The following is a 55,554-nucleotide window of genomic DNA, read 5'->3' as shown; positions in this document are numbered from 1 at the left end:
CAAGCAGTGGATCGAGCGCTGTCAGCCGCTCGCCCTGGTCGCCGACACGGCCCTGCTCGCCGTGCCCAACGAATGGGGCAAGCGCGTCCTGGAGGGCCGGCTCGCCCCGCTGATCAGCGAGACCCTGAGCCGCGAGTGCGGCCGGCCGATCCGGATCGCGATCACCGTCGACGACTCCGTCGGGGAGCAGACACCGCCGTCGCCCCCCGCACAGCAGTCGCAGCGGCCCCGCTACGACGAGCGCGACCGCTCCGAGCCGTACGAGAAGTACGAGGGCTACGGACACCGGCCGATGCCCGACGACGGACTGCCGGCCGCACGTCCGGCCTACCCGGACTACTCCTCGCCCCAGCGGCCCGACCCCGGGGCCTGGCCGCGCGCCCAGGAGGACCTCTCCTGGCAGCAGCCGCGGCTCGGCGGCTACCAGGAGCGCGCCCCGTACACCGGCCCCGAGCAGTCCCGGCAGTCCCGTTACGACGAGCCCTCCCGCGGCTACGAGCAGCAGCGGCCCGAGCGCGCCGAGCTGCCCGAACCGCAGGGGCACGGCGCTCGCCCCGGCCCCCGGCCGGGCGGCGGACCGGGCCCCGGTTCCACGGGCGGCGGGCACGGCTCCCCGTCCTCCGGGCAGGGCGCGGGCGCCCCGGGCGAGCAGCACGCGCGCCTGAACCCCAAGTACCTCTTCGACACCTTCGTCATCGGTTCCTCGAACCGGTTCGCGCACGCGGCCGCCGTCGCGGTGGCCGAGGCGCCGGCGAAGGCGTACAACCCCCTCTTCATCTACGGGGAGTCGGGCCTCGGCAAGACCCACCTGCTGCACGCGATCGGGCACTACGCGCGGAGCCTCTACCCGGGCACGCGCGTGCGGTACGTGAGCTCCGAGGAGTTCACCAACGAGTTCATCAACTCGATCCGCGACGGCAAGGGCGACACCTTCCGCAAGCGCTACCGGGACGTGGACATCCTGCTCGTCGACGACATCCAGTTCCTGGCGAGCAAGGAGTCGACGCAGGAGGAGTTCTTCCACACCTTCAACACCCTGCACAACGCGAACAAGCAGATCGTGCTCTCCTCGGACCGGCCGCCCAAGCAGCTGGTGACCCTGGAGGACAGGCTCCGCAACCGCTTCGAGTGGGGCCTCACCACCGACGTGCAGCCGCCCGAGCTGGAGACGCGCATCGCGATCCTCCGCAAGAAGGCGGTGCAGGAGCAGCTCAACGCCCCGCCGGAGGTGCTGGAGTTCATCGCCTCCCGGATCTCGCGGAACATCCGCGAGCTGGAGGGCGCGCTGATCCGGGTGACGGCCTTCGCGAGCCTCAACCGGCAGCCGGTGGACCTGGGGCTCACCGAGATCGTGCTCAAGGACCTGATCCCGGGCGGGGAGGACAGCGCCCCCGAGATCACCGCCCCCGCGATCATGGCCGCCACCGCCGACTACTTCGGCCTGACGGTGGAGGACCTCTGCGGTTCCTCGCGCAGCCGCGTCCTGGTGACGGCCCGGCAGATCGCCATGTACCTGTGCAGGGAGCTGACGGACCTGTCGCTGCCCAAGATCGGCGCGCAGTTCGGCGGGCGCGACCACACGACGGTGATGCACGCGGACCGGAAGATCCGCGCCCTGATGGCGGAGCGGCGCTCCATCTACAACCAGGTCACCGAGCTGACCAACCGCATCAAGAACGGCTGACACGGGCCGCCACGGCCGTGCGGGGCGCCCCGGGAGACCTCCCGGGGCGCCCTTCGGCGTTTCCGGGGGCCGGTGGTTCCGGTTCCGGGTGACCTCCGGAAGCCGGCCGGTGGAGGCCGCCCGGAGCCGGAACCGACGTCTCGGGACTCCGCCGGCCTCACGCGTCCCTCCCGCCGCCGCGCCGCGCCCGACCCTCCCGTCCCGGCGCCTTCCCGGCAGTGGATCCGAGGGGGGCGGGACGGCGGAACAGTGCCTCGACGGGGCCGCGGAGGCCGGTGCGCGGAGTGTGCACAGGGTGGGGACCGGCCAGGGGTGTTCGATTGCGCGGTTCCGCTGGCGGGTTCTCCACAGAGTGCGGGATGATCACCCGTCCACAGGGTGGGGACTGCCAAGTTATCCGGATTTTGTCCACAGGGCCGGTGGCTGGCAGGACGTCGGGCCAGCTCAGACCCCTGGGGAATTGTTGGAAAAGTTTCTCCACAGCCTGTGGATGAAGTTTTCGTCCACAGGGGGCCTTCAGGGTTGTCCACCGGCCGCCCACAGGGAGGGGGCTGTTGCCCACAGCTTCTCCACAGCCCTGTCCACTGTTCGGCAACGAAACACCCCTCCTCACCTCGAAGAGTGAAAGCCGTCACACCAAGGGAGACGATTGGGCTGTGGGCAACCGGGGTAAAGCTGGGGACGGTGCTGGGGAGAAGTCCCCGTGGCCTGTGTATGGGGTGTGCAGAACTTTCGGGTGTCCACAGAAGCCCCGAGTTGTCCACCGGTTCCACCCACAGGCGCGGTGGACAAAAAACTGGGCCTGACCTGCGCAGACGGGGTTATCCACGGTTTCCACAGGCCCTACTACTACTTCCACCTAGAGTTAGCCCGGAATCCGCTTCGAAGTGGGACCTGTGCACAACTCGGCGCCGGAGCCCCGGCCGCCCCTCGACGCGACTTGACCCCGAGCAGCACCGAGTGTCGGCGGCGTACGTCAGACTGGATCCCGCAGTCGACGAAGAGCCAGCAACAGCAGGAGGCGGTTCCGGTGAAGATCCGGGTGGAGCGCGATGTACTCGCGGAGGCGGTGGCCTGGGTGGCCCGCAGCCTCCCGGCCCGTCCGCCGGCGCCCGTACTCGCGGGCCTTCTGCTGAAGGCCGAGGACGGCGCCCTGAGCTTCTCGAGCTTCGACTACGAGGTCTCCGCGCGGGTCTCCGTCGAGGCCGAGGTCGAGGAGGACGGCACCGTCCTCGTCTCCGGTCGCCTGCTCGCCGACATCTGCCGCGCCCTCCCCAACCGTCCCGTGGAGATCTCCACAGACGGTGTACGGGCGACCGTGGTCTGCGGCTCCTCCCGCTTCACCCTCCACACCCTGCCTGTGGAGGAGTACCCGGCACTGCCGGAGATGCCCACCGCGACGGGCACCGTCCCCGGTGAGGTCTTCGCCTCCGCCGCCGCGCAGGTGGCCATCGCCGCCGGCCGTGACGACACGCTGCCCGTCCTCACCGGTGTGCGCATCGAGATCGAGGGCGACACGGTCACCCTGGCCTCCACCGACCGCTACCGCTTCGCGGTCCGCGAGTTCCTGTGGAAGCCGGAGTCCCCGGACGCCTCCGCGGTCGCCCTGGTGCCCGCGAAGACCCTCCTGGACACCGCCAAGGCGCTCACCAGCGGTGACACAGTCACCCTGGCGCTCTCGGGCTCCGGCAAGGGCGAGGGCCTCATCGGCTTCGAGGGCGCGGGCCGCCGCACCACCACCCGGCTGCTCGAGGGCGACCTGCCGAAGTACCGGACGCTCTTCCCCACCGAGTTCAACTCGGTCGCGGTGATCGAGACCGCCCCCTTCGTCGAGGCCGTCAAGCGCGTCGCCCTGGTGGCCGAGCGCAACACCCCGGTCCGGCTGAGCTTCGAGCAGGGCGTGCTCATCCTGGAAGCGGGCTCCAGCGACGACGCACAGGCTGTGGAGAGGGTCGACGCCCAGCTGGAGGGCGACGACATCTCGATCGCCTTCAACCCGACCTTCCTGCTCGACGGCCTGAGCGCGATCGACTCCCCGGTCGCCCAGCTCTCCTTCACCACCTCCACCAAGCCGGCGCTGCTCAGCGGCAGGCCGGCCGTCGACGCCGAGGCGGACGAGGCGTACAAGTACCTGATCATGCCGGTGCGCCTCAGCGGCTGACGCCGTCGGCCCGGGGGCCGGAGCCGTCCCCCGGGAGGGGGCGAAGCCCCGGCGGTCCCGGGCCTCCGGGGCTTCGCCTGAGCGGCCGACCCCACAGGTGTGCACCCGCGTCCGGGCGTAGGCTCGGACGCGGGTACGAACCGCACACGACGCTTAAGGAATCTCTGATGGAGCTCGGTCTCGTCGGTCTCGGCAAGATGGGCGGCAACATGCGCGAGCGCATCCGCCGCGCAGGCCACACCGTCATCGGATACGACCGCAACCCGGACCTCGCCGATGTCCACAGCCTCGAAGAGCTTGTGAACAAGCTCAAGGGCCCCCGTGTCGTGTGGGTCATGGTCCCGGCCGGTGCCGCGACCCAGTCCACCATCGACGAGCTGGCCGAGCTGCTCTCCCCCGGCGACGTCGTCGTCGACGGCGGCAACTCGCGCTGGACGGACGACGAGAAGCACGCCGAGGAGCTGGCCGCCAAGGGCATCGGCTTCGTCGACTGCGGCGTCTCGGGCGGCGTGTGGGGCCTGGAGAACGGCTACGCGCTGATGTACGGCGGCGACGCCGAGAACGTGGCGAAGGTCCAGCCGGTCTTCGACGCGCTCAAGCCCGAGGGCGACTTCGGCTCGGTCCACGCGGGCAAGGTCGGCGCCGGCCACTTCGCGAAGATGGTCCACAACGGCATCGAGTACGCCATGATGCAGGCGTACGCCGAGGGCTGGGAGCTCCTGGAGAAGGTCGACTCCGTCACCGACGTGCGCGAGGTCTTCCGCTCCTGGCAGGAGGGCACGGTCATCCGCTCCTGGCTGCTCGACCTCGCGGTGAACGCGCTGGACGAGGACGAGCACCTGGACGGGCTGCGCGGCTACGCGCAGGACTCCGGCGAGGGACGGTGGACCGTCGAGGCCGCCATCGACAACGCCGTACCGCTGCCGGCGATCACCGCGTCGCTGTTCGCGCGGTTCGCCTCGCGGCAGGACGACTCCCCGCAGATGAAGATGATCGCCGCGCTGCGCAACCAGTTCGGTGGCCACGCGGTCGAGACGAAGAAGTAATCCACAGGCTGTGCACCCGGCGGTGCACGGCAGCCGGGGAAGGTCGGCGCCCAACCATGCACGTCACGCATCTGTCGCTGGCCGACTTCCGTTCCTACGCCCGGGTCGAGGTCCCGCTCGACCCGGGCGTCACCGCTTTCGTGGGCGCCAACGGCCAGGGCAAGACCAACCTGGTCGAGGCCGTCGGCTACCTCGCGACCCTCGGCAGCCACCGCGTCGCCTCCGACGCCCCGCTCGTGCGGATGGGGGCGGAGCGCGCGATCGTCCGGGCCGCCGTCACCCAGGGCGAGCGCTCCCAGCTGATCGAGCTGGAACTCAACCCGGGCCGGGCCAACCGCGCCCGTATCAACAGGTCCTCGCAGGTCAGACCGCGTGACGTCCTGGGGATCGTACGGACCGTGCTGTTCGCGCCCGAGGACCTCGCCCTGGTGAAGGGCGACCCCGGCGAACGCCGGCGCTTCCTCGACGACCTGATCACGGCGCGCGCGCCGCGCATGGCGGGCGTGCGCGCCGACTACGAGCGCGTGCTCAAGCAGCGCAACACCCTCCTGAAGTCGACCGCGATGGCCCGGCGGCACGGCGGCCGGGCCATGGACCTGTCGACCCTGGACGTCTGGGACCAGCACCTGGCCCGGGCGGGCGCCGAACTGCTCGCCCAGCGCCTCGACCTCGTCGGGGCGCTCCAGCCGCTCGCGGACAAGGCGTACGACCGGCTCGCGCCCTCCGGCGGGCCGGTCCTGCTGGAGTACCGGTCCTCCGCCCCCGGCGCCGGAAGCACGCGCGAGGAGCTGTACGAGCAGATGCTCGCCGCCCTCGCCGAGGTCCGCACGCAGGAGATCGAGCGGGGCGTCACGCTCGTCGGACCGCACCGGGACGAGCTGCTGCTCAAGCTCGGTGACCTGCCCGCGAAGGGGTACGCGAGCCACGGCGAGTCCTGGTCGTACGCGCTGGCGCTGCGGCTCGCCTCCTACGACCTGCTGCGGGCCGAGGGCAACGAGCCGGTCCTCGTCCTCGACGACGTCTTCGCCGAACTGGACGCGCGCCGGCGCGAACGGCTGGCGGAGCTGGTGGCGCACGGCGAGCAGGTCCTGGTGACGGCCGCCGTCGACGACGACGTGCCGGGCGTCCTGGCGGGGGCGCGGTACGCGGTGGCCGGAGGGACAGTGGAACGCGTATGACCGTGGAGCGCGGATGAGCGAGAAGAACCGTCCCCAGCCTGTGGACAGCGCCGTGGCCCCCGAACCCTCGGGCGTCGACCTCGCCCGGGTCGCGCTGCGCGCCGCCAAGGAGCAGGCGAAGGCGCGGGGTGCGGCCGCCCAGCAGAAGAAGCAGGCCCGGCGCGGCGGCGGGCTGCGTTCCGGCGCGCGTGCCGACGGGCGCGACCCGATGGCACTCGGTGCCGCGATCAACCGGCTGATCACCGAGCGGGGCTGGGAGACACCGGCTGCGGTCGGCGGGGTCATGGGCCGGTGGCCGCAGATCGTCGGCGAGGACCTGGCGAAGCACTGTGTACCGCTGAAGTTCGACGACGATCCGGACGCCCGGGTCCTCACCGTGCAGTGCGACTCGACCGCGTGGGCCACACAGCTGCGGCTCCTCGCGCCCCGTCTGGTGGCGCGGCTCAACGAGGACCTGGGGCACGGAACGGTACGGGTGATCAAGGTCCTGGGGCCGGGGGCGCCGAGGCGGGGCTACGGGCCGCTGCGGGCGCCGGGATCGGTGGGCCCCGGCGACACGTACGGCTGAGCACCCGGCCCGGCACCACCCCGGCGGCCCCGGTTCCGTCCCCTCGGGCCGCCGCGGCCGCCGTACCCGCCGTAGCCGCCTCGACCGCCTCGACCGCCGCGCCGGGCCGCGGCCGCCGTACCCGCCGCGGCCCGGCGCGGCCCGGCCCCCGGCCCAAGACACCGGGTCCGCCTCCGACCGCCGGCCCCCTCCGGACCACCGGGCCCACCCCGGACCGCCGGACGGCCCTCGGTCCCCGGACCGCACGCCCCCTCCGCCCGGCTCCCACCGGGCCCGCCCGGGGCCTCGCGAGGGGCGCGGACCACGCCCCGCGACAGGACCGGACCGGGTGCCCCCGGCGGGACCGGACCGGCCCCCCGCGACAGGACCGGACCGGATGCCCACAACGCGCTACGAGGCGAAGCGCTGGGTGGCCGTCAGGGGGCTCTGAAGCCCCTCCCCGGATATGGGGAGTCGTCTCGCTCCCGTCGAGGGCGGCACATGCGTACTCAGGTACCGGCAAACCCCCATGAGTGTCAGAGCTACCGGTAGACTGGAAGACAATCCCGCCACCCTGCGGAACATGTCGAACGACGCAGCCGCTCCCGTATGCCCGGAGAACGGCCTGTGCTGTGCCAGAAAGGGCGCTTCGTGGCCGATTCCGGCAATCCCAACGAGAACAACCAGTACACCGCCAGCAACATCCAGGTTCTCGAGGGCCTGGATGCCGTGCGCAAGCGCCCTGGCATGTACATCGGCTCGACCGGTGAGCGCGGTCTGCACCACATGGTGCAGGAGGTCGTCGACAACTCGGTCGACGAGGCCCTGGCCGGGCACGCGGACACCATCGACGTGACGATCCTCGCCGACGGCGGCGTGCGCGTCGTCGACAACGGCCGCGGCATCCCGGTGGGCATCGTCCCGTCCGAGGGCAAGCCGGCCGTCGAGGTCGTCCTGACCGTCCTGCACGCGGGCGGCAAGTTCGGCGGCGGCGGCTACGCGGTCTCCGGCGGCCTGCACGGCGTCGGCGTCTCGGTCGTGAACGCCCTGTCCACCAAGGTCGCCGTCGAGGTGAAGACCGACGGCCACCGCTGGACGCAGGAATACAAGATGGGCGCCCCGGTCGAGCCGCTCGCGCAGCACGAGGCGACCGACGAGCACGGCACCTCGGTGACGTTCTGGGCCGACCCGGACATCTTCGAGACCACCGACTACTCCTTCGAGACGCTCGCGCGCCGCTTCCAGGAGATGGCCTTCCTCAACAAGGGCCTCACCCTGACGCTGACGGACGAGCGCGAGTCCGCGAAGGCCACGGTCGGCGCCGACGACCCGGACGCGGAGGCGACCGCGCCCGAGGCCCGCACGGTGCGGTACCACTACGAGGGCGGCATCGTCGACTTCGTCAAGTACCTCAACTCGCGCAAGGGCGAGCTGATCCACCCCACGGTCATCGACATCGAGGCCGAGGACAAGGACCGGCTGCTCTCGGTCGAGATCGCGATGCAGTGGAACTCGCAGTACACCGAGGGGGTGTACTCCTTCGCGAACACGATCCACACCCACGAGGGCGGTACGCACGAGGAGGGCTTCCGCGCCGCGCTCACCGGTCTGGTGAACCGCTACGCGCGCGACAAGAAGCTGCTGCGCGAGAAGGACGACAACCTCTCGGGCGAGGACATCCGCGAGGGTCTGACCGCGATCATCTCGGTCAAGCTCGGCGAGCCCCAGTTCGAGGGCCAGACGAAGACCAAGCTCGGCAACACCGAGGCGAAGACCTTCGTGCAGAAGGTCGTCCACGAGCACCTGACCGACTGGTTCGACCGCAACCCGGTCGAGGCCGCGGACATCGTCCGCAAGTCGATCCAGGCGGCCACCGCCCGCGTCGCCGCCCGCAAGGCGCGCGACCTGACCCGCCGCAAGGGCCTGCTGGAGTCGGCGTCCCTGCCCGGCAAGCTGAGCGACTGCCAGTCGAACGACCCCACCAAGTGCGAGATCTTCATCGTCGAGGGCGACTCCGCCGGCGGTTCGGCCAAGTCCGGCCGCAACCCGATGTACCAGGCCATCCTGCCGATCCGCGGCAAGATCCTGAACGTCGAGAAGGCCCGGATCGACAAGATCCTCCAGAACACCGAGGTCCAGGCACTGATCTCCGCCTTCGGCACCGGCGTCCACGAGGACTTCGACATCGAGAAGCTCCGCTATCACAAGATCATCCTGATGGCGGACGCCGACGTCGACGGCCAGCACATCAACACCCTGCTGCTGACGTTCCTCTTCCGCTTCATGCGCCCGCTCGTCGAGGCCGGTCACGTCTACCTCTCCCGTCCGCCGCTCTACAAGATCAAGTGGGGCCGGGACGACTTCGAGTACGCCTACTCGGACCGGGAGCGCGACGCCCTGGTCGAACTGGGCAAGCAGAACGGCAAGCGGATCCGCGAGGACTCGATCCAGCGCTTCAAGGGCCTGGGCGAGATGAACGCCGAGGAGCTGCGCGTCACCACCATGGACGTGGACCACCGCGTGCTCGGCAAGGTCACGCTGGACGACGCCGCCCAGGCGGACGACCTCTTCTCGGTGCTGATGGGTGAGGACGTCGAAGCCCGGCGCTCCTTCATCCAGCGCAACGCCAAGGACGTCCGCTTCCTCGACATCTGAGTCGGTCCCCGCTGACCGTACGAAAGGACTGACGACCGGCCATGGCCGACCAGAACACTCCTGCCCCCGACGGCGACGACATCTCCCGTGCCGCCTCCGCCCTCACCGAGGAGGAGCGCGCGCTGAGGATCGAGCCCGTCGGGCTCGAGACCGAGATGCAGCGCTCGTACCTCGACTACGCGATGTCCGTCATCGTGTCCCGCGCGCTGCCCGACGTGCGGGACGGCCTCAAGCCCGTCCACCGGCGCGTGCTGTACGCGATGTACGACGGCGGCTACCGGCCCGAGAAGGGCTTCTACAAGTGCGCCCGCGTCGTCGGCGACGTCATGGGCACGTACCACCCGCACGGCGACTCCTCGATCTACGACGCGCTCGTCCGCCTCGCCCAGCCCTGGTCGATGCGCATGCCGCTGGTCGACTCCAACGGCAACTTCGGCTCCCCGGGCAACGACCCGGCCGCCGCCATGCGCTACACCGAGTGCAAGCTGGCGCCGCTGTCGATGGAGATGCTCCGCGACATCGACGAGGAGACCGTCGACTTCACGGACAACTACGACGGCCGCAACCAGGAGCCGACGGTCCTGCCGGCCCGGTTCCCGAACCTGCTCGTCAACGGCTCCGCCGGCATCGCCGTCGGCATGGCGACCAACATCCCGCCGCACAACCTGCGCGAGGTCGCGGCCGGCGCCCAGTGGGCCCTGGAGCACCCCGACGCGTCCCACGAGGAGCTGCTCGACGCGCTGATCGAGCGGATCAAGGGCCCCGACTTCCCGTCCGGCGCGCTCGTCGTCGGCCGCAAGGGCATCGAGGAGGCGTACCGCACCGGCCGAGGCTCCATCACGATGCGCGCGGTGGTCGAGGTCGAGGAGATCCAGAACCGCCAGTGCCTGGTGGTCACGGAGCTGCCGTACCAGACCAACCCGGACAACCTCGCGCAGAAGATCGCCGACCTGGTGAAGGACGGCAAGATCGGCGGCATCGCCGACGTCCGCGACGAGACCTCGTCCCGGACCGGCCAGCGCCTGGTCATCGTGCTCAAGCGCGACGCCGTCGCCAAGGTCGTCCTCAACAACCTGTACAAGCACACCGACCTCCAGACGAACTTCGGCGCGAACATGCTGGCGCTCGTCGACGGCGTGCCGCGCACCCTCTCGCTCGACGCGTTCATCCGCCACTGGGTGACGCACCAGATCGAGGTCATCGTCCGCCGGACCCGCTTCCGGCTGCGCAAGGCCGAGGAGCGCGCCCACATCCTGCGCGGTCTGCTCAAGGCGCTCGACTCGATCGACGACGTCATCGCGCTGATCCGGCGCAGCGACACGGTCGAGGCCGCCCGCGGCGGCCTGATGGGCCTGCTGAGCATCGACGAGATTCAGGCCAACGCGATCCTGGAGATGCAGCTCCGCCGCCTCGCCGCCCTGGAGCGCCAGAAGATCGTCGCCGAGCACGACGAGCTCCAGGCGAGGATCAACGAGTACAACGCCATCCTGGCCTCCCCGGAGCGCCAGCGGGCGATCGTCAGCGAGGAGCTGGCCGCGCTGGTCGAGCGGTTCGGCGACGACCGCCGCTCCAAGCTGGTGCCCTTCGACGGCGACATGTCCATCGAGGACCTGATCGCCGAGGAGGACATCGTCGTCACCATCACGCGTGGCGGCTACGTGAAGCGGACGAAGACCGAGGACTACCGCTCGCAGAAGCGCGGCGGCAAGGGCGTCCGGGGCACGAAGCTGAAGCAGGACGACATCGTCGACCACTTCTTCGTCTCCACCACCCACCACTGGCTGCTCTTCTTCACCAACAAGGGCCGGGTCTACCGGGCCAAGGCGTACGAGCTGCCGGACGCCGGCCGGGACGCCCGCGGCCAGCACGTGGCCAACCTCCTGGCCTTCCAGCCGGACGAGCAGATCGCCCAGATCCTGGCGATCCGCGACTACGAGGCCGCGCCCTACCTGGTGCTCGCCACCAAGGCCGGCCTGGTGAAGAAGACCGCGCTGAAGGACTACGACTCGCCCCGCTCGGGCGGCGTCATCGCGATCAACCTGCGCGAACTGGACAACGGTGCCGAAGGCCTCGCAGACGAGCTGATCGGCGCCGAGCTGGTCTCCGCCGAGGACGACCTGCTGCTCATCAGCAAGAAGGCGCAGTCGATCCGCTTCACCGCCACGGACGACGCGCTGCGTCCGATGGGACGCGCCACTTCGGGTGTCAAGGGGATGAGTTTCCGCGCGGACGACGAGCTGCTCTCGATGAATGTCGTCCGGCCCGGTACGTTCGTCTTCACCGCGACCGACGGCGGGTACGCCAAGCGCACCCCCGTCGACGAGTACCGCGTCCAGGGCCGTGGCGGCCTCGGCATCAAGGCCGCCAAGATCGTGGAGGACCGCGGATCGCTCGTGGGAGCGCTGGTGGTGGAGGAGACCGACGAGATCCTCGCCATCACGCTGTCCGGCGGTGTGATTCGTACGCGAGTCAATGAAGTCAGGGAGACCGGCCGTGACACCATGGGCGTCCAGCTGATCAACCTGGGCAAGCGCGACGCCGTCGTCGGCATCGCGCGGAACGCCGAGGCCGGCGGCGAGGACGACGAGATCGACGACGCCGACGGGGCCGAGGACATGGTCGAGGTGTCCGAGACCGGAGTGGTCGAGGGCGGGACAGCCGGGGGCACGGAGCCTCCGGCCGGGGAGCACGAGGAGTAAGACGTGAGTGGAGCCACGGGCGCCGGATCGGCGGCCGCCGGAGCTTCTGCAGGTGCTGGAGCGAACGGCGCCCGTGGCTCCGCCACGGACTCCCAGGGGGTTGCGGTGACGGACAACCGGGGGCAGCAGCCCCCGTACGAGACCTACAACGGGCCGCTGCCCGGCGAGCGCGCGGGCGCGCAGCAGTCGTCGGGCGGGCCCTACCATCCGCCGCAGGCGTACGGTGCTCCGGCGCCGGGCGGCAAGGGGGACGGGGCCGTGCGCCGGCCGCGCACCGGGGCGCGCACGACGCCCCGGACGCGCAAGGCGCGGCTGCGGGTGGCGAAGGCCGATCCGTGGTCGGTGATGAAGGTGAGCTTCCTGCTCTCCATCGCGCTGGGCATCTGCACGGTCGTGGCCGCCGCGGTGCTGTGGATGGTCATGGACGCCATGGGCGTCTTCTCGACGATCGGCGGGACGATCAGCGAGGCCACGGGCTCGAACGAGTCCAACGGCTTCGACCTGCAGTCCTTCCTGTCGCTGCCGCGGGTGCTGATGTTCACCTCGGTGATCGCCGTGATCGACGTGGTCCTGATGACCGCTCTGGCGACCCTGGGCGCGTTCATCTACAACCTGTCGGCCGGCTTCGTGGGCGGTGTGGAGCTGACGCTCGCCGAGGACGAGTAGGACGTGCGGGGCCGGCCCGGGGAACCGATTTTGGGACTGGCCCCCACGTGCGCTAATCTTCAGGAGTCAGCGCGCGGGACACACACCGCAGAGCGCGGCGGGGCTATAGCTCAGTTGGTTAGAGCGCATCCCTGATAAGGATGAGGCCACAGGTTCAAATCCTGTTAGCCCCACATTTTCGATCGGCCCGGACGGTTTCCCGTCCGGGCCGATTCCGTTTTCCCGGTTCCCGGGCGGTCGGGCCACGTCGTGGGTTTGAACCTCGTACAGGTCACCGATCGGTATCGGTCGATGTGTAGAGTGGGCGTCAGAAGTCTCCTACGTCAACGAAAGACGAGGTCGCGCGGTGAAGAAGCTTCTCCTGGTCGCACTGGCCGCCATCGGCGGGCTCCTCGTGTACCGCCAGATCCAGGCGGATCGCGCCGAGCAGGATCTGTGGACGGAGGCGACCGACTCCGTGCCCGCAGGTTCGGGTGTCTGAGAAGAGTTTTGTCTGGGGGTGAAGCCCCGGCCGCGCGCGAGCGGGCCGGGGCTTCGCTCTGTCCGGGGGGCGGTCCGGACCGGACCCCGCTCTCCCTGCATTTGCCTGAGCGAATAATTTGATTGCTTCAGCGAAGAGGAGGGGCGCGTGAGGAAGCGGTTCGGCCTCGGCCGGAGGGCGGGGGCCCTGATCGCGGCCGCCGCGGCGGTGGGAGCGGCGGCGCTGCCCGCCCAGGCCCGCACGGGCGGGGGGAGCACCGCCCCGTCGTACGCCTTCGACCCCGCGGCCCAGCGGGTGCGGGGGGCCGTGACCAGCTCGGACGCGGTACCGCTGACGGCGGGGCGGACCTACCGCGACACGCTCGCGAAGGACGGCAAGGTCTACTACCGGCTCGACCTCGACGACCGGCAGAACGCGTACGTCTCCGTGGTCGCCGTGCCCGGTCCCGGCAGCGCGGTGAAGGCCGGCGACGGCTTCAAGGTGGTCGTGCGGGACGGTTCCGGCACGGACTGCGACTCCCAGCGGGTGGGGTTCGGGTCGAGCGACTACGCCCGGCCCCTCGTCGGGTACGCCCACCGCGCCACCGGTCCGGGCGGCGCCTCCGGCTGCCGGCGGGCGGGCACCTTCTACGTGCTGGTCGAGCGCGATTCGCCGGATTCGCGGGACGACTGGGAGCTGGAGCTCCGGTACCTGACCGAGCCCCCGCTGAAGGAGGCCGGGCCGACCCGGCTCCCCGAGACCTGGTCCTCCGGCACGCCCGCGCCCCCGACGGGAGGACCGCGCCCCCGGCAGGGCGGCGCCGGGTTCCACGGGGCCGTCCCGCTGACGCGGGGCGAGTGGCGGTCCGACATCCGGCCCGGGGAGTCCCTCTTCTACCGGGTGCCCCTCGACTGGGGGCAGCAGCTCTTCACCACCGCCGAGCTGGGAAGCAGTACCAAGGACGGCGGATACGTCTCCGGCGCGCTGTCGCTCACCCTGGTGAACCCGGCGTTCGGCCAGGTCGCCGAGGGCGGCGTCGGCTACAGCGGGAAGCCCGCGACGCTGCCGCTCGGCCCGCAGCGGCCGGTGGCGCACGAGAACCGGGTCTCGTTCCACAGCGCCACGAAGGGGATGCGGTTCGCCGGCTGGTACTACCTGGTGGCCACGCTCGATCCGGAGGTGGCCGAGGAGTACGGCGGCGAACCGGTTCCGCTGACGCTGCGGGTGAACGTGCTGAACGCGCCGAAGCCCGGCCCCGGATACGACGGGGACGCGGGACCGTTCGCCGTGACCGCGGAGGACAGGGCGGCGGCCGAGACCGGCGTCGGCGGGTCGCAGGCGGCGGAGGGGACGGCGCGCGCGGACTCCCTGCGCCTGGTCGCCGTGGCGGGGATCGGCACCGGGACGGTCCTGCTGGCCGGCCTGGGGGCGTGGACGGCGGTGGCGCGCAGGCGGGCGGCGTAGCGGCCCGCGGCCCGTGTGCGGTGCCCCGCCCTCAGATCCGGGCGAGGGCCCAGAAGCCGACCGCGAGGCAGACCAGCGCGAGCAGGAGCACCGGGACCGCCACCTTCGGGGGCGGTCCCGGCCGGCGCGCGGGGACGGACACGGGCGGCCCGAAGCCCGGGGAGGGCGCGAAGCCCGGGGGCGGGGCGGGGCTCTGGGCCGGGTACGCGGTGTACGGAGGGCCGCTGTACGGGGGCGCGGGGGGCTGTTCGTACGGCGAGGAGACGAGGGGAGCCGGGCCGAAGGCGGGCGCGGGAGCGGACGCCGGACGCACGGCCGGGGCGGGGGCCGGAGGCGCGGTCGGCGGGGGCAGGAGGAAGCTTCCCGTCCCGGAAGGGCCGGGAGCCGGCGGAGTGGCCGGCTCCGGGGCCGGGACGGGAGCGGCGGGGGTTTCGGGACCGATGGGGTGCCCGGGGCCCGTGGGACTCGTGTGCCCCGGGTGGCTTTCGGGAGCCGAGGGGCCCTCGGCACGGGCGGAGGCGGCGGGAGCCGGGGAGTTCGTGAAACCCGTGGAGTCCCCGGAGCGGACGGGTTTCTCGGGACCTGCGGGCCCGAAGCCCGGCGGGAGGGGGCCGAGTTGGTCGAAGATCTCGACCGGCTCCTCGGCGGGGTCGGGATCGGGGAGCAGTTCGACGGCGGCGCCCAGCGCCTTGCGCGCCCCCGTGGCCGTACGGAAGCGGGACTGGGGGTCGGGCCGGAGCAGCCCCGCGAGCACCTGCCACAGGGGCTCCGGGACGCCCTCGGGAGCGCTCGGGGTGCCGTGGGCGACGAAGTCCTCGACCAGGGCCCGGAAGTCCGGCTTGCGGCCCTGGAGGAGGTAGAGCGCGACCAGGCCGACGGCGAACAGGTCCGAGGGGAAGTCGGGTTCGGCGCCGAGGAGCTGTTCGGGGGCGAAGTAGCCGGGCGTCCCCACGACGTAGTCGGTCTCCGTGAGCCGGGGCTCGCCCTTGCGCATGGCGATGCCGAAGTCCGAGAGGCGCAGATGCGGACGTCCGGTGCCGGTGGCGTCGAGGAGGATGTTGGCCGGCTTGATGTCCCGGTGGACGACCCCCTCGGCGTGGACCGCCGCGAGGGCCGAGAGCAGCTGGTCGAGCAGGACGCAGACGAAGCGGGGCGGCAGCGGGCCGTAGTCCCCGAGGACGTGGGCCAGCGAGCCGCCGGCCACCAGGTCCATGGTGAAGAGGACCTTGTCGTCGTCGGCGGCCCAGCTGGCCGGGGCCAGGACGTGCGGGTGGTCTATCCGCAGCGCCTGCTCGCGGACGAAGCGGAGCAGCGTGTGGGCGTCGCTCTGCAGGAGCACCTTGGCCGCCACGTAACGACGGCGCCGGTGGTCCCAGGCCCGCCACACCGCGCCCGCCCCGCCCCGCCCGATCGGGTCGACCAGCTCGTACCGTCCGGCGAAGACCTCACCCATCGCGCTGTGCCCGCTCCCCGTCGCGTCGTTCCTCCGGATGCCGGCCGGCTGCCGGGACCGGGTCAGTTCTGGTGCGACTCGTAGTGGGCGACCGCGTCCGCGGTGCGCCCCGCGCCGTACACCCGGAGGAACTCTGCCAGTTCGGGATGGGCCGGGGCGAGGGAATCGGCGGCTTCGATGATGTCGCCGGCGGCCGCGACGGAGCGCAGCAGGGACTGGATCTCGCGGACGACCCGGCGCACGGTCGGGGCGCCGGAGCCGGTGGTGGTCTGGCCCGATCCGGTGAGGACGGAGCCGCCCTGCGACTTCTTGATCTGGTCCATCCGGCCGGACGCCTCGGCGGCGCTGACGCTGCCGTCGGCGACCTGCACGGCCAGCTCCTGGAGGGCCTGGACGCGCTGGACGACGGCCGGGTTGCCGATCTTGGCCCGCTGACCGCTCATCAGCTGGGACAGCATGGGAGCGGAGAGGCCGAGGACGGCCGCGAGCCTGGCCTGGTTGAGGCCGAGATCGTCGATCAGGCGGCGGAAGAGGGCCCCCAGCGGCTCCCCGTACCAACTGCGCTGAAGCTCTCTGGCTCTGGCCGTGGCTTCCTGCTGCGCTGCGTCCATCACTTCTCCCCATCCCTGCGGTTCACCACTGCGAACCTGGGCGACATCTTACGGAGAGTGGTCGTGGACCGGGAGTCCCCATCTTTTTGCCGGACATGGGGGGTGACCCGGTACGCTGTTCCCGTTCCGGGGCCTTAGCTCAGTTGGTAGAGCGCTGTCTTTGCATGGCAGATGTCAGGGGTTCGACTCCCCTAGGCTCCACTTCTCGAACAGCCCTTCCCGCCGCGTTTCCACGGTGGGGAGGGCTGTTTCGCGTTCCGCTCCCGGGCGGTGGCCGGGCCGGGCGGGACCGCCGGGACGGGCCCGGTCCGCACCGCCTCCGTACACGCCGTACGGGGAGACCGCCTCTTCTTCTGCTCCGTATGGATGGTGTTCATCGGAAGAACTGCGCGGCGGGGGCGTCGGTCCGCGACAACGCGGGGTGCGGACACATCATGAGGAAGCCGAGTGAAGCGCGCAACTCGGGATGAACCATCCGGGAACGTCACAGAAGCGAGGAATCATGGCCACCGCCAAGGTCAAGCAGTTCTGGACCGCCTTCATCTCGGTCCTCTTCGCCCTTCTCGCCTCCGCCGGCCTGGCGGGCACCGCCGCCGCGGCCCAGCAGCCGGTCGTCCAGCAGCCCGAGGAGCCGACGGCCCCCGCCGCGTCCGTCTCCGCCGCGGAGCGCACCCACGCCTCCGTACCGGCCCAGCGGGTGCGGCACCGGTGGCCGCTCGCGGGTGACCGCTCCCTGCCGCCCACCATCAAGCAGCGCATCGCCGCCGAGGCCCACGGTTCCTCTCCCGCCGCCCGGCAGCGCTCCTCGGCCCCCGCCGCCACCGAGGGCGACCCGGTCGCGCTGACGGAACTGGCGCTCGCGGCGGGAGCGTAGGGCGCGGAGGACCGGGACGCGTTTCCCCCTTCGTGTCCGCACGCGGGACGCGTCACCACCGGCGCACACCCCGGCCGGCATTCCTGGTGGAGAAGACCGTGAAAGGAACCGGAAAGGCCCGACGGACTTCCCGGCGGGACTCCCGGACGAAGAGCGCGGCGAAAATCCCCGGTGTTTGCGGCGGGCCGGCGCTTCCGGCAGTGCTCCCGGCGAAAAGCCGGTGGAGCTTCCGGGAAAGGCTCCGACCGATCACCGGGTCATGACGGGGTGATCACTTTCTGTCACACCCGACCGAACCCTCATTCGCCCTCCGGCCGAACCAGCGGCCGAACCACCGGCCGGCGCCCGACCGTTCCGGACCGGCACCGACGGAGAAACCCGTCGAGCTCCCTCAGTCGGCCCCCTGGCCCCTCCGGCCCCCCGACAGGCGTGTTCCGTCGCGGCCCTCGACGGAAGGCCCGCACCGGACCCCGGAGGAAACCCGTACCGGGCCCCGTGAAGACCCACTGACCCCGCCCCGGAAAAGGCGAAGGAGCCCCGACCGGACTTCCCGGCAGGACTCCCGCGCAACCTCTCGACGGAGACTCCGCCCCGTCAGCGGTCCTTGTCGCGCTCGGCGGCTTCCGCCTCCGCGATCTCGGCCGCCGCGGCCTCCGCGGCCGCGGCATCGGCGGCGGCCTCGGTCTCCTTGGCCTCCACCTCGGGGTCGAGGACGGAGACACTGCCGTCGACGGACGTCAGCACACCGCTCTCCTCCACCTCGGTGGGCGCGGGCGGTTCGATCAGCCAGTCCGGGTTGGACTGCTTGTCCCACCACTTCCAGGCGGCGAACACGCCCCCGGCCAGGACGCCGGCGACGGCGAGCCCCTTGGCGAAACGCCCCGCCCTGGCCCGGCGACGCTGCTTCTTGAGGAGCTTCTGGATCTCCTTCGGCGTCACCTGACCGCGCAGCGCGGCCCAGGCCGCGGTGGAACGCGCCCCGGCCTCCTCGAGCGCGGGGCCGGTCGCGGCGACCGCGCTCTCGATGCGCGGAGCGGTGTACTCGGCCGCCTGCCGGGCGACCTGACGGGTCTTGACCGCCGCCCGCTGCGCGGCCGCGTCGACCCGCGGCGGCACGCGCGGCGCGACGTGGGAGGCGTACTGCGACTTGGCCTGCTTGGCGGCCTTCGTGAGTGTGGGCGCGAGCAGTTCCCGCGCCTCGTGCGCGTAGTGCGTGGCGTGGTCCCTGGCCGTCTCGGCGTAGGGCGCCACCGCGTCGGCGGCGTGCAGGACACTCTCCTTCGCCGAACCTGTGGCGGCGCGCACGCTGTCCATGCGGGTCACGGGATTCCTCCTCCTCGGTGGCGATGTCAGGTTTTCGCCTATCCATCCTCTTCGGAATCATGCCTCCGGGACCGGGCTCCGGCATGTGGGGCGGGCATCCGGGGCATGCGAGGATCGGACGCGCCAGAGACAGTCATGACATGACGCGACCCGATGTGGACGGAAGACGACCGTGGCCGAGCAGCTGTACGCGATCCTCAAGACGAACCTGGGCGACATCGAGGTGCGGCTGATGCCGTTCCACGCGCCGAAGACGGTCCGGAACTTCGTCGAGCTCGCGACGGGCGAGCGCGAGTGGACGCACCCCGCCACCGGCGCGGTCTCCAAGGACCGGCTCTACGACGGGACCGTTTTCCACCGGGTCATCAAGGACTTCATGATCCAGGGCGGCGACCCGCTGGGGGACGGCACCGGCGACCCCGGGTACGCGTTCGCCGACGAGCTCCACCCCGAACTCTTCTTCGACCGCCCCTACCTGCTGGCCATGGCCAACGCCGGCCCGGGGACCAACGGATCGCAGTTCTTCGTCACCGTCGCCCCCGCGACCTGGCTCAACCGCAAGCACACCATCTTCGGAGAGGTCGTGGACAAGGAGAGCCGGAAGGTCGTGGACGCGATCGCCGCGACCGCGACCGACCCGCACACCGACCGGCCGCTCCAGGACGTGGTCGTCGAGTCCGTGGTGATCGAGAAGCGCTGAGGCGGAAGGGACGGGAACCTCCCATGGAACCGCAGTCGGGCCTGCCGCACTGCCCCCGTCACCCGGAGACCGAGACCGGCATTCGCTGCGCCCGCTGCGACACGCCGGTCTGTCCCCGGTGCATGACCTCCGCCTCGGTCGGCTTCCAGTGCCCCGACTGCGTGCGCGGCGGTTCGGGGACGGGGCACGCTCCGGACGCCCAGCACCCCCGGACGCTCGCGGGCGGCCGGATGGCCGTGGACGGACGCCTCGTCACCAAGATCGTCATCGCGGTCAACCTGGCGCTCTTCCTCGCCGTCCAGGCGGTGGGCGACCGGCTCGTGGACGACCTCGCCCTCATCGGGTACGCGTACCTCCCGACCGGTGAACTCGCGGGGGTCGCGGACGGCGAGTGGTACCGGCTGCTGACCTCCGCCTTCCTCCATCAGGAGATCCCGCACTTCCTCTTCAACATGCTGGGCCTGTGGGTGATCGGCGGGATCGTCGAACCCGAGCTGGGCCGGGTCAGGTACGCGGCCCTGGTCCTGCTCTCCGGACTCTCCGGCTCGGTGCTCGCCTATCTGCTCTCGCCGCAGAACCAGTTCTCGCTCGGAGCCTCCGGGATCGTGTTCGGGCTGATCGGCGCCTGGGTCGTCCTCGCCCGTCGCCGGCGGCACGACATGCGCCCGGTCGTCCTCTTCGTGGCGCTGTCCCTGCTGCTGACCTTCACCCGGCCGGGGATCTCCTGGGAGGCCCACATCGGCGGCCTGGTCGGCGGTGCCCTGGTGACGTACGCGCTGGTGCACGCGCCCCGGTCCCGCCGAACCCTCGTGCAGGGCACAGCCTGTGGACTGCTGCTCCTGATCGACCTGGGGATCGTGCTGGCCCGTTCGGCTGCGCTCACCTGAGCGCATCAGGCTGTGGACGAGCTGGAGGGCAAGCTTTCCCCAGAGTTATCCACAGTGTGTGGCGGACTGTTCCCGTTCCGTGGAGAACGCGCGCACCCCTCGCCTCTGACCTGGTGTTTCTCCAGGGAGGCGAGGGGTGCGTCGGGTTCTGTGGAGAGGATGCGCGGTCATACCGGCGTCAACCTCGCGCAAGTTATCCACAGATCTTCTTAAGTTATCCAGTGCTGTGCACAACGCTGTGGATAAACTGGGGGGAGAGCTTGACGGGTGACCGGTGGAGGTGCTGGACCGCCGCTACTTCCACTGCGTGGAGACGCCGAAACCGGCGGCGATGAACCCGAAGCCCACCACGATGTTCCAGTTCCTGATCGACTCGATCGGCATGGAACCGTCGGTGACGTAGAAGATGACGATCCACACCAGACCGATGGCGAACAGGGCCAGCATCACCGGCGCCACCCAGCTGCGGTTGGTCAGCTTGATGCTGGTGGCCTGCTTGGCGGGCGGAGGCGTGAAGTCGGCCTTCTTGCGGATACGTGACTTCGGCACGAGGGACTCTCCTGTCGATGCGCTGCGTGACCGCGCAGGGAACTGTGGCTGGCGCCGGGATGGGGCGAAGGAGGACGACTGCGTCCCCCGGGCGTCCGTTAGCGTAGTGGTTCCGCGGCACCGAAGGGGATCAGGGTACGTTGAGCAATTCCGCCGACTCTCCCGAAGGGCCGGGCCGCACCGCGAGGTGGCGCCCCGTCCGGCTGCTCACCCTTGCCGTTTTCGCCCTCGCCGGGCTGATCTTCGTCACCAGCTTCAACACCGCCCGGGGCACCAACCTCCGCACGGACACCTCCCTCCTCAAGCTCTCCGACCTCATCGAGGAGCGCAGCCACAGGAACGCGGGCCTGGACGAGACCACCGCCGCCCTCCGCTCCCGGGTCGACTCCCTCGCCGCCCGCGACGACGGCTCCACGCGTGCGGAGGACGAGAAGCTCGAAGCGCTCGAAACGGCCGCGGGCACCAACGAGGTCTCCGGCTCCGGCCTCACCGTCACCCTGGACGACGCCCCGCCGAACGCCCACGCGGCCCCCGGTTACCCGGAACCGCAGGCCAACGACCTCGTCATCCACCAGCAGGACCTCCAGGCCGTCGTGAACGCCCTCTGGCAGGGCGGCGCCGAGGGCATCCGGGTCATGGACCAGCGGCTCATCTCCACCAGCGCCGTGCGCTGCGTCGGCAACACGCTGATCCTCCAGGGCCGCGTCTACTCGCCGCCGTACCGGATCACCGCCGTGGGCGACCGGAAGAGGCTGGGCCGGGCGCTGGCCGACTCCCCGGCGGTCCAGAACTACCGGCTGTACGTCAAGGCGTACGGGCTCGGCTGGAAGGTGGACGAGCACGGGGCGGTGACCCTCCCCGGGTACGCGGGAACCGTGGACCTCCACCACGCGAAGCCGGTGGGCTGACCGGCGGTCCGGCCGGTGGCCGTCCACAGGCTTCGGACAGCGATCCCCCCGTGCCTCCCCCGCCCCGTACTCTGGTCCCCGTAACGAACGGAAGGGACGGTCGACGTCATGTACGGCTGGATCTGGCGACATCTGCCGGGCAACGCGTGGGTGCGGGCGCTGATTTCGATCACACTGGTCCTCGCGATCGTCTACGTCCTCTTCCAGTACGTGTTCCCCTGGGCGGAGCCGCTGCTTCCGTTCAACGATGTGACGGTGGACGGCCAGTGAGCGCGCGCATTCTCGTCGTCGACAACTACGACAGCTTCGTCTTCAACCTCGTCCAGTACCTCTACCAACTCGGCGCCGAGTGCGAAGTGCTCCGCAACGACGAGGTCGAGCCGGGCCACGCCCAGGACGGCTTCGACGGCGTCCTCCTCTCGCCCGGACCCGGCGCGCCCGAGCAGGCCGGTGTCTGCGTCGACATGGTCCGGCACTGCGCCGGCACCGGCGTGCCCGTCTTCGGCGTCTGCCTCGGCATGCAGTCGATGGCCGTGGCGTACGGCGGCGTCGTCGGCCGCGCGTCCGAGCTGCTGCACGGCAAGACCTCGCCCGTCACGCACGAGGGGCGGGGCGTCTTCGCGGGGCTGCCCTCGCCGTTCACCGCGACCCGTTACCACTCGCTGGCCGCCGAGCCCACCGCCCTCCCCGCCGAGCTGGAGGTCACCGCCCGGACCGGGGACGGCATCATCATGGGTCTCCGCCACCGCGAACTCCCCGTCGAAGGAGTCCAGTTCCACCCCGAGTCCGTCCTCACGGAGCACGGCCACCGCATGCTCGCCAACTGGCTCGAGGAGTGCGGGGACACGGAGGCGGTCGGCCGGTCGGCGGGGCTCGCACCGGTGGTGGGCAAGGCCGTCGCATGACGGCGGGTTCACCGTGGTTCAGGGACGAGCACGAGCCGGAACAGCGGCCGGCACCCGAGAACGGGTACGCGCCCGCCGACCCGTACGCGACGGCCGACCCGTACGCCGCTTCCGGACCGCAGCCGGCCGCCGACCCCTACCCTCCGGCCGATCCGTACTCCTCCGCGCCCGCGTACGCGCCCACGGACCCGTACGCACCGGCCGGTCCCCACGCGCAGGCCGACCCGTACGCCCAGGCCGGCCACCACGAGCGGACTGGCCCCCACGCCCGCCCCGGTGGGCACGCCCAGGCCGGTTCCTACGCTCCGGCCGACCCGTACGGACCGGCCGACGCGTACGGGGCACCCGACCCGTACGCCCAGGCCGGTTCCTACGCTCCGGCCGACCCGTACCCGTACGAACAGTCCGGCGCCCGCGGGGCGGCCCCTCAGGAGGCCCCCTACGGGCCTTCCCGCGGGGCCCGCGGCGCCGACGAGGAGCCCCCGGCGCACGATCCGGCCGGAACGATGGTCATGGAGGCCGTCGAGGCCCCCTCGGAACCGGAGGCCGGGCCGGCCGCCGAACAGCTTCCCGGGCCCGGCCGGGCCGAACGCCGCCGCGCCGCCAAGGGCGGCCGGGCCAAGGGCCGCCGGGGCGCGCCGACCGCCGCCGGGACGGGTGCCGCCGCGCGGCCGGCCGCGCCCCTCACCCGTACCGAGGCGCGGCGGGCGGCCCGCGAGGCCAAGGACGGCGTCGGCGTCGTCGCCAGCCGGATCGTGGGAGAGCTCTTCATCACCCTCGGCGTCGTCATGCTGCTCTTCGTCACCTACCAGCTGTGGTGGACGAACGTCCTCGCCGGCCAGGAGACCGACCAGGTCAAGGAACGGATCGCGGACACCTGGTCCAAGGAGCGGAAGGACGAGAACAAGCCGGAGGCGTTCGAGCCCGGTGAGGGCTTCGCCATCATGTACATCCCCAAGCTGGACGTCGTCGTCCCCATCGCCGAGGGCATCGACAAGGCGAAGGTGCTCGACAAGGGCATGGTCGGCCACTACTCCGAGGGCCCGCTCAAGACGGCCATGCCCTCCGACAAGCAGGGCAACTTCGCCGTCGCCGGCCACCGCAACACGCACGGCGAGCCCTTCCGGTACGTCAACCGCCTGAAGCCCGGCGACCCGATCGTCGTCGAGACCCGGAACACGTACTACACCTACGAGATGGCGAGCATCCTGCCGCAGACCCCGCCCTCGAACGTGTCCGTGATCGAGCCCGTCCCGAAGGGATCCGGCTTCACCGGTCCCGGCCGGTACATCACCCTGACCACCTGCACGCCCGAATTCACCAGCACGTACCGCATGATCGTGTGGGGCAGGCTCGTCGAGGAGCGCCCGCGCAGCAAGGGGAAGCCGGAAGCGCTCGTAGGCTGAGCCCCCACACCTCCGGACGGGACGACAGGACGACCTAGTGGCACGCGCGCGCAACCGGATCGCCGGACTCATCAGCCTCTTCGGCGAACTCCTCATCACGGGGGGCCTGGTGCTCGGCCTCTTCGTCGTCTACTCGCTGTGGTGGACCAACGTCCTCGCCGACCGTGCCGCGGACAAGGACGGCGCCCAGGTCCGCGACCACTGGGCCGACGACGCTCCCGGCGCGCTCGACACCCGGGACGGCATCGGCTTCCTGCACGTCCCGGCGATGGGCGGGGACGAGATCCTGGTGAAGCGGGGCACCGACCCGTCCGTCCTCAACAACGGCGTCGCCGGCTACTACACCGACCCGTTCCCGGCCGCCTTCCCGCAGGAGAAGCAGGGCAACTTCACGCTGGCCGCGCACCGGGACGGGCACGGCGCCAAGTTCCACAACATCCACAAGATGAGGACCGGCGACGCGATCGTCTTCGAGTCCAAGGACACCTGGTACGTCTACAAGGTCTACAAGACCCTCCCCGAGACCACGAAGTACAACGTGGACGTCCTCCGGCCCGTGCCGAAGGAGTCGGGCAAGAGCCGGCCGGGCCGCTACATCACGCTGACCACCTGCACGCCCATGTACACCTCGGACCACCGGTACATCGTCTGGGGCGAACTGGAGCGCACGGAGAAGGTCGACCACGACCGCACGCCCCCGGCGGAGCTGCGCTGAGGCGCACACCCCGCCCCGCACGCGGGAGGGCCCCGGCATCCGTCCTGGATGCCGGGGCCCTCCCGCGTACGGGACCGCCGGTCAGCCGAACCAGCCGCCGATGCCGTTGTCGCGACCGCTGTCGCCGTTTCCGTTGTCGCCGGGCCTGCCGCCGTCGGGGTTCCCGCCGCCCAGGGTGAAGAGGGTGACGGAGCTCCCGGTGGTGACCATCGAACCCGCCTGCGGATTCGAGTTGACCACGAGCGCGTCCTCCTTGTCCGACCCCTGCTGGGTGACGGACAGGCCCATGCCCTCGAGCTGCTGCTTGACGTCCTTGAACTTCTTGCCGCCGATGTCGGCCGGGATCTGGACCTGGACCTGCTGCGGGCCCTTGGAGACCTTGAGCCGGACCTCGGAGCCCTGGGCGACGGAGGTGTCGCCCTGCGGGGTCTGCTCGAGGACCTCGTCCTTGGGCTTGTCGGAGTCGACCTCCTCGGTGACCACGGTGAAGCCGAGCTGCTTCAGCTGTTCCTCGGCCTGCGCGCGCGGGTTGCCGACGACCCGGGGAACCGTGCTCAGCTTCTTCTTCGCGACGACGATGGTCACTTCGGAGTTCTTCTCGGCCTTGGTGTTGCCCTGGGGGTTCTGCCGCAGGACCGTGCCCGGCTCCTCGTCCGACTCCTCCTGCTCGACCTTGACCTTGAAGCCCTTGTTCTTCAGGCTCTCCTCGGCACGCGCCTGGGACTGCTCCTGGACGTCCGGGACCTCCTGGAGCGGGGCGCCCTCGGAGAGGAACACCTGGATCGTGCCGTCGGCATCCATCTGCGCGACGTTGTCCGCGGCCGGGTTCTGGCGGCAGATGGTGTTCTTGGGCTGGTCGCACCGCTCGGTGCCGGCCTGCTGGACCTTCACCTTCGCGTTGGTCGCGAGGTTCTCCGCGTCCGCCAGCGTCCGGCCGACCAGCTGTGGGACCGTGACCCGCTGCGGGCCCTCCTTATTCTCGGTGAGCGACACACCGATGAAGATCGCGCCGATGAGCACCAGGATGCCCGCGACGACCAGCAGGATCGTCGAGGTGTTCGACTTCTTCTGGCTGCCGCGGCGCCGGTCCGGGCGGTCGTCGTAGCCGTATCCGCCGTCGTTCGGGTTGACCGGCGGCAGCATGGAGGTCTGGCCGGCCGGGTCGGTCTGGCGCAGGGCGGTGGTCGGCTGGTCCTCGGGCGGATAGCCGTACCCGCCGCCGTACGCGGGCGTTCCCGCCATGCCCATGGCGGCGACGGCCGCGACCGGCTGCCCGTCGAGGCACGCCTCGATGTCCGCGCGCATCTCGTCGGCGGACTGGTAGCGGTAGTCGGGGTCCTTGACCAGCGCCTTGAGGACGATGGCGTCCATCTCGGGCGTGATCTCGGAGTCGAAGTTGCTCGGCGGCTGCGGCTCCTCGCGCACGTGCTGGTACGCGACCGCGACCGGGGAGTCGCCGATGAACGGCGGCCGGACGGTGAGGAGTTCGTAGAGGAGGCAGCCGGTGGAGTACAGGTCGGAGCGGGCGTCGACCTGCTCGCCCTTGGCCTGCTCCGGGGAGAGGTACTGGGCCGTCCCGATCACCGCGGCGGTCTGCGTCATGGTCATGCCCGCGTCGCCCATGGCGCGCGCGATGCCGAAGTCCATGACCTTGACCTGACCGGTGCGCGTCAGCATGACGTTCGCCGGCTTGATGTCGCGGTGGACGATGCCGGCGCGGTGCGAGTACTCCAGCGCCTGGAGGATGCCGACCGTCATTTCGAGGGTGCGCTCGGGCAGCAGCTTGCGCCCGGAGTGCAGCAGCTCGCGCAGGGTCGATCCGTCGACGTACTCCATCACGATGTACGGGATGGAGACCCCGTCGACGTAGTCCTCCCCGGTGTCGTAGACCGCGACGATCGCCGGGTGGTTCAGCGAGGCGGCGGACTGTGCCTCACGGCGGAACCGGGCCTGGAAGGACGGGTCGCGGGCCAGGTCGGCCCGCAGCGTCTTCACGGCGACGGTGCGGCCGAGCCGGGTGTCCTGGGCGAGGTAGACCTCGGCCATGCCACCACGGCCGAGCACCGAGCCCAGCTCGTACCGGCCGCCGAGGCGACGCGGCTCTTCCATAGCTAATCCAGCCCTCTCCGTCTGTCCCGACCGCACCCATGGGTGGTCCGGCGGTGTGTGCTGTCCGCGCATACGCTACCGGCCCCGGGCAGGCGCTCCGCCCGGGGTCGGCAGCCGATACCCGACCGGTACCTGGCGCGTACCCGACCCGGGAATCAACTCCGGGTCTTCAGGACCGCCTTCATGACGGCCTTCGCGATCGGGGCGGCCAGACCGCCACCGCTGATGTCCTCGCGGTCGGTGCCCTGGGAGTCCTCGACGATGACGGCCACCGCGACCGGGGAACCCTCGGCGGTCTTCGCGTACGAGATGAACCAGGCGTAGGGACGCTTGGCGTTCTTCTCGCCGTGCTGGGCCGTACCCGTCTTGCCGCCGACCTTCACGCCGTCCATCTTCACGTCGGCGTTGCCGCCGGTGCCGCGGGTGACGACGTTCTCCATCATCTGCTGGAGCTTCTGGGCGGTCTCCTGCGAGACCGGACGGCTCAGCTCCTCGGGCTCGGTCTTCTTGATCACGTCGACGTTGGGGGCGCGCAGCTCGTCGATCATGTACGGCTTCATCAGCTTGCCGTCGTTGGCGATCGCCGCCGTGACCATCGCCATCTGGAGCGGGGTGGTCGCGGTGTTGAACTGGCCGATGGAGGAGAGCGCGTTGCCGCCGCGGTCGGCCTTCTTGTCGTAGACGGAGGCGACGGCGCGGACCGGGGTGAACTGCTCGGCGTTGAAACCGAACTTCTCGGCCATCTCGACCATCTTGTCGCGGCCGACGTCGTCACCGAGCTTGGCGAAGACCGAGTTGCAGGAGATCTCCAGCGCCCTGTTCAGGCTGGCGTTCGCGCAGCCCTGGGCGTGGTTGACCATCTCCTTGGTGGAGAGGGGGATCTTCCAGCCCTCGGGGGTGTCGGTCGGCGCGTTGATGTCGCCGACCTTGCCGTTCTCGAGGGCGGCGGCGGCGGTGACGACCTTGAAGACGGAGCCGGGCGGGTAGATCTCGCGCAGCGCCCGGTTCTGCATGGGCTTGTTCTTGTCGTCCTTCAGCGCCACCCACGCCTTCTCGTCCGTGCGGGAGTAGCCGGCGAAGGAGGAGGGGTCGTACGAGGGAGTGGACGCCATCGCGAGGATCTTGCCGGTCTTCGGCTCGATGGCGACGACCGCGCCGGTCTTCTTGCCGAGGCCCTCGAAGGCGGCCTTCTGCGCGGCGCCGCTCAGGGTGGTGACGACGTCGCCGCCCTTCTTCTTCTCGCCGGTGAACATGGAGAGCGTGCGGTCGAAGAACAGCCGGTCGTCGTTGCCGGTGAGGATGCCGTCCTCGATCTTCTCGATCTGGCTGGCGTCGTACGCCTGCGAGGCGTAGCCGGTGACCGGGGCCCACATGGGGCCGTCCACATAGGTGCGCTTGAACTTGTAGTACTCGTCCTTGGAGTCGACGGAACCGGTGATCGGCTTGCCGTCGACGATGATGTTGCCGCGCTCGTTGGCGTACCGCTCGATCCGGACGCGGGTGTTCTCCTGTCGGGAGTTCAGCTCGTCGGCACGGACGAACTGCACCCAGTTGTCCCGTACGAGCAGGGCGAGGATGAGCAGGCCGCAGAAGATCGCGACCCGTCGCAGCGGCTTGTTCACGGACGGACCACCTGGGTCATCTCGGCGTCGGGGGACGGGGCGGGCGCGGGAGCGGGACGGCGCGCGGTGTCGCTGATCCGGATCAGGATGCCGATCAGGGCCCAGTTGGCGATCACCGAGGAGCCGCCGTAGGCGAGGAACGGCATGGTCATGCCGGTGAGCGGGATGAGGCCCATCACGCCGCCGGCGACGACGAAGATCTGGAGTGCGAAGGCGCCGGAGAGGCCCATCGCGAGCAGCTTGCCGAAGGGGTCGCGCGCGGCGAGGGCGGTGCGGATGCCGCGCTCGACGATCAGCCCGTAGAAGAGCAGGAAGACCATCACGCCGGTGAGGCCGAGCTCTTCACCGACGGTGGCGAAGATGAAGTCGGAGTTCGCGGCGAAACCGATGAGGTCCGAGTTGCCCTGGCCGAGGCCGGTGCCGAGGATGCCGCCGGACCCGAAGGACATCAGCACGTCGGCCATCTGGTCACAGGCGGCGATCTTGTCCGCGCAGCTGAAGGGGTCGGCCCAGGCGTCGACACGGGCCTGGACGTGGCCCGCGAAGGAGGCCACACCGACCGCGCCCGCGATGGACATCAGCAGGCCCATGACGATCCAGCTCGTCCGCTCCGTCGCCACGTACAGCATGATCACGAACATGCCGAAGAACAACAGCGAGGTGCCGAGGTCGTTCTCGAAGATCAGGATGAGGAGGCTGACCGCCCAGATCGTCAGGATCGGGCCGAGGTCACGGCCGCGCGGCAGGTAGAGCCCCATGAAGCGGCGACTGGCCAGAGCGAGGGCATCGCGCTTCACCATGAGGTAGCCGGAGAAGAAGACCGCCAGCACGATCTTCGCGAACTCGCCCGGCTGGATCGAGAAACCGGCGACGTTGATCCAGATCTTGGCGCCGTAGACCGGGCTGCCGAGACCGGGAACGAGGGGCAGCAGCAGGAGGACGAGGGCGGTTGCCATCGAGATGTACGTGTAACGCTGGAGGACCCGGTGGTCCTTGAGCAGCAGCAGCACGCCCACGAACATGGCGATGCCGATGGCCGAGTACAGCATCTGCTTCGGGGCGTCGGGGCTGAAGCTGCCGAAGTCCCGTATCGACTTGGCGATCAGCCGCGGCGACTGGTCGAGCCGCCAGATCAGCACCAGCCCCATGCCGTTGAGCAGGGTGGCGAGGGGCAGCAGCAGCGGGTCCGCGTAGGGGGCCCACTTCCGCACCACCAGGTGCGCGACGCCCGCGAGGAGGGCGAGGCCGAGGCCGTACCCGAGCATGCCGGCCGGGACCTTGCCGTCGATGGCCAGACCCACGTTGAGGTACGCGAACACCGGGATGACGACGGCGAACGCGAGCAGCGCCAGCTCGGTGTTGCGGCGGCTCGGCGCCTCGATGGCGCCGATGGTGGTCGTGTTGGTGACAACGCTCATGGTGGTGACAGGCCCCCTACGGGTGCTTACTGCTTGCCGCAGTTCGAGGCCAGCTTCTGCTCCTCCCCGGTGAGGGTGGGACCGGGGGAGGGAGCGGCTGTGGTGGGCTTGGGGACGGGGGTGGCGGTGGCACCGGGCTTCGGGACCGGCGGCTTGCTCGCCAGGTCGGCCGCCTTCTCGGCGGCGGCGCGGCGCTGCTCGGTCTTCTTGCAGGCGGACGCCTGCAAGGAAAGCTCGGCGATCTTGGTCTCGGCCTTGCCGAGGCTGCCGCCCGCGATCGTGTCCTCGACCTGCTTCCGCTGGTAGGCGGGGAGGTACTTGAGTTCGATCTCGGGGTGGTCCTTCTCCAGCTTCGACAGCGAGACCCACGCCAGGTTCTGGCTGATCCCCTGGTACAGCGCCACGTGCTGGTCCTTGGAACCCACGAAGTACTGCGTCTGCGTCCAGCGCCAGCCGCCGTAGAGCCCGCCGCCGACGACGGCGAGGGCCAGGACCAGGAAGAAGGAGCGCTTGAGCCACGTGCGGCCCTTGCGCGGCTTGACGAAGTCGTCGTCCGTGTACGACTCGAAGGAACCCTGGGGGGGCATCCCGCCGTAACCGTCTCCGTCGCCGCTGCCGGGCGGACCGAAGCCGCCGGCCGGGGGCTGCTGGTGCGGCGCGGGGCGGCCGAGCCCGGAGGCGCGGCCGGCCGGGGTCTGCATGGCCCCGCCGTCGTTCAGCTGGGTCTGGTTCTCGGCGACCGCGCCCACGATGACCGGGGTGTCGTGGAGGTGGCCGGCGAGCGTGTCACCGCCGTCGACGTCGAGGACGTCGGCGACGATCACCGTGATGTTGTCGGGTCCGCCGCCGCGCAGCGCGAGCTGGATCAGCTCCTGCACGGTCTCCTGCGGGCCCTGGTAGCTGGCGAGGGTGTCTTCGAGGGTCTGGTGCGAGACCACGCCGGAGAGACCGTCGGAGCAGATCAGGTAGCGGTCGCCGGCCCGGACCTCGCGGATGGAGAGATCGGGTTCGACGTGGTCACCGCTGCCGAGCGCGCGCATGAGGAGCGAGCGCTGCGGGTGGGTGGTGGCCTCTTCCTCGGTGATCCGGCCCTCGTCCACGAGCCGCTGGACCCAGGTGTGGTCCTGGGTGATCTGGGTCAGCAGGCCGTCCCGGAGCAGGTAGGCGCGCGAGTCGCCGACGTGCACCAGGCCGAGCCGCCGGCCGGTCCACAGCAGGGCGGTGAGCGTGGTGCCCATGCCCTCCAGCTGCGGGTCCTCCTCGACCATCATCCTGAGCTGGTCGTTGGCGCGCTGCACCGCCGTACCGAGCGAGGTGAGGATGTCGGAGCCCGGGACGTCGTCGTCGAGCGTGACGAGGGTCGAGATCACCTCGGAGGAGGCGACCTCGCCGGCGGCCTGGCCGCCCATGCCGTCGGCGATGGCGAGCAGCCGGGGACCGGCGTAACCGGAGTCCTCGTTGCCCTCGCGGATCATGCCCTTGTGCGAGCCCGCGGCGAATCGCAGGGACAGTGTCATGCGCACCTGCCCTGTCGCCGCTGCATCGGGGTACAGCCGGTCTCGACCCACACTGCCCACCCTCCGGTCGCTCCGGTCGCTTCAGTCGCTCCGGTCGGGAGCGCGGCACGTCCCACACCGGGGGCCGTCCCGGCCCGCTCGCTCCGCTCGCGCCTCTTCATGATGCAGCCACTACTTCCGCAGCTCGATGACGGTCTTGCCGATGCGGATCGGCGCGCCCAGCGGAACCGGCGTGGCGGTGGTGAGACGGGTCCGGTCGAGGTACGTCCCGTTGGTGGACCCGAGGTCCTCGACGATCCACTGGCCGTCCCGGTCGGGGTAGATCCGGGCGTGTCGGCTGGAGGCGTAGTCGTCGTCCAGGACGATCGTCGAATCGTGCGCCCGGCCCAGCGTGATCGTCTGGCCCTGGAGCGCGACGGTCGTGCCGGTGAGCGTGCCCTCGGAGACGACCAGCTTGGTCGGGGCGCCGCGGCGCTGGCGACCGCCCGGCGCGGTCTGCTGCTGCCCGCGCTGCTGCGGAGGCGCGGCGTTCTGGCGTGCGGCCTGCTGGGGCCGTGTTTCCTGGCGTCGCGAACCGCGCTGGGTCACCCGCGTACCGAAGAGGTCGCTGCGGATGACCTGCACGGCCACGATGACGAACAGCCACAGAACGGCCAGGAAACCCAACCGCATGACCGTAAGGGTCAGCTCTGACATTGCCCCCGCTTCACCCTTCGGCTTGCCGGTAAACGATGGTGGTACTGCCCACGACGATCCGCGAGCCGTCGCGGAGCGTAGCGCGGGTGGTGTGCTGCCCGTCCACCACGATGCCGTTGGTGGACCCGAGATCCTGGATCGTCGAGGGCGTTCCGGTCCGGATCTCGCAGTGCCGGCGGGACACGCCGGGATCGTCGATCCTCACGTCCGCGTCGGTGCTGCGGCCGAGGACCAGGGTCGGGCGGGAGATCTGGTGGCGGGTGCCGTTGATCTCGATCCAGTGGCGCGTCTGCGAGCCCGCGCCGGCATGGGTTCCGGGGCCGGGGGCGGGCCCGGGGCGACCGCCGGACGGCGGCCGGTGGCCGGGAGCGCCGGGAGGCGGCGAGGCCGGCATGGGCGGAGCACCGGCCGGGGGGTACCCGTAGCCGTCACGGCCCTGCTGCCCGCTGGGCGGCTGGGGCTGCGACGTGCTCGACGCCAGGGTGCGGCTGCGGACGCGGTAGAGACCGGTGTCGAGGTCCTCGGCCTTCTCCAGGTGGACCTTGATCGGCCCCATGAAGGTGTACCGCTGCTGCTTCGCGTACTCCCTGACCAGGCCGGCGAGCTCGTCGCCGAGCTGCCCGGAGTAGGGGCTGAGGCGCTCGTAGTCGGGCGTGCTCAGCTCCACGATGAAGTCGTTGGGGACGACCGTCCGCTCGCGGTTCCAGATCGTCGCGTTGTTGTCGCACTCGCGCTGGAGCGCGCCGGCGATCTCGACGGGCTGGACCTCGGACTTGAAGACCTTGGCGAAGGTGCCGTTGACCAGACCTTCGAGACGCTGCTCGAAACGCTTCAGGACTCCCATGGGGCACCTCCTCCGTCGTTGTCGTCCTGGTACTGCTCACTGATCGTATCCACGCGTCGGGAAATCGGCTGGTTCCCCTTCTCTGCCCTGTGGACGAGTGTCACCTCTCACAGGTTGCCCCACGGGATCGTAGAGGCGGCCTGTGGACAGTGTCCCGCACCCGGCCGCGGAAGCGCGGGTTCGGTCCGGGGTCCGGGCGGTCCGTCCCCGTTCCTCCCGCTCTCTCCCCCTCCGCCTTCCGTTCCTCCCGCTCTCCTTCCCTCCCCTTCTTCTCTTCTCCCCTGCTTCCGCCCTCTCCTTCCCCCTCTTTCCCCTGCCCCCCGCTCTCTCCTTCTCCCGCCCCCCGCTCCCACCTGTTTCCCGACCCCCCGCTCCCTGCTTCCCCGCCTCTTCGACGCTCCTCCGCCGCGCCCTGCCCCCGACCGTCCTTCTGTCACTCCCTGACCCTGGTCTCCACGAGCGGCGCCGAAACAACGGATGTGAATCCAAGGCCGGCGACGTGCTAATCTTCTGATGTCGCCAGGCGCTCGCACCGCAAGTGAGAGAGTCCGGAGCACACCCAATGCGCGGGTGGCGGAATAGGCAGACGCGCTGGATTCAGGTTCCAGTGCCCGAAAGGGCGTGGGGGTTCAACTCCCCCCTCGCGCACCAGGAGCGTCGCTCCAGCAGTACACAGGAGAAGGTCGGCACCGTAGGACGGTGCCGACCTTCTCTGCTTTTTCGGTTCCGGGTGCGGCCCGAGACCGTACGGCGTCCGCCCTCCGCCCGCTTTCCGGTGTGAGGTACTCCACAGAGAACGCACCCTCCTCCGGCGGCAGTTCGGAGAGCGGGACGGACGGCCCACCGAAGGCCCCGGGGTGAGGGGTGCGACCTTCGTCGTGGACGGGCGAGACGAAAGAGGGAAGGCCGGGGGCGGGGGCCGTACCTAGGGTGCGAGCGTGGACGCCATGTCGAAGTCGGGAAGCCGGAGCGCGTACGGGATCGGTGCCGTACTCGCCGCGGGGTGGGCCTGGTTCGCCGTGCCCGGGCAGTGGTCGGGGCGCAGGACCACCGGAGAAGTGGCCCTCGCCGTGGTCGTGGGGCTGCTGGGCGCGGGGACCGAGGAACTGCTGGGCGGTGAGGGGTGGCGGCTCGCCGGGGTCGCCGTCGGCGCCGCCGTGCTGTCGTTGCTGCGGCGCCGGCTGCCCGTGAGCGTGCTCGTCCTGACGGCGGCCCTCGCCCCCTTCGTTGCCGGGTTCGGGCCGTTGCTGCTCGTGGTCGGCTGGTCGGCCGGGCGGTACGTCGAGGGGGCCGGCCGGGCGCTGGCGGCGTTCATCGCCGCCTACGTCCTCGACGTCGGGGGAACGCTCCTGGAGACCTGGGACCAACAGCGTCTGCTCACGGTCGCCTTCATGGGGACGCTCTACTACCTGGCGACCACCCTGGCCCCCGGGCTCGCCCACCGCTACTGGACCCAGCGGCGGACCCTGCTGCACGCGCTCCAGGAGCGCAACGCCCAACTGCTGCGCGAGCGGGCCATGGTGGTCTGGCAGGCGCGGCTGCGGGAGCGGCAGCGGATCGCCCAGGACATGCACGACAGCCTCGGGCACCAGTTGGCACTGATCGCCGTGCACACGGGCGCCCTGGAGGTGGACCGGGAGCTGGGCGAGCGCCAGCGCGAAGTGGTCGGCGTCCTGCGGAACGCGTCGGTGACGGCGATGCACGAGCTGCGGGAGGTCGTCGGGATACTCCGCGACGGGACCGCGGCGGCGGGCGGGCCTCCCGCGGCGCCCGGGCGGGTGGGGGACGAGACGGGACGGGCGGCCCGGGGCATCGCCGGCATCGAGGGACTCGTGGCGGCGGCCCGGGCGGCGGGGACCGAGGTCGCGCTGCGACGGACGGGGGAGGAGAGGTCGCTCGCACCGGCGGCCGACCACGCCGCGTACAGGATCGTGCAGGAAGCCCTGACCAACGCCTACAAGTACGCGCCGGGGTCGCCGATCGGCGTCGAGCTGCGGTACGAGCCGGACACCTTCGTGGTGGAGGTCGTCAACGGGGAACCGGTGGACGGCCCCGCGCAGGACGTGGTGAGCGGCGGACAGGGGCTGACCGGACTCGTGGAGCGGGCCCGCCTGGTGGGCGGCATGTGCCACGCGGGTCCCGCCGACGGCGGAGGATTCCGGGTGGCCGGGATGCTGCCGTACGGGACGGCACCGGTCGCGGAGGCAGCGCCTTTGGTCGATGCGGCCGACGACTTCCGGCAGCAGACCACGAAGCCGCTGGCGGGGAATGGTCGTCCGGTCGTGGCCGGACCGGCCGACTGGACCTTCACGGAGCGGGAGCTGGCGATGGCGATGCGCGGGGGCGGGCGCAGGAGTACGGGCGGGACGATCGCGCTCGGTTGCGGGATCGCGTTCGCGGCGATCGTCCTGCTCGTGGTGGCGGGCGGCTTCGCCCTCTACTTCTTGGTGGGTTCGCTGAAGGACGGAATGATCGATCCCGCCGAGTACGAAGCGGTGCGGGTCGGAGCGGACGAGCGGGAGGTCCGGGATCAGCTGCCGTCGGGCGAGACGATAGCCACGGCGGGCCTGGGGGATTCGGGGCCCGCGCGGCCGCAGGGGGCCGACTGCCTGGTTCTGATGTCCTCGGAACTGGGGGAGAGCTTCGACGAGGAGCCCGTTTTCCGGTTCTGCTTCAGGGGCGGCAAGCTGATCGAGAAGAAGTCGTACACGGTCGAGCAGAGGTAGCGCCGGCCGTTCGTACCGGAGCCGTGGGGGAGTAGCTGTGGCAGGGCAGCCCATCAGGGTCGTGATCGCCGACGACGAGCCGCTGATCAGGGCCGGGATTCGGATGATCCTCACCTCCGACCCGGAGATCGAGGTCGTCGGGGAGGCGGCCGACGGACGGGCCGCGGTGGAGGCGGCGCGGGCGCACGCCGCCGACGTGGTGCTGCTCGACATCCAGATGCCGGTCCTCGACGGCCTCTCGGCACTTCCGGAACTGCGGCGGGCGGTGCCCGCGGCCCGGGTCGTCGTCCTGACGACCTTCGGCGAGCGGGAGAACGTGCTGCGGGCGCTCGAACACGGAGGCGCGGGTTTCCTGCTCAAGGACACGGCTCCGGCAGAACTGATCGCAGCGGTGCGGGCGGCCGCGGCGGGAGACGCGTACCTGTCCCCGGCGGCGACCCGCCATGTGGTCGAGCGACTCGCCACGGGACGGGAGGCGGCCCGCGCCGAGGAGGCGCGGGGACGGGTGGCGGCGTTGAGCGACAAGGAGCGGGATGTCCTCGCGCTGCTCGGGGAAGGGCTCTCCAACGCGGACGCGGGGAAGCGGCTGCACATGAGCGAGGGCACGGTGAAGACGTACGTGAGCCGCATCCTGGCCAAGCTGGACTGCGAGAACCGGGTCCAGGCGGCCCTGCTGGCCCGGGACGCGGGACTGTAGGGAGCCCGGAGGCCGGGCGGGGGCCGGGGCGGGCCCGTCAGTGCGAGGGGTGGCCCGGGGGGCGGCTCGCTCCGGTGTCGCTGTGACCGGCGCCGTCGCGGTCGGGACCGCTGTGATCGGTGCCGTTGTAACGGAGCAGGTACGTGGCGAAGCGGGCCAGGTCCTCGGCCGACCAGTCGCTGAGCCGTTCCTGATAGGCGGCGTGGCGGTTCGTCCGGGCCGAGGAGAGGATCTCCGTGCCCGCCGCCGTGGCGTGGAGGACCTGTACGCGGTGGTCGTCGGGGGCGGGACGGCGCTCGACGAGGCCCAGTTTCTCCAGACCGGCGACCTGGCGGCTGACCGTCGACTTGTCCAGCAGGTAGTGGGCCGCTAGATCGGTGGCGCGGCAGCCGTGCCGCTCCTCGATGTGGGCGAGGAGCGTGTAGGAGACGAGCGGGATCTCGGGGTGGATCCGGGCCGCGGCGGCGCGGGCCCGGCGGGCGAAGGCCGTCAGTTCCCGCTGAATGACGTCCAGGGACGCTTCGCGGGGTGGTTGCGCGCCGCCGGTCATGGGGGCTCCCTCGTCGTCGTGCGGGCTCCGTTCGCCCGCTGCGGCCTTTCGGTTGTATAGTACAACGGTTCTCTAGTTGTAAAAGCCAACCATGGAGGTCTCGGTGTCCTCAGGACCGAACACCAAGGGTGCGTTGAAGCACGTCCTCGGACATCTGCTCACCCCCCTGCTGATGTGCATCGGCATGGGCCTCGCCTACCTCGGCGCCTTCCACGCTCCCGAGCCCCACGACCTGCGCGTCGACATCGTCGGCTCCGGCCCCACCACCCAGGTCCTCGCCCAGACGCTCCAGGACAAGGGAGCGGGCGCCCTCGACGTCCGCACCGTCGCCGACCGGGAGAGCGCCGTCACCGCGCTGCGCGAGCAGCACAGCTTCGGCGCCTACCTCCCCGGCGAGAAGCCCGAACTCCTCGTCGCCTCCGGCTCCTCCGACACCAGCGCCATGGCGGTCGAGAAGGTGTTCACCAAGGTCGCCGCCGCGCAGGACGCGCCCCTGAAGGTCACCGACGTCGCCCCCACCGCCTCCGGCGACCCCACCGGCCAGGGGGTCTTCTTCCTCCTCGTCGCCCTCAGCATCGGCGCGTACGCCTCGGTCGCCGTCATCGGCGGCGCCGGCGCCGCCCTGCCCATGCGGATCAGGGCCCTCCTCGCCGCCGGGATGTCCCTCGTCGTCAGCCTGATCGGCACCGTCTTCGCCGGACCGGTCTTCCACCTGGTCGACCGGGGGCTCGGCGGGGTGTGGGCGATGTCCTGGCTGTACGCGGCGGGCATCCTGATGGTCGGCATCGGTCTGCACACCTTCCTGCGCCGCTGGACCACGCTCGGCGTGATGGTGCTCTTCGTCATGCTCAACTTCACGAGTTCCGGCGGCATCTACCGGCCCGAGCTCCAGCCCGGCTTCTTCGGCGCCCTGCACGCCTTCTGGAACGGCGCCGGCTTCGTCGAGGGCGTGCGTTCCCACGTGTACTTCGGCGGCCACGCCCTCGGCGGGAACGTCCTCGTCCTCGCCCTCTGGCTCCTCGCCGGTGTCGCTCTCGTCGTCCTCGCCGGTCTCACGGAGTCCCGTCGGGCGAAGGAAGCCGTCGGGGCGCCGGCCGCCGGGCACGCGGAGAAGACCGGGGCCGGGACCACGGCCGGGACCGGCTCCGACGAGGAGACCGAGGAGGAGATGGAGGAGGCCGTCGCGGTCTGAGGACTTGTCCACAGGGGCTGTCCACAGGGAAGGCGGCCGGCCGGTCGCGGAGGTAGCGTCGGGCCGAACGGTGGTGGACATCGCATCGGGGGAGGACGTCCCATGGACGTGATCAGGACCGTCGTACCGGAACAACGGGGTACGGACGGAGCACCGGACGGGACGACGGGCAGGCCGTCGTACGGGATGCCCGGCGAGGAGCGCATCCCGTACGTGCCGGGGTTCGCGCGCCGACCGGCCGCGGGGACCGAGGTCTCTCCCGGGGCGCGGGGCAGGAAACTGCGCGAGCGGGTGCCCCGCTCCTCGCACGACCGGCAGGGCCTTCCCGCCGGCCGTCCGGACGCCGTACGCGCCGTCGAGGAGTCGAACCTCGGACGGGTCCCGGAACTGACGCCGATACGGGTGGGCAGGATGGCGGCGAGCCCCTTCGCCTTCCTGCGCGGATCCGCCGGGCTGATGGCCCAGGACCTCGTCGGAACCCCGGTCACCGGGATCGCGGCCCAGATATGCGGCGACGCGCACGCGGCCAACTTCGGTCTCTACGGGGACGTCCGCGGCCGGCTCGTCATGGACCTCAACGACTTCGACGAGACCGTCGTCGGCCCCTGGGAATGGGACCTCAAGCGGCTCGCCACCTCCCTCGTCCTCGCCGGCCGGGAAGCCGGCGCGAGCGAGGAGGACTGCCGGGCCGCCGCCTTCGACACCGTCGGCGCCTACCGGCGCACCATGCGCCTGCTCGCCCGGCTTCCCGCCCACGACGCCTGGAACGCGATCGCCGACGAGGAACTCGTCTCCCACGCCGACGCCCACGACCTCGTCGGCACCCTGGAGAAGGTCTCCGCCAAGGCGCGCAACAACACCAGCGCCCGGTTCGCCGCCCGGTCGACGGAGGCCGTGGCGGACGCCGAGGGAGGCGGCCGCAGGTTCGTCGACGCTCCCCCGGTGCTGCGCCGCGTCCCGGACGCCGAGGCGGCCCGGGTCACCGCGTCCCTCGGGCCGTACCTGGAGACCGTGTCCGAGGACCGGCTGCCGCTCCTCGCGCGGTACGCCGTCCACGACGTGGCCTTCCGGGTGGTCGGGACCGGCAGCGTCGGCACCCGCTCCTACGTCGTGCTGCTCCTGGACCACCGGGGCGAGCCGTTGGTGCTCCAGGTGAAGGAGGCCCGCCCCTCGGCCCTGCTGCCCCACCTGCCGGCCGCGGGCTTCACGGCGAAGGACGCGGACCACGAGGGGAGGCGCGTGGTGCTCGGGCAGAAGCGGATGCAGGTCGTCAGCGACCACCTGCTCGGCTGGACCTCGGTCGAAGGGCGCCCGTTCCAGGTGCGGCAGTTCCGCAACCGCAAGGGCAGCGTCGATCCCGCCGCGCTCACCACCGGCGGGATCGACGACTACGGGCGGATGACCGGGGCCCTGCTCGCCCGCGCCCACGCCCACAGCGCCGACCCGCGCCTGATATCCGGCTACTGCGGCAAGAACGAGGAGCTGGACGAGGCCGTCGCCTCCTTCGCCGTCCGGTACGCGGACCGCACCACCGCCGACCACGCCGACCTGCTCTCCGCCGTCCGTTCCGGCCGGGTGGCGGCCGAACTCGGCGTCTGACTTCCGGCCGGGAGCGGCGCATCGCCCCCTTACGCTGGGAGGGTGACGACCCGGAACGAGGACAGCGACGTGGACCAGGGCCAGGACGGCGCCGAGAACGCGGCCGGCGGCCCGGCCGACGCACAGCCGCACACGGAGACGGATGCCGGTTCCGGCCCGCGGGAGGGGGCCGGCGAGGCCGCCGAAGCCGGTGCCGCCACCGGCACCGTTGATGGAGCCGGAGCCGGAGCCGGAGCCGGAGCCGACGAGCGGCCCGAGGCACGGCTCGAACGTGCCGTGCGGGTGGCCGAGCAGGCGCTGATCGAGTTCGAGATCGCCGTCGAGACCTTCCGGGTCGAGGTGGAGAACTTCTCCCGGCTGCACCACCAGAAGCTCGGTCCGATGTACGCGCGGCTCGACGAGCTGGAGGCGCTGATCGCCGAGGCCCGGGCGGCCCGCACCGGTGACGCGGAGGACCTGCGACGGGCGAGAGAGGCGCGGGCGGCGGTCCTGCCGATGCCCGGGGTGGAGGAACTGTTCCACGACTGGGCCGACACCGACGGCCTCTCCCCCGAGGCGGCGGCGATGCTCACCGGCCGTCCGGTGCAGCCGCCGAAGCGGGTCCGGCCCGGCGAGGAGGCCCGCAGGCTCTACCGCGAGCTGGCCCGCAAGGCCCACCCCGACCTGGCCCGCGAGGAGGACGAGCGGAAGCGGCGCGAGGAGTTCATCACGCGGGTGAACGCCGCCTACGCCCGCGGGGACGAGGCGCTGCTGCGGGAGCTGTCCGCCGAGTGGGAGGCCGGCCCGGCGCCGGCCGAGGAGCGGCTCAGCGAGAGCGAGGAGCTCTACGCCCGTCTGGAGTGGCTGGCGGAGCGCAAGGACATGCTGTCGGCGCTGGCGCGCGAGCTGGAGGAGAGCGCGATCGGCGCGATGCTGCGGATGGCGCCGGACGACCCGGACCGGCTCCTGGAGGAGATCGCGGAGCAGCTGCTCGCACAGGTCTCCGAGCGGGAGAACGAGCTGTCCGGGCTCGTGCAGTAGGTTTTTCCGTGAGTCCGGGTTCCTCCCGGCGGTTCCGACGAGAGAAGGCCAGTCCCATGAACGTCTCCCCGCTGCCCTCGGTGGACGTGGCATCCGTGCCCGCCGATGCCCTGGTGCTGGACGTCAGGGAGGACAACGAGTGGGCCGCCGGTCATGTCGAGGGCGCGGTGCACGTGCCGATGAGCGACTTCGTGGCCCGTTTCGGCGAGGTCACGGAGGTCCTGTCCGAGCGCGGCCGGGCCTATGTGATGTGCCGGGTCGGCGGCCGGTCGGCGCAGGTCACGCAGTACCTGGTCCAGCAGGGCTTCGACGCGGTGAACATCGACGGCGGGATGCTCGCCTGGGACGGAGCCGGGCGCCCGATGGTGACCGAGAACGGCAGCCCGGCCTTCGTCCTCTGATCTTTCCCCGGAGGCCCGGCCCCCCCGTGCGGGGGCCGGAGCGAACGGTCGTGGACTTTGCCGGCGGGCGGAGCCGTCAGCGGTCGAAGTCCAGCTCCACCCCGGCGGTGACGGGCCGGGACTGGCAGGCCAGGACATATCCGGCGTCGGTCTCCTCCGGCTCCAGCGCGAAGTTGCGGTCCATCCGCACCTCCCCGTCGACGACGAAGGCGCGGCAGGTGCCGCACACCCCGCCCTTGCAGGCGTAAGGGGCGTCCGCGCGGGCCCGGAGCACGGTGTCGAGAAGCGTCTCCCCCCGTTCCACCGGCCAGGTGCCGGAACGACCGTGCAGGGTCGCGGTCAGGGTGGCGTGCGCGGGGGCGTCGGCCGCCGGGGCCACCACGGTCGCCGAGCCGTCGTCCACGTGGAAGATCTCCTGGTGGACCCGGCCGCGATCGACCCCCAGGTCGCGCAGCGCCCGCTCGGCGCTCCGCACCAGCCCGAACGGACCGCAGAGGAACCAGCCGTCGACGTCGCCGACCGGCAGCAGCGCGGGCAGCAGCGCGGTGAGCCGATCCCGGTCGAGCCGCCCGGACGGCAGCCCCGCCTGCTGCTCCTCCCGGGAGAGCACGGTGACCAGCTGGAACCGGTCGGGGTAACGGTCCTTGAGGTCGGCCACCTCGTCCAGGAACATCGTGGACGCGGCGGTGCGGTCGCTCCGGACCAGGCAGAACCGGGCCTCCGGCTCACGGGCGAGCAGGGTGGCCGCCATCGACAGGACCGGAGTGATGCCGCTGCCGCCGACGACGGCCGCGAAGCGGCCGGGACGCGGGGCGAGCGTGAAACGGCCCCGGGGCTCCATGACGTCGACCAGGTGCCCGACGGCCAGCTCCTTGAGCGCGTATGTCGAGAACGTGCCGCCATCCACGAGCCGGATGCCGACGCGCAGGACGGGGGGTTCACCGGCCGGGACGGCCGGGGCGCAGATCGAGTACGTGCGCCGGACCTCCTCGCCCCGCTCTCCGGTGCGCCGCAGGGCGAGGTGCTGACCGGGCACGTGCCGGTACGCCTCCTGGAGGTCGGGCGGAACCTCGAAGGTGACGGCCACCGAGTCGTCCGTGAGCCGCTCGACCCCGCTCACCCTGAGCGGGTGGAATCCGGCCCGCCCGGCCCCTGAGGTCACCATCTACAACTCCTTGAAGTGGTCGAACGGCTCGCGACAGGCGGTACAGCGGCGCAGCGCCTTGCACGCGGTGGAGGAGAAACGGCTCAGCAGTTCGGTGTCGGTGGAGCCGCAGTGGGGGCAGCGGATCGCCAGGGTCAGGGGCACGGGCCCGCCGGAAGGGCCCTGCGGACGGGGCGGGGCGATGCCGAACTCGGTGAGCTTGCGCCGTCCCTCCTCGCTGATGTCGTCGGTGGACCAGGCGGGGGCGAGGACGGTGACGACGGAGACCTCCGGGACCCCGTGCTCGTGGAGCGCGCGCTCGATGTCCGAGGACATGGCCTCGATCGCCGGGCAGCCCGTGTAGGTCGGGGTGAGGGTGACCTCGACCCGGCCGGGGCCGGTCACGTGAACGCCCCGCACGACGCCCAGCTCCTCCAGGGTGAGGACGGGGAGCTCCGGGTCGGGGACGGCGCCGGCGACCCGGCTCAGCTCCTCCTCCAGGGGCGTCCTGGTCACCACGACGCCCCCGGGTGGCTGCGGTGCAGGTGCTGCATCTCGGCGAGCATCCGCCCGAAGGGCTCCGTGTGCAGGCCCTGCCGGCCCGCGCCCGCGCTCCAGGCACCGGTGCGCGGCCCGGTGGGAACGTCGAGCGTGGCCCGTCCGAGGACGTCCGTCACCGACTCCAGCCAGGCGCTCTCCAGCTCCGTGGTGTCCACGTCGAGCCCTTCGACGGGCTGGAACAGTTCGCCCGTGTACCGCCACAGGGCGTCGCAGGCGCGTCGCATCCGCTCGTGGCTCTCGGCGGTGCCGTCGCCGAGGCGCAGCGTCCACTGTTCGGCGTGGTCCTGGTGGTAGGCGACCTCCTTGACGGCCTTGCCCGCGAGACCGGCGAAGGGGCCGTCGCCGGAGGCCAGCCGGCCGTACAGGAGACGCTGGTAGGTCGAGAAGTACAGCTGCCGGGCGATGGTGTGGGCGAAGTCCCCGTTCGGCTGCTCGACGAGCTGGACGTTCCGGAAGGAGCGCTCCTCCCGGAGGTAGGCCAGCTCGTCCTCGTCGCCGACGAGGGAGAGCAGGACGCGGGCCTGGCCGAGCAGGTCGAGCGCGATGTTGGCCAGGGCGACCTCCTCCTCCAGGACGGGGGCGGAACCGGCCCACTCGCCCAGGCGGTGGGAGAGGACGAGGGCGTCGTCCCCGAGGGCGAGTGCCGCGCCGACGGGCACGGCGGCGCCCTTCCGGTTGTCGGCGCTCTCCCGGCTGTCGGCACCTTCCTGGGCGGGGGTGCCCTCCCGGATGTCGGGGGTGCTCACAGGTGCTTCACCCCGTCCGGGATCTCGTAGAACGTCGGGTGGCGATAGGGCTTGTCCGCCGCCGGGTCGAAGAAGGGGTCCTTCTCGTCGGGCGAGGAGGCGGTGATCGCCGCGGAGGGGACGACCCAGAGGGAGACGCCCTCGCTCCTGCGGGTGTACAGGTCCCGGGCGTTGCGCAGGGCCATCTCCGCGTCGGGCGCGTGGAGACTGCCCGCATGGGTGTGGGACAGTCCGCGGCGAGAGCGCACGAACACCTCCCACAGCGGCCAACCGTCGCTCGTCATCCCTGTGCCTCCCGGTGCTTCCCGTGGTGCTTCTCCGCGTGGGCCGCCGCCGCTTCCCTGACCCAGGCGCCGTCCTCGTGGGCCCGGCGCCGCCTGCTCAGCCGCTGGTCGTTGCAGGGGCCGTTCCCCTTGAGGACGTCCCAGAACTCGGTCCAGTCGATCGGGCCGAAGTCGTAGTGCCCGCGCTCCTCGTTCCACCGCAGGTCGGGGTCGGGGAGGGTGAGGCCGAGCGCCTCGGCCTGCGGGACGGCGATGTCCACGAAGCGCTGCCGCAGCTCGTCGTTGGTGTGGCGCTTGATCTTCCAGGCCATCGCCCTGGCCGTGTGGGTCGACTCGTCGTCCGGCGGGCCGAACATCATCAGCGAGGGCCACCACCAGCGGTTCACCGCGTCCTGCGCCATGGCGTGCTGGGCCTCGGTGCCGTTCGACAGGGCGAGCAGCGCCTCGTACCCCTGGCGCTGGTGGAAGGACTCCTCCTTGCAGACCCGGACCATCGCGCGGGCGTAGGGGCCGTAGGAGCAGCGGCACAGGGGGACCTGGTTGGTGATCGCGGCGCCGTCCACCAGCCAGCCGATCGCTCCGACGTCGGCCCAGGTCAGCGTGGGGTAGTTGAAGATCGAGGAGTACTTCTGGCGGCCGGTGTGGAGCTTGTCGAGCAGCTCGTCGCGGCTGGTGCCGAGGGTCTCCGCCGCGCTGTACAGGTACAGGCCGTGCCCCGCCTCGTCCTGCACCTTGGCCATCAGGATCGCCTTGCGCCGCAGCGAGGGGGCCCGGGTGATCCAGTTCGCCTCGGGCTGCATGCCGATGATCTCGGAGTGGGCGTGCTGGGCGATCTGGCGGACGAGCGAGGCGCGGTAGGCGTCGGGCATCCAGTCGCGCGGTTCGATGCGCTCGTCGGCGGCGACGGCGGCGTCGAACACGGCCTCGCGGGCGGCCTGCTCCACCGCCCCGGCCTCGCCCGTGGCGCCGGGTGCGGTCGTGCCACCTGCCGTCCCTGCCGTCATTGCGGTCATCGGACCCCCTACCGACCGATCGTTCGGTTGAATGACTCCAATGGTGAGTCGGCGGCCCGTATGGTGTCAACCCTGTGGATGACCGGGGCGGGCCGATCGGGATCGGGGCGGGATGGACGCGTACGTCGAGAAGGAGACGTCCGGGACGGACGACGACGACCGCCACCCGTTCCCGGCGGACCCGCCGCCCGCGCCCCCGGGCCCCCCGGCCGCCCCTCCGCGCGCGCCGTCCCCCGTGGACGCCGCCCCGGCGGCCGGGACCGGCATCACGGCCCTGTCCCTGCCGTACCAGGTGGTCGTCGCGGTCGCGCTCGCCGTCACCGGGGTGTTCGCCTGCGTCCACCTGGCGATGGTCTTCCTGCACGTGGCGCCGTCCAACACGCTGACCAAGCGGCACGGCCAGGCCGTGGACGACTGGATCTACCCCGAGTTCGAGCAGAACTGGAAGCTCTTCGCGCCCAACCCGCTCCAGCAGAACGTCTCGGTCGAGGTCCGCGCCGAGGTCGCCACCGCCGGCGGCGGTCACCGGACCACCGGCTGGATCGACCTCACCGCCGGGGACGTCGGGGCGGTCCTCCACCACCCGATGCCCAGCCACGTCCAGCAGAACCTGCTCCGCAGGGCCGTGGACTTCTACTTCACCTCGCACTCCGACGACCTCCGTCCCAACGGGTCGCGCGGTCACCTCTCGGAGGAGTACATGCGCCGGATCGTGATGCTCCGGCTCGGCGCCCTGCCCTCCCTCGACGGCGCCGACGTGCGGCGCGTCCAGCTCCGTACCGTGACCCGGCCCGTCGCCGCCCCCGCGTGGAACCCCGAGAACCCCGAGAACCCCGAGAGCCCCGAGAGCACGGAGAGCGCCGTGCGACCGGAGCCCTCTCCCTCCTACCGCCCCTTCCCGTGGTGGCGGATCACCGACACCGACCGACCCGCCGGGAGCGGCCGGAACCGCGCGGAGACCACCCGATGACCCTCCCGAACCCGGCATCCCGGCCGGACCCCGCGACCGCCCCTCCGGACGCGCGCACCCGCGAGCCCGCCGACCGCCGGCTCGCCCGCGCCGTCCAGACCGTCACCGGGCGCCCCCTCGGCCCGTACCAGGCCGCGATCGTCCGGATCGGCTTCTCGCTGACCTGGCTGCTCTTCCTGCTGCGGGAGCTGCCGCACCGGCACGAGCTGTACGGTCCCGACGCTCCCTGGTCCTGGGATCTCGCCCGCCGACTGATCGCCCAGAACCGTTCCTTCAGCGTGCTCATGTGGTCGGACGGGCGCCTCTGGTTCGAGTGCGTCTACGGGCTCGCGGTGCTCTCCGCCGTGCTGCTCCTGGTGGGCTGGCGCACCCGGGCCGTGTCCGTGGTCTTCATGGCCGGGGTCCTGTCGCTCCAGAACCGTTCGGTCTTCGTGGGCGACGGCGGCGACAACGTCCTCCACCTCGCCGCGATCTACCTCGTCCTGATCCGGTGCGGCCGGGTCTGGTCCCTCGACGCCCGCCGGGAGGCCCGCGAGGACCGGGCCGCCCGTGCCGGGGAGCCGCCGCGCCGCGATCTCACCGGTCCGTTGCTGTGGACCGTGCTCGGCGGCTTCCTCATGGCCGCCACCCGGTTCGGCGACGTCACCGGGGAGTGGTGGGTCCCGGTGCTGCTGTGGGTGCTCTGGCTGGGGAACGCGCTGTGGTGGCTGGTCCGCCGGCACGCCCCCGGAGAGCCGCGCGTCCTGCTCGACGCCCTCGCGAACCTCGCGCACAACGCCGCCCTCCTCGTCCTCATGGCGGAGGTCTGCCTGATCTACGCCACGGCCGGCTGGTACAAGATCCAGGGTTCGCGCTGGCAGGACGGCACCGCGCTGTTCTACCCCCTCCACCTTGACCACTTCACCCCCTGGCCCGCACTCTCCGGACTGCTCGCGTCGAGCGGGATCATGGTGATGGCGCTGTCCTACGGAACGGTGATCGTCCAGGTCGCCTTCCCCTTCACCCTCTTCAACCGCAAGGTCAAGAACGTCCTCCTCGTGGCGATGATGCTGGAGCACGCCGGCATCGCCCTGCTCCTCGGGCTGCCGGTCTTCTCGCTCGCGATGATCTCCGCCGACGCCGTCTTCCTCCCGACGGCCTTCCTGGTGGCCCTGGGTGCCCGGGTGGCCGGGGGCCGGGACCGGTTGCTGCGGCGGACACCGGGCGGGAGGCTGCCCGGACAGCGCCGTACGGGTGAGGAGCGCGGCCCCCGTACCCTCGTCGGGTGAGCACCACCGAAGAGAAGCCCGGACCGGAGAAGCCCGGGCCGGAGACGGCCGGACCGGAGACGGCCGGGGAGCCGGTCCAGTACGACGAGGGGTTCGGCACCGAGGTCGGTGTCGGCCCGCATCCGGAGCCGTGGCCCCGGGGCGAGCGGTACGACCCCGAGCTGCTGGCCGGCGGAGACCGGCGCAACGTCGTCGACCGCTACCGGTACTGGACCCGGGAGGCGGTCGTCGCCGACCTGGACACCCGGCGCCACGACTTCCACGTGGCGGTGGAGAACTGGGGCCACGACTTCAACATCGGCTCGGTGGTACGGACCGCCAACGCCTTCCTGGCGAAGGAGGTCCACATCGTGGGCCGGCGCCGCTGGAACCGGCGGGGCGCCATGGTCACCGACCGCTACCAGCACGTCCGCCACCACCCGGACACCGAGTCGCTGACCTCCTGGGCGGCGGCCGAGGGCCTGCCCGTCATCGGCATCGACAACCTGCCCGGCGCCGTGCCGCTGGAGCGGACCGTCCTCCCCCGCCGCTGTGTGCTGCTCTTCGGCCAGGAGGGCCCCGGACTCACCGAGGAGGCCCGCGCCCACGTGGAGACGGTCTGCTCGATCGCCCAGTTCGGCTCGACCCGCTCGATCAACGCGGGAGCGGCCGCCGCCATCGCCATGCACGCGTGGATCCAGAGGTACGCCGAGATCGGGACCCCCTGAGGCGGCGGGGCCCGGCGGGCCCCGCCGCGCACGGGACGGTCACGTCTGGCGGCGGACCTCCACCACCCGGAAGCGGTTGGCGACGAAGGCGCCGTCGCACAGGGCCGCGTTCGCGGCCGGGTTTCCGCCGGAGCCGTGGAAGTCGGAGAACGCCGCCGTCTGGTTCACGTACACCCCGCCCGTGAGGTTCAGCGAGAGCTGGGCCGCCTCCTCCAGGCAGACCTCCTCCACCGCCCGCTCGGTCTCCTCCGAGGTCGTGTACGCGCCGACCGTCATCGCGCCCTTCTCGCGGACCGTGCGCCGCAGCAGCTCCAGGGCGTCGGCGGTGGAGTCCACCGCGACGGCGAAGGAGACGGGGCCGAAGCACTCCGAGGAGTACGCGTCCCGGGCCTCCGGCTTGGAGGCGTCCAGCTTCACGACGAGCGGGGTGCGGACCACGGCGTCCGGGAACTCCGGGTTGACCACCTCGCGAGACGCGAGCGCCACCTCCCCGAGTCCGGCGGCGGCCTCCAGACGTGCCTTCACGTCCGGATTGACCAGGGCGCCGAGCAGGCCGTTGGCGCGGGCGTCGTCCCCGAGCAGGCCGTCGATCGCCGCCGCGAGGTCGGCCACCACCTCGTCGTACGACTTGGGTCCCTGATCGGTGGCGATGCCGTCGCGGGGGATCAGCAGGTTCTGCGGGGTGGTGCACATCTGGCCGCTGTAGAGCGACAGCGAGAAGGCCAGGTTGGCCAGCATGCCCCTGTAGTCGTCGGTGGAGTCCACCACGACCGAGTTGACGCCGGCCTTCTCGGTGTAGACCTGGGCCTGGCGGGCGTTGGCCTCCAGCCAGTCGCCGAAGGCGGTCGAGCCGGTGTAGTCGATGATCCGGATCTCCGGCCGCACGGCCAGCGTCTTGGCGACGCCCTCGCCGGGGCGCTCGGCGGCGAGCGCCACCAGATTCGGGTCGAAGCCCGCCCCGGCCAGGACCTCACGGGCGATCCGGACGGTGAGGGCGAGCGGCAGGACCGCGCGGGGGTGGGGCTTGACCAGGACCGGGTTGCCGGTGGCGAGGGAGGCGAACAGGCCCGGATAGCCGTTCCACGTGGGGAAGGTGTTGCAGCCGATCACCAGGGCGACGCCCCGGCCGACCGGGGTGAACTCCTTGCTCAGCTCCAGGGGGTCGCGCTTGCCCTGGGGCTTGGACCAGCCGGTCCGCCCGGAGGGGGTGCGGGTCTGCTCCGCGTACGCGTACGCCACGGCCTCCAGACCCCGGTCCTGGGCGTGCGGGCCGCCGGCCTGGAACGCCATCATGAACGCCTGTCCGCTGGTGTGCATGACGGCGTGGGCGAACTCGTGGGTGCGGGCGGAGATCCGGGCCAGGATCTCCAGGCAGACCAGGGCGCGGGTCTCGGCTCCGGCGTCCCGCCAGGCGCCCGTCCCCGCGCGCATGGCGGGGAGCAGGACGTCGAGGTCGGCGTGCGGGTACTCGACGCCCAGCTCCGGGCCGTACGGCGAGACCTCGCCGCCGGTCCAGCCGTCCGTGCCGGGCTGGTCCAGCTCGAAACGGGTGTGCAGCAGGGCCCGGTACGCGGCGAGCCCCGCCGCCGCGTCGAGCGAGCCGTCCGCTCCGTACGCCTTCGGGTGTTCGGGGTGCGGCGACCAGTAGGCACGGGTGCGGATGGTGTCGAGCGCCTGGTCGAGCGTGGGCCGGTGCTTCTCGGCCAGACGGTCGGAGGTCGGCTGGACGGTGGCCATGGATGGACCAACTCCTCGTCGAGCTGGGCAGGGAGACACGTACGGAGTTAGAGTAACCGAACGATCGGTCGGGACAAGGGGGGCCGTCGAACCTGTGGAAAACCCATCGGGGAGGATCACCCCCATGAGAGCCGACGTGACCGTCAGGGGGAGCGACGACGTGACCGCCAGCGAATCCGCCACCGGGGAAGCCGTGGAACAGAGCCGTGCGGAGGCCGTGGAGCCGGGACCCGCCGTGGAGCCTGAGCCCGCCGTGGAGCCGGGTCCCGCCGTGGAGCGGCACCGCACCGTCGCCGTCGTCGGCACCGGGACCATGGGGCAGGGGATCGCCCAGGTCGCCCTGGTCGCCGGCCACCCCGTGCGCCTCTACGACAGCGCCCCCGGCAGGGCCGGGGAGGCCGTGGCCGCCCTCACCGCCCGCCTGGACCGCCTCGTGGAGAAGGGGCGCCTGGAGGCCGGCGCGCGCGAGGCGGCCGTCGGGCGGCTGCACGCGGCGGCGGAACTCTCCGAACTGGCGGACGCCGCCCTCGTGATCGAGGCGGTCGTCGAGGACCTCCCGGTCAAGCGACGGCTCTTCGCGGATCTGGAGGAGGTCGTCGGGGACGACACCGTCCTCGCCACGAACACCTCCTCCCTCTCCGTCACCGCCGTCGCGGGAGCCCTGCGCCTGCCCGGCCGCTTCGTCGGGCTGCACTTCTTCAACCCGGCGCCGCTGCTCCCCCTCGTCGAGGTCGTCAGCGGCTTCGCCACCGATCCGGACACCGCCACGCGCGCGTACGCGACGGTGAAGAGCTGGGGCAAGACCCCGGTGCGCTGCGCGGACACCCCCGGCTTCCTCGTGAACCGGATCGCGCGCCCCTTCTACGCCGAGGCGCTGCGGGTCCACGAGGAAGGCGCGGCCGACCCGGCCACCATCGACGCGGCCCTGCGCGAGAGCGGCGGCTTCCGCATGGGCCCGTTCGAGCTGACCGACCTGATCGGCCAGGACGTGAATGAGGCCGTCACCCGGTCGGTGTGGGAGTCCTTCCACCACGACCCCAAGTTCACCCCGTCGCTCGCGCAGCGCCGGCTCGTCGAGTCGGGGCGGCTCGGCCGCAAGACCGGGCACGGCTGGTTCCCGTACGCGGAGGGCGCCGAGCGGCCCGGGCCGCACACGGCGCCCCCGGCGGAGGCGCCCGCGCGGGTCACCGTCCGGGGCGACCTGGGACCGGCCGAACCGCTGGTGGGGCTCTTCGAAGGGGCCGGGATCAGGGTCCGGCGGCGCACGATCGGCAGCGGTTTCATCGAGCTGCCGGACGGCACCGCGCTGATGCTCACGGACGGGGAGCCCGCCTTCGAGCACGGCCGTGAGAACGCCGTCCTCTTCGACCTGGCCTTCGACTACGCGCGCGCGGGCCGGATCGTGCTCTCCGCCCGGGAGGACATCGCGCCGGAGAGGCTCGCCGGGGCGGTGGGTCTCTTCCAGGCCCTCGGCAAACAGGTGTCCGTGATCGGCGACGTGCCCGGCATGATCGTCGCCCGCACGGTCGCGATGCTGGCCGATCTCGCGGCCGACGCGGTCGACCGCGGGGTCGCCACCGCCGAGGACGTCGACACGGCGATGCGGCTCGGGGTCAACTACCCGGCCGGACCGCTGGAGTGGGCCGCGAGCGTCGGCCACCAGCGCGTGTGCGAGCTGCTCAGGGCACTGCACGAGTGGTACCCGACGGGGCGGTACGCGCCGGGCGTCGGTCTCGTGCGCCGGGCGTACGACGAGGAAGCCCGAACGGGGAAGGACTCCCGATGACCACGGCGAAGCGCGACACCTACACCCCCGAGACGCTGCTCTCGGTCGCGGTACGGATTTTCAACGAGCGCGGTTACGACGGTACGTCGATGGAGCACCTGTCGAAGGCGGCGGGCATCTCCAAGTCGTCGATCTACCACCACGTGACCGGCAAGGAGGAGCTGCTGCGGCGGGCGGTCAGCCGCGCGCTCGACGGCCTGTTCGCGATCCTCGACGAGCCGGGGGCCGGGCGGGGCCGGGCCGTCGAGCGGGTCGAGTACGTCACGCGCCGCACCGTCGAGGTGCTGATCGCGGAGCTGCCGTACGTGACGCTGCTGCTGCGGGTGCGGGGCAACACGGGCACCGAGCGGTGGGCGATGGAGCGCCGCCGCGAGTTCGACCACCGGGTGGCCGAGCTGCTGAAGGCCGCAGCCGCCGAGGGCGACCTGCGGGCGGACGTGGACATCCGGCTCGCGACCCGGCTCCTCTTCGGCATGATCAACTCGCTGGTGGAGTGGTACCGGCCGCAGCAGGACCCCGCGGAGGAGCAGCAGCTGGCCGAGACCGTCGCCCGGTTGGCCTTCGACGGGCTGCGGACGGCTTCCTGACGGCCTCCTGGCGAGCTCCCGGAGATCTCTCGGCGGGCTTCCCGGTGGGCTCCGCCCCGCCCGTCAGGTCTCCCGGTGGTCCGGGTCGAGGTCGGTCTCCTCGAAGACCAGCAGGGTCCGGGTGGAGAGCACCTCCGGGATCGCCTGGAGCCTGGTGAGCACCAGCTCGCGCAGGGTTCGGTTGTCCGGGGTGTGCACCAGGAGCAGGACGTCGAAATCGCCGCTGACCAGCGCGATGTGTGCGGCTCCCGGCAGGGCCTGGAGCTGTTCGCGCACGGTCCGCCAGGAGTTCTGGACGATCTTGAGCGTGATGTAGGCGGAGGCGCCGTGCCCCGCCCGCTCGTGGTTGACGCGCGCGCTGAAGCCGCGGATCACGCCGTCGTCGACGAGCCGGTTGATCCGTGCGTAGGCGTTGGCCCGGGAGACGTGCACCCGCTCGGCCACGGAGCGGATCGAGGCGCGCCCGTCCGACTGGAGGATGCGCAGGATGTCGCGGTCGACGGCGTCCAGAGGACGTGCCGGAAAGGCCGGGACCGGCGTCGCGGGCGCCGGGACGACGGCCTGCTCCCGCTCGTCGGCCATTTGTTCATCCGCCATGTGCCCCCGCCTCTCTCCGGTGGACGACCTGTGTCCATCCCAGGCTGTGGAGAACCGTTTGTCCACAGGCTGGAGGTGCCTGTAGCCAAAATGCCTCCACGACCGAACAATCGGTAGGTGAGGCGCACCACACTCGCGCCGCCCGTCTTCGGGTGTCATGCCCGCTCCCACGAGGAGGTGGACTCGTTGCGACAGCGCAGTTCGACAGTCCAAGAGCCGCCCGGTGCCGCCCGCGCCCACCGGACCCCCCCGCCGGCATGGCAGCCGTGCACCGACCCCGCCCCGCTGCTGCCCGACGCCGAGCCGCTGCGCGTGCTCGGCACGGCCGCCGCGGCCGACGCCGACCCCGCGCTGCTGCTGAGGCTCTACGCGGAGCTGGTCCGGGGCCGCCGTTACAACACGCAGGCGACCGCCCTCACCAAGCAGGGCCGCCTCGCGGTGTACCCGTCCACCACCGGCCAGGAGGCGTGCGAGATCGCCGCCGCGACGGCCCTGGAGGACCGGGACTGGCTCTTCCCCTCGTACCGCGACACCCTGGCGGCGGTCGCACGCGGACTCGACCCCGTCCAGGCCCTGACCCTGCTGCGCGGCGACTGGCACACCGGTTACGACCCGCACGAGCACCGGATCGCGCCGCTCTGCACGCCCCTGGCCACCCAGCTCCCGCACGCGGTGGGACTCGCCCACGCCGCCCGCCTCAAGGGCGACGACGTCGTCGCCCTCGCCATGGTCGGCGACGGCGGCACCAGCGAGGGCGACTTCCACGAGGCGCTGAACTTCGCGGCCGTCTGGCGGGCGCCCGTGGTCTTCCTCGTCCAGAACAACGGCTTCGCGATCTCCGTGCCGCTCGCCAAGCAGACCGCCGCGCCCTCCCTCGCCCACAAGGCCGTCGGGTACGGCATGCCCGGCCGGCTCGTGGACGGCAACGACGCGGTCGCCGTCCACCAGGTGCTCACCGAGGCCGTGGCCCGCGCGCGGCGCGGCGGCGGGCCGACCCTGGTCGAGGCCGTCACCTACCGGATCGACGCCCACACCAACGCCGACGACGCCACCCGCTACCGCGAGGCCGCCGAGGTCGAGGCCTGGCGGGCGCACGACCCGGTCCTGCTCCTCGAACGGGAGCTGACGGAGCGCGGACTGCTGGACGAGGACGGCAGGCGCGCGGCGGCCGAGGCCGCCGAGACGATGGCCGCGGACCTGCGCGAGCGGATGAACGCCGACCCGGTGCTCGACCCGATGGACCTCTTCGCCCACGTCTACGCGGAGCAGACCGCGCAGCTGCGCGAACAGGCGGCGCAGCTGCGCGCCGAGCTCGAAGCCGAGGGTGAGGCGTGATGACGACCGCGACGACCGGCCCCCGGGCGGACGGAACCGGCGGGAGGGCCGGGAGGGCCAAGCCCGCCACGATGGCCCAGGCGCTCCAGCGCGCCATGCGCGACGCCATGGCCGAGGACCCGGCCGTCCACGTGATGGGCGAGGACGTCGGCACCCTCGGCGGCGTCTTCCGCGTCACCGACGGGCTCGCCGCCGAGTTCGGCGAGGACCGCTGCACGGACACCCCGCTGGCCGAGGCGGGCATCCTCGGCGCGGCCGTCGGCATGGCCATGTACGGCCTGAGGCCGGTCGTGGAGATGCAGTTCGACGCCTTCGCCTACCCGGCGTTCGAGCAGCTGGTCTCCCACGTGGCCCGGATGCGCAACCGCACGCGCGGCACGATGCCGATGCCGATCGTCGTCCGCGTCCCGTACGGCGGCGGCATCGGCGGCGTCGAGCACCACAGCGACTCCTCCGAGGCGTACTACACGGCCACACCGGGGCTGCACGTCGTCACCCCGGCCACCGTCGAGGACGCCTACGGCCTGCTGCGCGCGGCCATCGCCTCCGACGACCCCGTGGTCTTCCTGGAGCCCAAGCGGCTCTACTGGTCCAAGTCCGACTGGTCCCCGGAGGCGCCCGCCGCCGTCGAGCCGATCGGCAGGGCCGTCGTACGGCGCCGGGGCACCGGCGCCACCCTGATCACCTACGGCCCCTCCCTGCCGGTCTGCCTGGAGGCGGCGGAGGCCGCGCAGGCCGAGGGCTGGGACCTGGAGGTCGTCGACCTGCGCTCGCTCGTGCCGTTCGACGACGAGACCGTCTGCGCCTCGGTGCGGCGCACCGGACGCGCGGTGGTGGTCCACGAGTCGACCGGTTTCGGCGGCCCCGGCGCGGAGATCGCCGCCCGGGTGACCGAACGCTGCTTCCACCACCTGGAGGCACCGGTGCTGCGGGTCGCGGGCTTCGACATCCCGTACCCGCCGCCGATGCTGGAACGGCACCACCTGCCCGGCGTGGACCGGGTCCTGGACGCGGTGGCGCGACTCCAGTGGGAGGCGAACAACTGATGGCCCGGGTTCTCGAGTTCAAACTGCCCGACCTCGGTGAGGGGTTGACCGAGGCCGAGATCGTGCGCTGGCTGGTCGCCGTCGGCGACGTGGTCGCCGTGGACCAGCCGGTCGTCGAGGTCGAGACGGCCAAGGCCGTGGTCGAGGTGCCCTGCCCGTACGGCGGCGTCGTCACCGCCCGGTACGGCGAGGAGGGCACCGAACTGCCCGTCGGGGCGCCTCTCCTGACGGTCGCGGTGGGCGGCGCCGAGGAACCGGCGCCCGCGGCCTCCGCCCCGGAGAGCGCCGCCGACGCCGCCGTGTCCTCGGAGTACTCGGGCAACGTGCTGGTCGGGTACGGCACCGCCGGGCCCGCCGCCCGGCGTCGGCGGGTGCGGCCTGCGGACCCGGCCACCGCCCGGGTGACGGTGGCGGCGCCCGCCTCCGCCTCCGCGACGGTCACGGCCCCCGCTCCCGCGCCGGCCGGCACTTCCGCTCCCGCGCCGGCGACC

50 protein-coding genes and 3 tRNA genes (2 of these 53 cut by a window edge) are annotated in these 55,554 nt (G+C 71.7%); 35 read left to right on the top strand and 18 right to left on the bottom strand.

Going from position 1 to position 55,554, the window contains the following annotated elements:
- The 11 genes from dnaA to ACFYZY_RS18625 all read left to right on the top strand — a co-directional run.
- Nucleotides 1-1,684, top strand: partial view of a chromosomal replication initiator protein DnaA gene (dnaA, locus tag ACFYZY_RS18675; protein WP_388695118.1) — the 3' portion only. It extends 92 nt beyond the left edge of the window; only the last 1,684 of its 1,776 coding nucleotides appear in the window; its start codon lies off the left edge, out of view; the stop codon is at nucleotides 1,682-1,684.
- Between the two features lie 1,030 nt (nucleotides 1,685-2,714).
- A complete protein-coding gene (gene dnaN / locus ACFYZY_RS18670) occupies nucleotides 2,715-3,845 on the top strand; it encodes a DNA polymerase III subunit beta (RefSeq protein WP_125664301.1) in 1,131 nt (376 codons plus the stop codon).
- Between the two features lie 167 nt (nucleotides 3,846-4,012).
- Complete coding sequence (gene gnd / locus ACFYZY_RS18665; RefSeq protein WP_388695115.1) at nucleotides 4,013-4,891, top strand: phosphogluconate dehydrogenase (NAD(+)-dependent, decarboxylating); 879 nt, start codon at nucleotides 4,013-4,015, stop codon at nucleotides 4,889-4,891.
- Between the two features lie 56 nt (nucleotides 4,892-4,947).
- On the top strand, nucleotides 4,948-6,069 hold the full coding sequence (gene recF, locus ACFYZY_RS18660) for a DNA replication/repair protein RecF (protein ID WP_388695112.1): 1,122 nt from the start codon (nucleotides 4,948-4,950) through the stop codon (nucleotides 6,067-6,069).
- 13 nt (nucleotides 6,070-6,082) lie between these two features.
- The gene (locus ACFYZY_RS18655) at nucleotides 6,083-6,637 is read left to right on the top strand and encodes a DUF721 domain-containing protein (RefSeq protein WP_388695109.1); all 555 of its coding nucleotides are present in this window, start codon (nucleotides 6,083-6,085) and stop codon (nucleotides 6,635-6,637) included.
- 606 nt (nucleotides 6,638-7,243) lie between these two features.
- Complete coding sequence (gene gyrB / locus ACFYZY_RS18650; RefSeq protein ID WP_388695107.1) at nucleotides 7,244-9,271, top strand: DNA topoisomerase (ATP-hydrolyzing) subunit B; 2,028 nt, start codon at nucleotides 7,244-7,246, stop codon at nucleotides 9,269-9,271.
- Nucleotides 9,272-9,312: 41 nt separating this feature from the next.
- Nucleotides 9,313-11,970 (top strand): DNA gyrase subunit A, encoded by a 2,658-nt coding sequence (gyrA, locus tag ACFYZY_RS18645; protein ID WP_388695105.1) that lies wholly within the window; start codon nucleotides 9,313-9,315, stop codon nucleotides 11,968-11,970.
- Nucleotides 11,971-11,973: 3 nt separating this feature from the next.
- Nucleotides 11,974-12,636: a DUF3566 domain-containing protein gene (locus ACFYZY_RS18640; protein WP_388695104.1), complete on the top strand. Its 663-nt coding sequence runs from the start codon at nucleotides 11,974-11,976 to the stop codon at nucleotides 12,634-12,636.
- 99 nt (nucleotides 12,637-12,735) lie between these two features.
- Nucleotides 12,736-12,809, top strand: a tRNA-Ile gene (locus tag ACFYZY_RS18635).
- A 173-nt stretch (nucleotides 12,810-12,982) separates the two neighbouring features.
- Nucleotides 12,983-13,117 (top strand): DLW-39 family protein, encoded by a 135-nt coding sequence (locus ACFYZY_RS18630; RefSeq protein ID WP_003958712.1) that lies wholly within the window; start codon nucleotides 12,983-12,985, stop codon nucleotides 13,115-13,117.
- A 147-nt stretch (nucleotides 13,118-13,264) separates the two neighbouring features.
- Nucleotides 13,265-14,560: a hypothetical protein gene (locus ACFYZY_RS18625; protein ID WP_388695102.1), complete on the top strand. Its 1,296-nt coding sequence runs from the start codon at nucleotides 13,265-13,267 to the stop codon at nucleotides 14,558-14,560.
- A gap of 31 nt (nucleotides 14,561-14,591) precedes the next feature.
- Here the strand turns inward: ACFYZY_RS18625 and ACFYZY_RS18620 are convergent, their stop codons facing one another.
- Nucleotides 14,592-16,013 carry a serine/threonine-protein kinase gene (locus tag ACFYZY_RS18620; protein WP_388695099.1) on the bottom strand — a complete coding sequence of 474 codons (1,422 nt, stop codon included), beginning with the start codon at nucleotides 16,011-16,013 and terminating at the stop codon, nucleotides 14,592-14,594.
- 62 nt (nucleotides 16,014-16,075) lie between these two features.
- On the bottom strand, nucleotides 16,076-16,624 hold the full coding sequence (locus ACFYZY_RS18615) for a helix-turn-helix domain-containing protein (RefSeq protein WP_388695098.1): 549 nt from the start codon (nucleotides 16,622-16,624) through the stop codon (nucleotides 16,076-16,078).
- 128 nt (nucleotides 16,625-16,752) lie between these two features.
- Between ACFYZY_RS18615 and ACFYZY_RS18610 the strand changes: the two genes are divergently transcribed.
- A tRNA-Ala gene (locus ACFYZY_RS18610) sits at nucleotides 16,753-16,825 on the top strand.
- Between the two features lie 301 nt (nucleotides 16,826-17,126).
- Complete coding sequence (locus ACFYZY_RS18605; RefSeq protein ID WP_388695096.1) at nucleotides 17,127-17,498, top strand: DUF6344 domain-containing protein; 372 nt, start codon at nucleotides 17,127-17,129, stop codon at nucleotides 17,496-17,498.
- A gap of 594 nt (nucleotides 17,499-18,092) precedes the next feature.
- Here ACFYZY_RS18605 and ACFYZY_RS18600 read toward each other — a convergent pair.
- The gene (locus tag ACFYZY_RS18600; RefSeq protein WP_388695094.1) at nucleotides 18,093-18,821 is read right to left on the bottom strand and encodes a DUF5324 family protein; all 729 of its coding nucleotides are present in this window, start codon (nucleotides 18,819-18,821) and stop codon (nucleotides 18,093-18,095) included.
- A 172-nt stretch (nucleotides 18,822-18,993) separates the two neighbouring features.
- On the opposite strand from ACFYZY_RS18600, the gene ACFYZY_RS18595 reads away from it, so the two are divergent.
- Both ACFYZY_RS18595 and ACFYZY_RS18590 read left to right on the top strand, forming a co-directional pair.
- Nucleotides 18,994-19,521, top strand: a complete 528-nt coding sequence (locus ACFYZY_RS18595) for a peptidylprolyl isomerase (protein ID WP_388695091.1) — start codon at nucleotides 18,994-18,996, stop codon at nucleotides 19,519-19,521.
- Between the two features lie 23 nt (nucleotides 19,522-19,544).
- Nucleotides 19,545-20,408: a rhomboid family intramembrane serine protease gene (locus ACFYZY_RS18590; RefSeq protein WP_388695088.1), complete on the top strand. Its 864-nt coding sequence runs from the start codon at nucleotides 19,545-19,547 to the stop codon at nucleotides 20,406-20,408.
- Between the two features lie 294 nt (nucleotides 20,409-20,702).
- Here ACFYZY_RS18590 and crgA read toward each other — a convergent pair whose 3' ends face one another.
- Complete coding sequence (crgA, locus tag ACFYZY_RS18585; RefSeq protein WP_388695086.1) at nucleotides 20,703-20,957, bottom strand: cell division protein CrgA; 255 nt, start codon at nucleotides 20,955-20,957, stop codon at nucleotides 20,703-20,705.
- A gap of 140 nt (nucleotides 20,958-21,097) precedes the next feature.
- Here crgA and ACFYZY_RS18580 point away from each other — a divergent pair, with 140 nt between their 5' ends.
- From ACFYZY_RS18580 to ACFYZY_RS18560, 5 genes are all read left to right on the top strand, one after another.
- On the top strand, nucleotides 21,098-21,865 hold the full coding sequence (locus ACFYZY_RS18580; protein WP_388695083.1) for a DUF881 domain-containing protein: 768 nt from the start codon (nucleotides 21,098-21,100) through the stop codon (nucleotides 21,863-21,865).
- A 108-nt stretch (nucleotides 21,866-21,973) separates the two neighbouring features.
- Entirely contained in the window at nucleotides 21,974-22,135 is a 162-nt protein-coding gene (locus ACFYZY_RS18575; protein ID WP_388695081.1) for a hypothetical protein, read from the top strand.
- Complete coding sequence (locus tag ACFYZY_RS18570; RefSeq protein WP_388695078.1) at nucleotides 22,132-22,770, top strand: aminodeoxychorismate/anthranilate synthase component II; 639 nt, start codon at nucleotides 22,132-22,134, stop codon at nucleotides 22,768-22,770. Before ACFYZY_RS18575 ends, ACFYZY_RS18570 begins: the two co-directional genes overlap by 4 nt.
- A complete protein-coding gene (locus ACFYZY_RS18565) occupies nucleotides 22,767-24,176 on the top strand; it encodes a class E sortase (protein ID WP_388695075.1) in 1,410 nt (469 codons plus the stop codon). The genes ACFYZY_RS18570 and ACFYZY_RS18565 overlap by 4 nt, the downstream gene beginning before the upstream one ends.
- Nucleotides 24,177-24,213: 37 nt before the next feature.
- A complete protein-coding gene (locus ACFYZY_RS18560) occupies nucleotides 24,214-24,891 on the top strand; it encodes a class E sortase (RefSeq protein WP_388695073.1) in 678 nt (225 codons plus the stop codon).
- 81 nt (nucleotides 24,892-24,972) lie between these two features.
- Here the strand turns inward: ACFYZY_RS18560 and pknB are convergent, their stop codons facing one another.
- The 6 genes from pknB to ACFYZY_RS18530 form a co-directional block, all read right to left on the bottom strand.
- Nucleotides 24,973-27,000 carry a Stk1 family PASTA domain-containing Ser/Thr kinase gene (gene pknB, locus ACFYZY_RS18555; protein WP_388695070.1) on the bottom strand — a complete coding sequence of 676 codons (2,028 nt, stop codon included), beginning with the start codon at nucleotides 26,998-27,000 and terminating at the stop codon, nucleotides 24,973-24,975.
- A 155-nt stretch (nucleotides 27,001-27,155) separates the two neighbouring features.
- The gene (locus ACFYZY_RS18550; protein ID WP_388695068.1) at nucleotides 27,156-28,622 is read right to left on the bottom strand and encodes a peptidoglycan D,D-transpeptidase FtsI family protein; all 1,467 of its coding nucleotides are present in this window, start codon (nucleotides 28,620-28,622) and stop codon (nucleotides 27,156-27,158) included.
- Nucleotides 28,619-30,040: an FtsW/RodA/SpoVE family cell cycle protein gene (locus ACFYZY_RS18545; RefSeq protein WP_388695067.1), complete on the bottom strand. Its 1,422-nt coding sequence runs from the start codon at nucleotides 30,038-30,040 to the stop codon at nucleotides 28,619-28,621. The genes ACFYZY_RS18550 and ACFYZY_RS18545 overlap by 4 nt, the downstream gene beginning before the upstream one ends.
- Nucleotides 30,041-30,066: 26 nt before the next feature.
- The gene (locus ACFYZY_RS18540; protein ID WP_388695066.1) at nucleotides 30,067-31,557 is read right to left on the bottom strand and encodes a Stp1/IreP family PP2C-type Ser/Thr phosphatase; all 1,491 of its coding nucleotides are present in this window, start codon (nucleotides 31,555-31,557) and stop codon (nucleotides 30,067-30,069) included.
- Nucleotides 31,558-31,728: 171 nt separating this feature from the next.
- Nucleotides 31,729-32,253: an FHA domain-containing protein gene (locus ACFYZY_RS18535; protein ID WP_388695063.1), complete on the bottom strand. Its 525-nt coding sequence runs from the start codon at nucleotides 32,251-32,253 to the stop codon at nucleotides 31,729-31,731.
- A gap of 10 nt (nucleotides 32,254-32,263) precedes the next feature.
- Nucleotides 32,264-33,097: an FhaA domain-containing protein gene (locus ACFYZY_RS18530; RefSeq protein ID WP_388695061.1), complete on the bottom strand. Its 834-nt coding sequence runs from the start codon at nucleotides 33,095-33,097 to the stop codon at nucleotides 32,264-32,266.
- A 564-nt stretch (nucleotides 33,098-33,661) separates the two neighbouring features.
- Here ACFYZY_RS18530 and ACFYZY_RS18525 point away from each other — a divergent pair.
- From ACFYZY_RS18525 to ACFYZY_RS18515, 3 genes are all read left to right on the top strand, one after another.
- Nucleotides 33,662-33,748, top strand: a tRNA-Leu gene (locus ACFYZY_RS18525).
- 296 nt (nucleotides 33,749-34,044) lie between these two features.
- A complete protein-coding gene (locus ACFYZY_RS18520) occupies nucleotides 34,045-35,823 on the top strand; it encodes a sensor histidine kinase (RefSeq protein ID WP_388695187.1) in 1,779 nt (592 codons plus the stop codon).
- Nucleotides 35,824-35,860: 37 nt separating this feature from the next.
- Nucleotides 35,861-36,520, top strand: a complete 660-nt coding sequence (locus ACFYZY_RS18515) for a response regulator (RefSeq protein WP_388695058.1) — start codon at nucleotides 35,861-35,863, stop codon at nucleotides 36,518-36,520.
- Nucleotides 36,521-36,557: 37 nt separating this feature from the next.
- Here the strand turns inward: ACFYZY_RS18515 and ACFYZY_RS18510 are convergent, their stop codons facing one another.
- On the bottom strand, nucleotides 36,558-37,070 hold the full coding sequence (locus ACFYZY_RS18510; protein ID WP_388695056.1) for a MarR family winged helix-turn-helix transcriptional regulator: 513 nt from the start codon (nucleotides 37,068-37,070) through the stop codon (nucleotides 36,558-36,560).
- A 91-nt stretch (nucleotides 37,071-37,161) separates the two neighbouring features.
- On the opposite strand from ACFYZY_RS18510, the gene ACFYZY_RS18505 reads away from it, so the two are divergent.
- The 4 genes from ACFYZY_RS18505 (at nucleotide 37,162) to ACFYZY_RS18490 (ending at nucleotide 41,282) form a co-directional block, all read left to right on the top strand.
- Nucleotides 37,162-38,262, top strand: coding sequence for a hypothetical protein (locus ACFYZY_RS18505; RefSeq protein WP_388695054.1), 1,101 nt, complete (start codon nucleotides 37,162-37,164; stop codon nucleotides 38,260-38,262).
- A 102-nt stretch (nucleotides 38,263-38,364) separates the two neighbouring features.
- Nucleotides 38,365-39,861, top strand: coding sequence for a DUF2252 domain-containing protein (locus tag ACFYZY_RS18500; protein WP_388695052.1), 1,497 nt, complete (start codon nucleotides 38,365-38,367; stop codon nucleotides 39,859-39,861).
- Nucleotides 39,862-39,903: 42 nt separating this feature from the next.
- Nucleotides 39,904-40,881, top strand: coding sequence for a hypothetical protein (locus ACFYZY_RS18495; protein WP_388695050.1), 978 nt, complete (start codon nucleotides 39,904-39,906; stop codon nucleotides 40,879-40,881).
- Between the two features lie 56 nt (nucleotides 40,882-40,937).
- Complete coding sequence (locus ACFYZY_RS18490) at nucleotides 40,938-41,282, top strand: rhodanese-like domain-containing protein (RefSeq protein ID WP_388695048.1); 345 nt, start codon at nucleotides 40,938-40,940, stop codon at nucleotides 41,280-41,282.
- A gap of 76 nt (nucleotides 41,283-41,358) precedes the next feature.
- Here the strand turns inward: ACFYZY_RS18490 and ACFYZY_RS18485 are convergent, their stop codons facing one another.
- The 5 genes from ACFYZY_RS18485 to paaA all read right to left on the bottom strand — a co-directional run bounded on the left by ACFYZY_RS18485 (nucleotide 41,359) and on the right by paaA (nucleotide 45,030).
- Complete coding sequence (locus ACFYZY_RS18485) at nucleotides 41,359-42,447, bottom strand: 2Fe-2S iron-sulfur cluster-binding protein (RefSeq protein WP_388695045.1); 1,089 nt, start codon at nucleotides 42,445-42,447, stop codon at nucleotides 41,359-41,361.
- Nucleotides 42,448-42,945: a 1,2-phenylacetyl-CoA epoxidase subunit PaaD gene (gene paaD, locus ACFYZY_RS18480; RefSeq protein ID WP_388695042.1), complete on the bottom strand. Its 498-nt coding sequence runs from the start codon at nucleotides 42,943-42,945 to the stop codon at nucleotides 42,448-42,450.
- Nucleotides 42,939-43,646: a 1,2-phenylacetyl-CoA epoxidase subunit PaaC gene (gene paaC / locus ACFYZY_RS18475; RefSeq protein WP_388695184.1), complete on the bottom strand. Its 708-nt coding sequence runs from the start codon at nucleotides 43,644-43,646 to the stop codon at nucleotides 42,939-42,941. The genes paaD and paaC overlap by 7 nt, the downstream gene beginning before the upstream one ends.
- 83 nt (nucleotides 43,647-43,729) lie before the next feature.
- Nucleotides 43,730-44,017, bottom strand: coding sequence for a 1,2-phenylacetyl-CoA epoxidase subunit PaaB (gene paaB, locus ACFYZY_RS18470; protein WP_388695041.1), 288 nt, complete (start codon nucleotides 44,015-44,017; stop codon nucleotides 43,730-43,732).
- Nucleotides 44,014-45,030, bottom strand: coding sequence for a 1,2-phenylacetyl-CoA epoxidase subunit PaaA (paaA, locus tag ACFYZY_RS18465; protein ID WP_388695040.1), 1,017 nt, complete (start codon nucleotides 45,028-45,030; stop codon nucleotides 44,014-44,016). The genes paaB and paaA overlap by 4 nt, the downstream gene beginning before the upstream one ends.
- Nucleotides 45,031-45,142: 112 nt before the next feature.
- Here paaA and ACFYZY_RS18460 point away from each other — a divergent pair, with 112 nt between their 5' ends.
- The 3 genes from ACFYZY_RS18460 to ACFYZY_RS18450 are packed head-to-tail and all read left to right on the top strand — an operon-like array spanning nucleotide 45,143 to nucleotide 47,975.
- A complete protein-coding gene (locus tag ACFYZY_RS18460) occupies nucleotides 45,143-46,000 on the top strand; it encodes a DUF5819 family protein (protein WP_388695039.1) in 858 nt (285 codons plus the stop codon).
- Nucleotides 45,997-47,268 (top strand): HTTM domain-containing protein, encoded by a 1,272-nt coding sequence (locus ACFYZY_RS18455; protein ID WP_388695036.1) that lies wholly within the window; start codon nucleotides 45,997-45,999, stop codon nucleotides 47,266-47,268. The genes ACFYZY_RS18460 and ACFYZY_RS18455 overlap by 4 nt, the downstream gene beginning before the upstream one ends.
- On the top strand, nucleotides 47,265-47,975 hold the full coding sequence (locus ACFYZY_RS18450; RefSeq protein WP_388695034.1) for a TrmH family RNA methyltransferase: 711 nt from the start codon (nucleotides 47,265-47,267) through the stop codon (nucleotides 47,973-47,975). Before ACFYZY_RS18455 ends, ACFYZY_RS18450 begins: the two co-directional genes overlap by 4 nt.
- Nucleotides 47,976-48,014: 39 nt before the next feature.
- On the opposite strand, the gene paaN is transcribed toward ACFYZY_RS18450, so the two are convergent.
- A complete protein-coding gene (paaN, locus tag ACFYZY_RS18445; protein WP_388695031.1) occupies nucleotides 48,015-49,712 on the bottom strand; it encodes a phenylacetic acid degradation protein PaaN in 1,698 nt (565 codons plus the stop codon).
- Between the two features lie 124 nt (nucleotides 49,713-49,836).
- On the opposite strand from paaN, the gene ACFYZY_RS18440 reads away from it, so the two are divergent.
- Both ACFYZY_RS18440 and ACFYZY_RS18435 read left to right on the top strand, forming a co-directional pair.
- Nucleotides 49,837-51,498, top strand: a complete 1,662-nt coding sequence (locus ACFYZY_RS18440) for a 3-hydroxyacyl-CoA dehydrogenase (RefSeq protein ID WP_388695028.1) — start codon at nucleotides 49,837-49,839, stop codon at nucleotides 51,496-51,498.
- Nucleotides 51,495-52,085, top strand: coding sequence for a TetR/AcrR family transcriptional regulator (locus tag ACFYZY_RS18435; RefSeq protein WP_388695027.1), 591 nt, complete (start codon nucleotides 51,495-51,497; stop codon nucleotides 52,083-52,085). Before ACFYZY_RS18440 ends, ACFYZY_RS18435 begins: the two co-directional genes overlap by 4 nt.
- A 63-nt stretch (nucleotides 52,086-52,148) precedes the next feature.
- On the opposite strand, the gene ACFYZY_RS18430 is transcribed toward ACFYZY_RS18435, so the two are convergent.
- Entirely contained in the window at nucleotides 52,149-52,667 is a 519-nt protein-coding gene (locus tag ACFYZY_RS18430; RefSeq protein WP_388695182.1) for an Lrp/AsnC family transcriptional regulator, read from the bottom strand.
- Nucleotides 52,668-52,859: 192 nt separating this feature from the next.
- Between ACFYZY_RS18430 and pdhA the strand changes: the two genes are divergently transcribed.
- The 3 genes in view from pdhA to ACFYZY_RS18415 are tightly spaced (each overlapping or abutting the next) and all read left to right on the top strand, a layout consistent with a single transcriptional unit that may run on beyond the window.
- Nucleotides 52,860-54,017 (top strand): pyruvate dehydrogenase (acetyl-transferring) E1 component subunit alpha, encoded by a 1,158-nt coding sequence (gene pdhA, locus ACFYZY_RS18425; RefSeq protein WP_388695179.1) that lies wholly within the window; start codon nucleotides 52,860-52,862, stop codon nucleotides 54,015-54,017.
- On the top strand, nucleotides 54,017-55,063 hold the full coding sequence (locus ACFYZY_RS18420) for an alpha-ketoacid dehydrogenase subunit beta (protein ID WP_388695024.1): 1,047 nt from the start codon (nucleotides 54,017-54,019) through the stop codon (nucleotides 55,061-55,063). Before pdhA ends, ACFYZY_RS18420 begins: the two co-directional genes overlap by 1 nt.
- Nucleotides 55,063-55,554 carry the 5' end (the start) of a dihydrolipoamide acetyltransferase family protein gene (locus tag ACFYZY_RS18415; protein ID WP_388695023.1) on the top strand. It continues 921 nt past the right edge of the window, so 492 of the gene's 1,413 nt are visible here — the first part of the coding sequence; the start codon lies at nucleotides 55,063-55,065; the stop codon falls past the right edge of the window. The genes ACFYZY_RS18420 and ACFYZY_RS18415 overlap by 1 nt, the downstream gene beginning before the upstream one ends.

Source organism: Streptomyces sp. NPDC001744 (assembly GCF_042892575.1).
Classification (GTDB): domain Bacteria; phylum Actinomycetota; class Actinomycetes; order Streptomycetales; family Streptomycetaceae; genus Streptomyces.
The sequence above is the reverse complement of the archived record's forward strand: the minus strand, read 5'-3'. Positions and strand labels throughout refer to the sequence as shown.

What these genes read in the sequence shown, in the direction of transcription:
- ACFYZY_RS18505 (WP_388695054.1), top strand. Translation starts at nt 37,162, where the DNA reads ATGGAGGTCTCGGTGTCCTCAGGACCGAACACCAAGGGTGCGTTGAAG.
- ACFYZY_RS18500 (WP_388695052.1), top strand. Translation starts at nt 38,365, where the DNA reads ATGGACGTGATCAGGACCGTCGTACCGGAACAACGGGGTACGGACGGA.
- ACFYZY_RS18510 (WP_388695056.1), bottom strand. Translation starts at nt 37,070, where the DNA reads ATGACCGGCGGCGCGCAACCACCCCGCGAAGCGTCCCTGGACGTCATT.
- ACFYZY_RS18460 (WP_388695039.1), top strand. Translation starts at nt 45,143, where the DNA reads ATGGACGCGTACGTCGAGAAGGAGACGTCCGGGACGGACGACGACGAC.
- ACFYZY_RS18615 (WP_388695098.1), bottom strand. Translation starts at nt 16,624, where the DNA reads ATGGACGCAGCGCAGCAGGAAGCCACGGCCAGAGCCAGAGAGCTTCAG.
- ACFYZY_RS18435 (WP_388695027.1), top strand. Translation starts at nt 51,495, where the DNA reads ATGACCACGGCGAAGCGCGACACCTACACCCCCGAGACGCTGCTCTCG.
- ACFYZY_RS18575 (WP_388695081.1), top strand. Translation starts at nt 21,974, where the DNA reads ATGTACGGCTGGATCTGGCGACATCTGCCGGGCAACGCGTGGGTGCGG.
- recF (WP_388695112.1), top strand. Translation starts at nt 4,948, where the DNA reads ATGCACGTCACGCATCTGTCGCTGGCCGACTTCCGTTCCTACGCCCGG.
- paaA (WP_388695040.1), bottom strand. Translation starts at nt 45,030, where the DNA reads ATGACCGCAATGACGGCAGGGACGGCAGGTGGCACGACCGCACCCGGC.
- ACFYZY_RS18530 (WP_388695061.1), bottom strand. Translation starts at nt 33,097, where the DNA reads ATGGGAGTCCTGAAGCGTTTCGAGCAGCGTCTCGAAGGTCTGGTCAAC.
- ACFYZY_RS18605 (WP_388695096.1), top strand. Translation starts at nt 17,127, where the DNA reads ATGGCCACCGCCAAGGTCAAGCAGTTCTGGACCGCCTTCATCTCGGTC.
- ACFYZY_RS18655 (WP_388695109.1), top strand. Translation starts at nt 6,083, where the DNA reads ATGAGCGAGAAGAACCGTCCCCAGCCTGTGGACAGCGCCGTGGCCCCC.
- ACFYZY_RS18440 (WP_388695028.1), top strand. Translation starts at nt 49,837, where the DNA reads ATGAGAGCCGACGTGACCGTCAGGGGGAGCGACGACGTGACCGCCAGC.
- ACFYZY_RS18520 (WP_388695187.1), top strand. Translation starts at nt 34,045, where the DNA reads ATGTCGAAGTCGGGAAGCCGGAGCGCGTACGGGATCGGTGCCGTACTC.
- ACFYZY_RS18490 (WP_388695048.1), top strand. Translation starts at nt 40,938, where the DNA reads ATGAACGTCTCCCCGCTGCCCTCGGTGGACGTGGCATCCGTGCCCGCC.
- ACFYZY_RS18455 (WP_388695036.1), top strand. Translation starts at nt 45,997, where the DNA reads ATGACCCTCCCGAACCCGGCATCCCGGCCGGACCCCGCGACCGCCCCT.
- ACFYZY_RS18590 (WP_388695088.1), top strand. Translation starts at nt 19,545, where the DNA reads ATGGAACCGCAGTCGGGCCTGCCGCACTGCCCCCGTCACCCGGAGACC.
- ACFYZY_RS18420 (WP_388695024.1), top strand. Translation starts at nt 54,017, where the DNA reads ATGACGACCGCGACGACCGGCCCCCGGGCGGACGGAACCGGCGGGAGG.
- pknB (WP_388695070.1), bottom strand. Translation starts at nt 27,000, where the DNA reads ATGGAAGAGCCGCGTCGCCTCGGCGGCCGGTACGAGCTGGGCTCGGTG.
- ACFYZY_RS18565 (WP_388695075.1), top strand. Translation starts at nt 22,767, where the DNA reads ATGACGGCGGGTTCACCGTGGTTCAGGGACGAGCACGAGCCGGAACAG.
- ACFYZY_RS18620 (WP_388695099.1), bottom strand. Translation starts at nt 16,013, where the DNA reads ATGGGTGAGGTCTTCGCCGGACGGTACGAGCTGGTCGACCCGATCGGG.
- ACFYZY_RS18485 (WP_388695045.1), bottom strand. Translation starts at nt 42,447, where the DNA reads ATGGTGACCTCAGGGGCCGGGCGGGCCGGATTCCACCCGCTCAGGGTG.
- paaB (WP_388695041.1), bottom strand. Translation starts at nt 44,017, where the DNA reads ATGACGAGCGACGGTTGGCCGCTGTGGGAGGTGTTCGTGCGCTCTCGC.
- ACFYZY_RS18540 (WP_388695066.1), bottom strand. Translation starts at nt 31,557, where the DNA reads ATGACACTGTCCCTGCGATTCGCCGCGGGCTCGCACAAGGGCATGATC.
- ACFYZY_RS18545 (WP_388695067.1), bottom strand. Translation starts at nt 30,040, where the DNA reads ATGAGCGTTGTCACCAACACGACCACCATCGGCGCCATCGAGGCGCCG.
- gyrA (WP_388695105.1), top strand. Translation starts at nt 9,313, where the DNA reads ATGGCCGACCAGAACACTCCTGCCCCCGACGGCGACGACATCTCCCGT.
- ACFYZY_RS18430 (WP_388695182.1), bottom strand. Translation starts at nt 52,667, where the DNA reads ATGGCCGACGAGCGGGAGCAGGCCGTCGTCCCGGCGCCCGCGACGCCG.
- gnd (WP_388695115.1), top strand. Translation starts at nt 4,013, where the DNA reads ATGGAGCTCGGTCTCGTCGGTCTCGGCAAGATGGGCGGCAACATGCGC.
- paaN (WP_388695031.1), bottom strand. Translation starts at nt 49,712, where the DNA reads ATGGCCACCGTCCAGCCGACCTCCGACCGTCTGGCCGAGAAGCACCGG.
- ACFYZY_RS18535 (WP_388695063.1), bottom strand. Translation starts at nt 32,253, where the DNA reads ATGTCAGAGCTGACCCTTACGGTCATGCGGTTGGGTTTCCTGGCCGTT.